Here is a 55,682-nt window from a genome sequence, read left to right as displayed (position 1 = left end):
CTGGCTCAGCTCGCCTGACAGCGCCACGGCCTTGAAGCCGCGATTGCCCATGCGGGCGAGCAGATGATTCACGTTGGCCCGCGTCTTGCAGAAGACGATGGCGGTCTGCGCCTCGTGAAAGCGCAGCAGGTTGAAGATCGCGTTCTCGCGATCGCGGGTGGTGACGCTGAGGGCGCGATAGGCGATGTCGCCGTGCTGGCGCGCCTCGCCCGTGGCGACGATCCGCAGCGCGTCGCGCTGGAACTCGGTCGCCAGCTTCGCGATGGCGGGCGGCACGGTGGCCGAGAACATCAGCGTGCGGCGGCCCTCGGGGGCGGATTGCAGGATGAACTCCAGATCCTCGCGGAAGCCGAGATCGAGCATCTCGTCCGCCTCGTCCAGCACGCAGGCCCGCAGCGCGGACAGGTCGAGACTGCCGCGCTCCAGATGATCCCGCAGCCGCCCCGGCGTGCCGACGACGATCTGCGCGCCTCGCGCCAAGGCGCGGCGTTCGGTGCGGTAGTCCATGCCGCCGACGCAGGTGGCGATCTGCGCCCCCGCATCCGCATAGAGCCAGTCGAGTTCGCGGGCGACCTGCAACGCCAGCTCGCGCGTCGGCGCGATGGCGAGCGCCTGCGGCAGCGCGGTTTCAGGCAGACGGTCCCCATCGAGAATGTCGCCCGCGATCGCCAGCCCGAAGGCGACGGTCTTGCCCGAGCCGGTCTGCGCCGACACGAGCATGTCGCGCCCCGAAGCCTCGGGGGCCAGCACGGCCTGCTGAACGGAGGTGAGGCTGCCATAGCCCTTGGCAGCCAGAGCCGCGGCCAGCGGCGCGGCAAGGTCAAAATCGGTCATTGATACTTTACCAGAAGGGGATGCCACGCATCCGATGAGCGGCGCCATGCCCCTTCGCGGCCGGGCCGCCACGGCCCGCCACCCAAGGATACTGCGGGCCAAGGGAGCGCACCTAACGCTTCGCCGGGCGAAAGTCAAAGCTTTCCGTGTATGAGGGCGCCATTACGCCCCGGCGAGGTCGCAGTCAGCGGCGCAGGCGACAGAACGGTTGGCATGTTGCGGCGAGGCCCAATGGTCGCTGAGTGACCTGACTGGGTCAGATGGCCCTGCAACTGGCGAGTTGCTGGCTCGCGTCCACGCCAGCGATCTGTCCATCCTTGCCAGAGGCGGCCGGAGGAGGGACCTTGCGTTCAGCGAGACCGTCATCGACGATTGCGCGCATCTGCTGCCGAACTTCAACGACCGGCTCGAAGCCGTCCGCGAGAGCTTGCTGGCCGCGCTGATTTCCCGACCCGATTCGCCAGGGCTGATCCACCGCGACTTCAGCGCCGATCAGGTTCTGATCGGCTCCGGGTGCCCCTGCCTCATCGACTCGGACCGCAGCGCCACAAGCGATCGCGACAGCGACATCGGCAGTTTTCTCGCCCGGCTGGACGAGGAGGTGCTGGATGGAACGACCGCCCCCGACGCGGCTGCGCGCGCGGGGGACACCCTGCAACACGCCCGACGCCTTCGGCAACGAGGGCGGCTGAAAGGATAGCGAGGGCGCCGCGACCTGAGCGTCGCCGGTCTGCCTCAGACGTGCTGTCCGCCGTTGATGTGGATTTCCGCCCCGTTGATATAGGACGACGCTTCCGAGCAGAGGAAGTGGATCGTCGAGGCGACCTCGCGCGGATCGCCCAGCCGGCCGAGCGGAACTTCGTTGGCGACCAGCTCGTCCGTTCCCGGCGACAGGATCGAGGTGCGGATCTCGCCCGGTGCGATGGCGTTGGCGCGCACGCCGAAGCGGCCGAATTCGTGGGCCATCTCGCGCGTCAGCGCCGCAAGCGCCGCCTTGGACGCGGCGTAGGCCACGCCCGCGAAGGGATGGACGCGCGAGCCAGCGATCGAGGTCACGTTGACGATCGACGCCTTGCCCCGCTCCATCTCGGGCATCAGCGCCCGCGCGATCAGGGCAGTGGAGACGAGGTTGACGTTGAGCACTTGCGTCCACGTCTGGGCATCCGCATCCAGAACCCCGAGGCGCTTGCCGTCCGGCCCCTTCGGCGAGATCCCGGCGTTGTTCACCAGCGCGTGCAGCTCGCCGTGCGGCAGCCGCTCGCGCACCTGCGCGACGAGGCTGTCGATCTGCCCGAGATCGCCCAGATCCGACTGGATGTGGCTGTCGCGCCCGGAAATCCATGGGCACTGCGCCGAGAATGCCTGCCGCGAGACGGTGAGGATGCGCCAGCCATGCTCCTGAAAGGTCTTGACGGTCGCATGACCGATCCCCCGGCTCGCGCCGGTCAACAGCATGATGCGCTGGTCGTCGGCCATCTCGTCTTCCACCCCGTTGTTGCGGCAGGCAGCAGGTGCCGCGCCGCGGTCACCATGGCGGTCCGGCCGGTCGCAGGCAAGCGCCGTGAGCGCGTCCGGGCGTTGTCCGCGCGTGGCTGTGCGACGGTTACTGGCCCTCGGCCAGCGTCACCTCGACCGCAGTCTCGCGGCCGTCGCGGAGGATGCCGAGTTCGACCGTCTCGCCCGCCCGCCGGATATCGAGAGCCGCCGACAGGTCCTCCGAGCCGTCCATCGGCGCGCCGCCCAGCGACAGGATCACGTCGCCGAGGATCAGCCGGCCGTCGGGCGTGATCCGCGCCGGCTCAAGCCCGGCGGCGTCGGCGGGGCTGCCGGGCGTGACGCCCAGCACCATCACCCCGGTCACGCCCGCGCGCGACAGCAGCGCGTCGCCGCGGGGATCATGCGCGACGCCGAGGCTCGGCGGCGCATAGCGGCCCGTCGCGATCAGCTGCGGCACGACCCGGTTCACCGTATCCACGGGAACGGCGAAGCCGATCCCCGCGCTCGATCCCGACGGGCTGTAGATCGCGGTATTGACGCCGATCAGCCGCCCGGCACTGTCGAGAAGCGGCCCGCCCGAGTTGCCGGGGTTGATGGCGGCATCGGTCTGGATCAGCCCGCGGATCATCGCGCCGCGCCCGCCGGGAAGCTCGCGGTCGAGGGCCGAGACGATGCCGGTCGTCAGTGTCCAGTCGAGGCCGAAGGGGTTGCCGATCGCGAACACGCTCTGCCCGACCCGCAGATCCTCGCTGACGCCGACCGCCAGCGGCAACGGCCGCTCGGCCCCGGCGTCGATGCGCAGGACCGCCAGGTCATGCTCGGGCGCCGTGCCCACCAGCCGCGCGGGAAAGGCGCGGCTATCGGCAAGCCGGACCAGCGCCCCCGTCGCCCCCGCAATGACGTGGTTGTTGGTCACCACATGGCCCTGCGCATCCCAGATGAAGCCGGACCCGCTGCCTTGCGGGACGTCATAGGCGTTGCGGGTCCAGAAATCGACGACGCGGCTTTCGGTGGTGATCGAGACCACGCTGTCCTTGGCCCCCTCGAAGATGGCGATGGTCGTCTGTTCCTCGGCAGCCAGATCGCCGCGCGGAACGACGACCCGCGGCTCTTCCGCGGGTCCGAGAAGCGCCTGTTCCAGCAGGGGAAAGCCGCGCCAAACCAGGATCACCAGGATCGCGGCGAGGGTCACGAGCACGAGTCTCGGCACGAAGCCGTTCCTGGTCATGCGTCATGTCCTTTGTGCGGGTGCCGGTGGCGGGGTTGCCTTGCAGCTCTCTGGACGGATGAAAGCGGAAACTTTGCCGCCGATCAATCCGCGCGACAGGATGCCTTGTCACACGGTGGCGCGATCAGCGAGCGACCGGGTAGAGGCGGAGGATGCCCCCGCCAGGATCGACGCACTCACGCACGGCCCCGTCGCTTCGCCTGTTCACACCTTCATGAAACCGAAAGCCCGCAGGATCTCGCCGAAATCGCCGCTCTCGAATGCTGCCGCGCGCAGGCCATGCGCCTGCGCCCCCGGATAGAAGCGGGCCCGGTAGGCGTCGGTCGGGTTGTTGAACTCCAGCACCATCTCGAACTGGCCCGGCATCTGCGGGAGCTTGCCGTCCTTCCCGCTTTCCAGCGCCGCCGCGACGCCGTCACGGATCAGCCGCCGCGACTTCGCGGGCGAGATCGAGTCCGAGGCCGGGCCGCAGCCCTGCAACGTCTCCACCGCGCCGATCCCCGGCACCATGGCGCGGGCATCGGCGCAGATGCCGCTGTCGCCCGCGATGAAGAACGACCCCACGCCGTAACGCGCGGCGCAGAGGGCGTTCATCGTGAACTCCGACGCCACCTCGCCGTTCAGCAGCAGCCGCGAGATGCGGCCGTTCGAGGTGTGCGCCAGCGGGTTGTCCTCGGTCCCGGCCTTCGCGTGATAGCCGGTGTAAATCGCGGCATCGAAGGTCTCGTCGATGCCGAACATCATCGAATCCGGGTGGCCCGACCAGCCGCGCACGATCCGCGCCTCCTCCGGCAGAAGATCGGCGATCAGGTTGCGCCCGCTGTCATGGGCGTCCTTGATGACGATCTCCTCCGCTCCGGCGGCCATCGCGCCTTCGCAGGCGGCGAGCACCTCGGCGGTCATCAGCTGCCGGAACTCGGCCCAGTCGGAATGGGTGCGCCGGGTCTCGTCCCAGTTGGCGATCGCGGCGGTGCCTTCGATGTCGGCGGAGATGAAGATCTTCATGGATGCGGATTCTCCCTGAGCCAGTCCGTCAATGCGGGAAAGGGGCGCCCGTCGCGGCCCCGCGCCGGCTCCGCGAAACACAGGGCGTTCAGCACGGCCTCGTGCGTCGCCTCGGCCGCGGCCCGGAATGCGAGGTCGATATGGTCGTCGGCCAGCCGCCGCTGTGTTGAAAAGGGCTCCTCGGCCGGGAACCGGGCCGGATCGGCGGTGGTGAAGCACAGGACGACATCGCCGCTGCCATGGCCCCAGAACGCCCCCAGCCGGGCAAGCCCCGCCGCGCCCCGCCGCGCCACCCGCTGCAACTGCCGGTCCGCCAGCGGCAGGTCGGTCGCCAGCACCACGATGACCGAGCCACGCTCGGCCTCGGCCGGCCGCGCGGGCAGGGGGCGGCGGCCATCGGGCAGGACCAGATCGCCCGCGCTGCCGAAATTGGCGAGGACCAGCGCGCCCAGGACATGCTGCCCGCCGATATCCAGACGCCGCGAGGCCGTGCCGATCCCGGCCTTGAAGCCGAAGGCGGTCATCCCCGAGCCCGCGCCGACGCTCCCCTGCCGCACCGGCCCCTCCGCCGCGGCGGCCAGCGCGGCCCCGGCGTGATCCGGCGTGATCGCGAGAGCATGGAGGTCGTTGATCTGGCCGTCGTTGCATTCACACACGAGCGGGTTGACTGTCGGCCAGTCCCGCCCGATCCGCGGATTGGCGGCGACGGCGCGGCGGATCAGAGCCTCGGTGCAGGCCGCGACGCCGAAGGTGTTGGTCAGCAGGATCGGCGTCTCGATCATGCCGAGCTCGGCCACCTGCATGAGCCCGGCGGATTTTCCGAAGCCGTTGACGATTTCGACAGCCGCCCGCGGCCGCAGCCGGAACAGATCGCCCGCATGGGGCAGAACCGCCGTGACCCCGGTCATCAGGCCCGGCCCCCGCAGATCGAAATGCCCGACGCGGACACCGGGAACATCGGTGATGCCATTGCCGGCGCCCGGCTTCCCATCGGGGATCAATCCCCACTCTCTGGCCGACCTCACCTTTGCTCCTCGCTCCTGACCGCCGAGGCGGTTCTTTGTGCTCCCTGAAACGGACGGCCGGGCGACCGACTCTCCGGGGACGCCGGAGGAATTCCCTTTGTATCAGCGAACTACAAGCGAGCTGCAAGCCGCGCTGTTCGAGGGAGCAGCCATCCAGCCCCGGAAAGCATGCGTGAGTTCCAACCGACATGCGCAAGAAGTCGGGGGCAAGTGGATGCTCTGTCAGGGGGACGGATTGACGCATTGCGCCCGTGATGGCGCGGCTCAAGCGTTTGTCTGCAGTATCGAAACTGTTTTAAACTGGTGTAACCGAGGCGAGATGCAACGGGGTTGTGGCGATGCGCTGCCAGTCTTTCAGGCGGCCAAACATGATCTCGATGCTGTTGCGGCGTTTGTAGCGGCGCTTGTCGTATTTGACGGGTTTGCCGCGGGACTTCCGTTTCGGGCTGCAGGGGGTGATCCCCTTGTCTTTCAAGGTCTCTCTGAACCGACTGCCATCGACAGAGATCAGATCGCCGACTGCGACCTGTATCTCGATGCAGCCGTGAAGGCCCACCGGGTCCGTGTTGAACCTGCGGCCGCCCGCAGTCCAGCCCAAGTCTATCTCGGCGCCATTCCCATTTAGGAACCAGCTCTCGTCCCGGCCCGCGAGAGGGCGGGGCGGGTCGGCGAACCGTGCGGTCCCGCGTTCGCCGTGCACCGGGCCGAAGACGGTAATGATCGACGCGACTTATCTGAAGGCGCACCGCACGGCTTCGAGCCTGCGGGCGAAAAGGGGGACCCGACGATTAGCGCGGGCGCCTGATCGGGTGCTCTCCAGCGATCACCGCGGCACTTGGATCAGTGCGCGGCGAAGCATCGCATTGATCGGCTCTGATCTGGCGCAGCACTTCGGGGTTCAGGACGTCGGCCGGAGGGTCCATCGGACCCACCGAACCGTTGAGGTCGCCGGCCTGACGAGCAGGCCGGACCTGTGGCCGATCAGAAGCCCACGGTGTCCGCGCCCTTCAGCGCAAGCAGTTCCCGCGCCTCGTCCGGACTGGCGATCTCGAGACCCAGACCCTCGATGATCTGCCGGACGGCGGTAACCTGCTCGGCGTTGCTCGTCGCGAGGCGTCCGGGGCCCGCCCAGAGCGAGTCCTCGAGCCCGACGCGGACGTGACCGCCGAGCGCCGCGGCGATGGCCGCCACGGGAAGCTGGTTCTTGCCGGCGCCGAGGACGGACCAGCGATACTGGTCGCCGAACAGCCGGTCGGCGGTGCGCTTCATGTGCATGACGTCGTCGTAATGCGCCCCGATGCCGCCCATCAGGCCGAAGACCGTCTGGATGAACAGCGGCCCCTTCACCAGCCCGGCATCGTGGAAATGCTTGAGGTTGTAGAGATGCGCGGTGTCGTAGCACTCGAACTCGAACCGGGTGCCATTCGCGCTCAGCGTGGTGATGATGTGCTCGATGTCCGCGAAGGTGTTGCGGAACAGGATGCCCTTGTTGCCGAGGTATTCGCGCTCCCACTCGTGCTGCAGCTTGCCGTCGAAGCGGGCGAGCATGGGGAACAGGCCGAAGTTCATCGAGCCCATGTTGAGGGACGCCAGTTCCGGCTTCCATGTCGCGGCGGGCCGGACCCGGTCCTCGATCGTCATCGTGGGCGCACCGCCGGTGGTGATGTTGACCACGCAATCGGACCGCTGCTTGATCACCTGCAGGAAGGGCGCGAACGCCTCGGGCGTCTGATCGGGGCGGCCGTCCTGCGGGTCGCGGGCATGAAGATGGACCACGGCCGCGCCGGCTTCAGCGGCTCCGATCGCCGCATCGGCGATTTCGGATGCGGTGACGGGCAGGTGCTCCGACATCGAGGGGGTATGGATCGCGCCGGTGACGGCGCAGGTGATGATGACCTTGCGTTTCGCAGCCATGATTACTGCACTCCTTCTGAGGTTTTCAGGAATTTTGCCAGTCCGGCCAGCCGGGCATCGCGTCGCCGGCTGAGTTCGGCCACACGGTCGCTGCCCGGCATCGCCGCGGCGACTATCTCTCCGGCTTCGCGCGTGAAGGCCTCGCCCCGCGCGGCACTGTCGCTGAGCCGCGCCATGGTCGGTCCGTAGCGATCGAGGTAGTCCGCGACCCCGCCCGGTGCGTTCAGGTTGATGGTCGCGAGCGGTCCTAGCAGCGTCCAGCGCCGACCGAGCCCGTGACAGATGGTGTCGTCCAGCCCCTCGGGCGAAACGATTCCCTGCGCCACGAGCGAAAGCGATTCGGCCAGCAGCACCGCCTGAAGGCGGTTCAGCACGAAGCCGTCGATCTCGCGCGAAAGCCGCACGGGAACCTGGCCGACATCCCGCATCAGCGCTTCCGCACGGTCCATCACCTCGGGCGCCGTGTCGGGCGAGGGGCAGAGTTCCACCACCGGGATCACATGGGGCGGATTCACCGGATGGGCGACGAGGATGCGGTGCCGCCCTGCAAGCCCTTCGCCAAACTGCGACGCCACGAGGGCCGAGCTGGACGAAGCCAGGATCGTCTCCGGCGCGGCCAGCCGATCGAGATCGGCATAGATGCGGCGCTTGATCTCGATCCGCTCCGGGCCGTTTTCCTGCACCCACTCGGAGCCTTCGAGCGCCGACTGCATGTCCGCGACGACCTCGACGCGCGTCAGGATCGAGGGGTCTTCCCCTGCCTCGACGCATGTCGCCTGCAGCGTCTCCCTCGCGCTTCCAAGAGCCAGGTGATCGGCGTCCCAGATGCGGACCTCCAGGCCTGCCCTTGCGAAGACGATGGTCCAGGCTCTTCCGATCAGGCCGCAGCCGATGATGGAAACAGTCCTTGCCATGGGTTCAATCCCCTCCCGTTCCTGTGGCTCAAGTTCTTGCGGCGGCCTTGGCCGGCTCATAGCTGCGCAGCGTCCTGGCCAGATCCGACGCGGCATCGGAGATGTCGCGGATGATGGCAGCTTGCAGGGCTGCGGTATCGCGCGAACGCAGGGCGCGTTCGGCCGCACGGTGACTTTCCATCGAGCGATGGAAGTGATTCGGCGACGTCACCGCCAGCCGGATCAGCGGCCCGACGCGCAGCCACATCCGCTCGATGACGCCCATCAGGACCGGACGGCCCGCGGCGCGGTAGATCAGCGAATGAAAGCGCCAGTTGCTTTCCAGATAAAGGTCCGCGTCGCTGTCGTCTGCGGCGCGCTGCATGACTGCACATGCGTTCGAGATGAGCCGCATCTGCGCGGCCCCTATGCCGCCAAGCGCTTCTGCGGCCGCGTAGCTTTCGAGGTTTATGCGGACGTCGCGGATGTCGATCAGTTCGGCTTCGGACAGGACCGGCACGCGCAGAACACGGTTGCCGCCAAAAACCTCCAGCGCGCCGTCGCTCTCCAACTGGCGCAGGGCTTCGCGGACAGGTGTGACGCTGGTGCCCAGTGCGGCCGATGCACGGCGCAGGCTCAATTCCTCGCCGGGGCGGAAATAGCCGCTGATCAGCGCGTCTCTCAGCCGTGCATAGACCTGCGCCTGGGCGGTGGCGCCCTCGTCGAGGGCCAGGGGACCCAGCCTGGACCAACTGTCGGATTCACTACTCCGGATCATGTCTCCTCCCCAAGAGTGTGACCTCAGTTGATATGCAACTTGCTCTGCGTCGGTCGAAAAGTCTAGCGATTGATGAGAGTAATCTTCTGTTGACGAGGTCAATCTTCAAGCAATAGTGTGACCGAGATCACACATCCGCAGCTCTGGTGAGTTGTGGTCACGCAGATTGAAGGAGGGAGGTCCTGAGAATGCGGCACTTCAAGATACTTGGAATCACGACCGTTGTGGCTCTGCTGGGCTCGACCGCGCTGGCGCAGGAAGGCCGCACGTTCGACGTCAGCCTGCCGCTCGGGCCGCGGTCGCATCAGGCGGTCGGCGTCCACAAGTTCGGCGAGGAGCTGGAGCGCCTGTCGGAAGGACGGCTCACGATCCGCCCGCACTACGACAACGCCCTGGGCGCCGAACGCGAGGTCGTCGAAGGCATCGGCTTCGGCCTGATCGACATGGGCATCACCTCGACCGGGCCGATGGGCGGGTTCACCAACGAATTCCTGCTGTTCGATCTGCCTTACGTCTTCCGCGACCACGCCCACGCCCACGCGTTCCTGGACAGCGAGCATGGCGACGCGCTTGCCGAGCGGCTGGAGGAAGCGGCCGGGGTCAAGATCATCGGCTGGATGGAAAACGGCTTCCGCTACGAAACCAACAGCGTTCGGCCGATCAACGCGCTCGAGGATCTCAAGGGCATCAAGCACCGGACCCAGGAAAGCAGCGTGCAGGTCGATACCTGGACGGCGCTTGGCACGAATGCCGCTCCGATGGCCTGGACCGAGGTCTTCACCGCCCTGCAGCAGGGTGTGATGGAAAGCCAGGAAAACCCGATCCCGACGATCTACGACGTCAAGTTCAACGAGGTTCAGGACTATCTGGGCATGACCCAGCATGTCTATTCGCCGGCCCCGCTGATGATCGGCGCGCAGCTCTTCGACTCTCTCTCGCCTGAGGATCAGGCGATTGTCCTCGAAGCGGCCGAGATCGCGACCCCGGTTCAGCGCGAAGCTTCGCGCGAAATGGAGGAGCGTCTCGTGGGTGAGTTGGAAAGCCTGGGGATGGAAGTCACCCATCCCGATCTCGCCCCCTTCCGCGAGGCCGTCCAGCCGGTCATCGACAAGTGGAAGGACACTGTCGGGACCGAACTGGTAGATGCCGCGGTGAACTTCCAGGCGCCGCAGTAACGGCAAGGGGGCGAAAGCCCCCTTTCTTTCCATTCCCTCAGGAGGTCGCAGATGCGTGATGCGCTGCGCAAGGTTGTCCGCATGGTGGACGGCATCAACTGGCTTGTCGGCTGGATTCTCGCAGCGCTGATGCTGGTGATGACGGTCCTGATCAGCTGGCAGGTATTCGCCCGCTACGTGATGGGCAGTTCGCTGACCTTTTCCGAGGAAGTGTCGCGCTTCTCGATGGTCTGGATGACGATGCTGGGCGCGGCTTATGCCTATCGTTACGGCTCGCTGATCGCGGTGGACCTGCTGACGACGATGTCGGGACCGAAGGTCAGCCGGGTCGTCCATCTGCTGATCGCCGTGGCCTCCTGCACCTTTGCGTTCGTCCTGCTCAAATATGGCCTTGCGATCACCGAGCGGGTGGCCTCGCAGACGGCACCCAGCACCCGCGTCTCGATGGCCTGGCTCTACGGCGCGATGCCCGCGGGGGCTGCGCTGATCTTCCTGAACGCGCTGGCCATCATCGCGGACGATTTCTCCGGCAAGAAGGATGCCGCAGCATGATCGCGCTTCTGTTCGGACTTCTGCTTCTGCTTCTGCTGATCGGCGTGCCGGTCACCTTCGCGCTTGGCCTGGCGGCCGTCGTGACCATCTGGCAGGGCGACATCATGCCGCTGCTGATCGCTCCGCAGGAGATGATCCGGTCGGTCAACTCGTTCCCGCTGCTGGCCATTCCGTTCTTCATCCTTGCCGGAAACCTGATGCAGTCGGGCGGGATCTCGAAGCGTCTGGTCGATTTCTCGAAGACGCTCGTCGGCAGCACGACAGGCGGGCTGGCGATGGTCGCGATCGTGACCTCGGCCTTCTTCGCGGCGATCTCGGGCTCGGGCGCGGCGACGACGGCCGCCGTGGGCGCCATCCTGATCCCCGCCATGGCGGCCCAAGGTTACGGCAAGCCTTACGCGGCTGCGAACCAGGCCGCGGCGGGCGCGCTCGGCGTCATCATCCCGCCCAGCATCCCGATGATCCTCTACGCCATTGCGGCGAACCAGTCGGTGGGCGACATGTTCATGGCCGGGGTCCTGCCGGGTCTCGTGGTCGTTGCATCGCTTCTGATCTATGCGCGCCTCCACGCCAGCAATCTTGACATGCCGGTCGAGGGTGTCGTGGGCGTCCGGGATGTGCTCAGCGCAGGCCGGTCGGCCATTCTTGCCCTGCTGATGCCCACCCTGATCCTTGGCGGGATCTATGGCGGCATCGTCACGCCGACCGAAGCCGCTGTCGTCGCGGTGGTCTATTCGCTGCTGGTGGGCGGCGTCATCTATCGTGAACTGCCGCTGCGCGAGATCCCCGCAATCATGCGCGACAGCGCCATCACCTCGGCCGTCGTACTGTCGATCATCGCGGCAGCCGGGCTTTATGGCCGGATCATCCTTTCATTGCAGGTTCCGACGGTCATTTCCGAGTTCGTCGTCGGCGCGATCGACAGCCCGTGGATGTTCATCCTCCTCGTCAACATTCTGCTGCTGTTCGTCGGCATGTTCCTGGAAGCGGCCGCGGCGATCCTGATCTTCACCCCGATCCTGCTGCCCATCGCGCTGAACTTCGGCATCGATCCGGTGCATTTCGGGGTCATCATGGTGGTGAACCTCGCCATGGGGATGTTCACGCCGCCGGTCGGCCTGAACCTGTTCATCGCCTCGCAGATCGCCGGGATCGGCATTCCGCAGATCGCGCGGGCGGTGATTCCCTTCGTGATCATCCTGGTGGTCGATCTTGTCATCATCAGCTTCCTGCCCTGGCTCTCGCTGGTCTTCACGGGCCGATAAGGGAAAAGACTCATGGATCTTTCATTAGGTAATGCCCGTATCATCGTAACGGCAGGCGCGGGCGGCATCGGCCGCGCCATCGTGGACGCCTTCCTCGCCGAAGGCGCCCTGGTCGCCACCTGCGACATCGACGAGGCCGGTCTGGCAACGCTTCCCGAGACCGTTTTCCGCCGCCGCGTGGACGTGCAGGACGAAACTGCGCTGACCGGCTTCATGGACGATGCCATTGCGGCGTTGGGCGGGCTCGACTGCCTCGTCAACAACGCGGGCATCGCGGGACCGACGGGCCGCATCGAGGAACTGAGCCTCGACGCCGTCCGGCAATGCCTCGACATCTGCCTGACCAGCCAGTTCGTGACCACCGGACGGGCCGTCCCGCATCTGCGCAACAGCGCCAATCCGTCGATCGTCAACATCTCCTCGCTGGCCGGGCGCCTGGGCTTCAAACTGCGCAGCCCCTATGCCGCGGCGAAATGGGGGGTGATCGGCCTGACGAAATCCATGGCGATGGAGCTGGGCGAGGACGGCATCCGGGTGAATGCCGTCCTGCCGGGGCTGGTCGCGGGCGAGCGGCAGCGCCGGGTGCTGCAATCGCGCGCCGACGCCCGGGGCATCGGCTTCGACGAGGCCGAGCGCGAGGCGTTCTCGCATACCTCGGTCAAGGAATATGTCACGCCGCAGCAGATCGCCGACCAGATCCTCTATCTGGCGAGCCCGCGCGCCCGCACGATCTCGGGGCAGGCGATCTCGGTCTGCGGCGATACCGGAATGCTGGGCTAGGAGGGCAGGAATGGCGATCACATATCTCAAGCGCGGCAAGTCCGACGCGGAACGCGACCAGGACGACAGCCGCACCCGCGCGACTGTCGAGGCCACGCTGAAGGACATCGAGACGCGTGGCGACGCCGCCGTCCGGGAACTGAGCCAGAAGTACGACGGCTACGCCCCCGACAGCTTCCGGCTGACGCAGGAACAGATCGACGCCCTGATCGCGGAACTGAGCCCGCGCGAGCTGGAGGATATCCGCTTCGCCCAGGCGCAGATTCGCCGCTTTGCCGAGGCCCAGCTGGCCTCGATGCAGGATATCGAGGTCGAGACGCTTCCCGGCGTGATCCTGGGCCACAAGAACATTCCGGTGCAGTCGGTCGGTTGCTACGTGCCGGGCGGCAAGTTCCCGATGGTGGCCTCGGCGCATATGTCGGTGCTCACGGCCAACGTCGCGGGCGTGCCGCGGATCGTGGCCTGCACGCCTCCGTTCAAGGGGCGGCCCAACCCGGCAGTGATCGCGGCCATGCACCTGGCCGGCGCGCATGAGATCTATGTCCTTGGCGGCATACAGGCCATCGGCGCGATGGCCTTGGGGACCGAGAGCATCCAGCCCGTCCACATGCTGGTCGGCCCCGGCAATGCCTTCGTGGCCGAGGCCAAGCGCCAGCTTTACGGCCGCGTCGGCATCGACCTGTTCGCGGGCCCGACCGAGACCATGGTGATCGCCGACGACACCGTGGACGCCGAGCTCTGCGCCACCGATCTGCTGGGCCAGGCCGAGCATGGCTACAACAGCCCCGCGGTGCTGGTCACGAACTCGCTCGCGCTGGCCGAAGGGACGATGGCTGAGGTCGCGCGGCTGCTGCAGATCCTGCCCACGGCCGAGACCGCATCCGCAAGCTGGCGCGATTACGGTGAGGTGATCCTCTGCGACAGCCATGACGAGATGCTGCAGGTCGCGAACGACATCGCCAGCGAGCATGTCCAGGTCATGACCGACCGCGACGACTGGTATCTGGATCACATGACCTCCTACGGCGCGCTGTTCCTGGGGCCGCGCACCAACGTCGCGAATGGCGACAAGGTCATCGGCACCAACCACACGCTGCCCACGCGCAAGGCGGGCCGCTATACCGGCGGGCTCTGGGTGGGCAAGTTCCTCAAGACCCACACCTATCAGCGCATCACCACGGACGAGGCCGCGGCCGAGATCGGCGCCTATTGCTCGCGCCTGTGCCTGCTGGAAGGCTTCGTCGGCCATGCCGAACAGGCCAACATCCGCGTCCGCCGCCATGGCGGGGCGAACATTCCTTACGGAGGTGCCGCGGAATGATGCAGGCGAATTTCGACCTGACCGGCAAGCGCGCCCTGATCACCGGGGCAGGGCGCGGCATCGGGCGCGGGGTGGCCGAGTCGCTGGCCTCGGCCGGGGCGGCGGTCACGCTCTGCGCCCGCTCGTCCGCCGAGATCACCGAGGCGGCAGAGGCGATCGCCGCTGCCGGCGGCACCGCCGACACCCTGGCGCTGGACGTGACGGATGCGCGGGCCTTCGCGCGGGAAATCGACGCACGCGAGCCCTTCGACATCTTCGTCAACAACGCGGGCACCAACCGGCCCGCCCTTGTGCAGGATGTCACCGAGGAGGATTTCGACCTGATCATCGGCCTGAACCTGCGGGCCGCCGTCTTCGCCGCACAGGCCGTAGCACGCGGTATGGTCAGGGCGGGCCGGGGCGGATCGATCATCAACATGTCCTCGCAGATGGGCCATATCGGCGCCGCGAAGCGCAGCATCTACTGCGCGTCGAAATGGGCGATCGAGGGCTTTTCGAAGTCCATGGCGATCGAGCTGGGTCCGCATGGCATCCGTGTGAACACCATCTGCCCGACCTTCATCGAGACGCCGCTGACGAAGCCCTACTTCACCGACGATGCCTTCCATCAGGAGGTGCTTGGCAAGATCAAGCTGGGACGTCTGGGCCAGGTGCAGGACATCGTGGGAGCGGCGGTCTTCCTCGCATCCGATGCCTCGGCGCTCACCACGGGCTCCGCTCTCATGGTCGATGGCGGGTGGACAGCCGAGTAGCCGGGAAAGCCGAAGCGAACCAGCCGCCCCAAGCGGGACGCGTGCGGAGGCGAAACCGAGACTGCGCCTTCTTCAGCAGGGCCATCGCGGTGAAACCAACCACCAAGTGCGGATACGCGAGATGGCTCCGGCTAAGCCGCGCCGCCGAAATGTGCCTTGACGCAATCTGCTTCGTCCCGCATCGCCGATATTCCTCGCGCGCACATGTCGCGCCCGCACCCGAATGACCGCTCCCGAGAACGACGCGGAAGAGGCCACCGACCCAGTCAACTCACCACGCGATCATGGGGTCCAGAAGCATCCGGTGCGTCCCGCATACCTCCCTGCTACGACTCAGCGAACTGCTGGAAAGCATCGCGATGCCAACGGTGCCCGGCGGATGCGCGAGATCCGGCGCGCCACCATCGCTTTTGATGGCAGTCTGTCATCACGGCGCGTGGTAGACTGCGTCACCCGCTGCCTGCCTACCGGGGTATCACATTGAGATCATTCAGGCGGGCGAGGGTAGCCGATCCACTCAGCGCCCTTGTTCAGATCTCCCGCGCCAGCGCATCTTCGTGCGCACCGTCCGTATCAGCCCGCCTCGCGCGCCGCTTCGAGCCCATGCCGTGCGAAGGCGGTGGCCAGGCGCATCGAATCGCCCGCCGCATCTCCTGCGGCATTGCCCTGGAGCGCGCGGTCGGCGATCCCGACGAAGATCACCGCAAAGCGGAACAGGGCGAAGGCTTCGTGGAACGGGGCGAGTTCCACCCGGTGCCGGCTATGGGTCATGTATTCGGACAGGAACTCCGCCTTGGTGGGAATTCCCAGCGCCGGCCAGTCCAGATCGGCGAGGCCGCCGTATTCGTCCTGCCGCGCCCGCCAGCACATGCAGAAGAAGCCGAGGTCGGCCATGGGGTGGCCGAGGGTGGACAGCTCCCAGTCGAGGACCGCGATCACCTCCGGCCGGTCGGGCGCGAACATGATGTTGCCGATGCGAAAATCGCCATGCGCGATGGCGACAAGGCCGTCATCGGGGGGGATACGCGCGGCCAGCCGGTCGTGAAGCGCGTCAAGTTCGGGAATGCCGCGGCTCTGCGCCTGCTGCCACTGGCCACCCCAGCGGGCGACCTGCCGGGCGAAGTAGTTGCCGGGGCGCCCGAAGGTCTCCAGCCCGACCGCCTCGGGGTCGAGCGAGTGCATCGCCGCCATGGTCCGGGCGACCGACAGATACATCGCGCGGCGCTCGGCCGGTTCGGCGCCGGGCATGGCGGTTTCGTGCCAGACCCGGCCGTCGAGCCGCTCCATCAGGTAGAACGGCGTGCCCAGAACCGACGCGTCGTCGCACCATGCGACCATCTGCGGCACCGGAACCGGGGTTCCGGCCAGCGCCTTCTGGATCCGGTATTCGCGGTCGATGGCGTGGGCGCCTTTCAGCAGCGGGCCGGGCGGTTGCTTGCGCAGCACCAGCCGGCGCCCGCCCATGGTGACGAACCAGGTCGGGTTGGACTGGCCGCCCGCGATGGGCTGGATCTCCGGCTCGCCCGTCATGCCCAGCCTGTCGCGCAGCCAGGGGCCGAGCGCCGCGCCGGCCTCCGCGTTCATGCTGCGCCCTCGACGGGCCACTGCCAGAAGTCGCGCCCCTTTTCCGAAAGATGGCGGTTGATGAGCATCCTGTGGACCTCGTCCGCGCCGTCGACCAGCCGCGCCTGCCGGGCATAGCGATAGATCCATTCGAGCGGAGTGTCCTTGGAATAGCCGCGCGCGCCGTTGATCTGGATCGCGCGGTCGGCGGCATCATGCAGCACGTTCGCGACCTGGATCTTGGCCATCGAGATTTCCGCCTGCGCCCGCTCGCCCCGATCCAGCGCCCAGGCGGCCTTGGCGACCAGCAGCCGGCCCACCTCGATCCGCATGGCCAGATCGCCCAGCATCAGCTGGATGCTTTCGCGGTCGGCCAGCCGGATGCCGAAGCTCTCGCGGTGCGCGGCGTATTCGGTGGCGATCTCGATGCAGCGCTTCGCCAACCCGAGCCAGCGCATGCAGTGGGTCAGCCGGGCAGGGGCCAGACGGGTCTGGGTGACGCGCATGCCCTTGCCCTCGGCAAGCAGGATGTTCTCGGCCGGGATCTCCAGCCCGTCGAACACCAGTTCGCAATGGCCGCCATGCTCTTCGGGGCCCATGATCGGAATCCGCCGCTCGATCCGCCAGCCGGGCTGGTCCGCATCATAGAGGAAGGCCGTGTGCGCGTTCCTGTCCCCGTCGGACGTCCGGGCGATCAGCATGAAATGCTGCGCCGCCTCGGCCCCGGTGATGAACCACTTGCGGCCCTCGACGACGTAGCGGTCACCCTCGCGCCGGGCGAAGGTGCGGATCATGGACGGGTCCGAGCCGCCGCCCGGCGCCGGTTCCGTCATGGCGAAGGCCGAGCGGACGTCGCCGCGCGCGATGGGTGCCAGCCAGCGTTCCTTCTGCTCGGGCGTGCCCAGCTTGTTCAGCACCATCATGTTGCCGTCGTCGGGGGCTGCCGAGTTGAACACGACCGGCCCGAAGATCGAGCGGTTCATCGCCTCGTAGCAGACCGCCATCCCCATCATGCCGACTCCGCGCCCGCCCTGATCCTCGGGCAGTTGCAGGCACCACATGCCGGCGGCCTTCGCCTCGGCCCGAAGGGTCCTGAGCAGGCCTTCGTCGATGTTCTCATGCGCGTCGTAGCTGGCGGGGTCGGCTTCCAGCGGGATCAGGCGGTCATCGACGAACTCGACGATCTGACGGCGCAGACGGTCGAGTTCGGGGGTAATCGTGAAATCCATGCTGCACCTTCAAAGGGTTGAGACGAGATGGCCGCCGTCCACCGCAAGGGTGGCGCCGGTGATATAGCTGCCCGCGTCCGACGCGAGCAGCAGCAGCGGCGCGTCCAGCTCCGCCTCCTGCCCCAGCCGCCGTTGCGGAATGCGCGAGATCAGCGCCTGTCCCGGTTTCGAGGCGAAGAAATCGGCGTTGATCGGGGTTTCCACATAGCCGGGGCAGAGGGCGTTCACGCGGATGCCGAAGCGTGCCCATTCCAGCGCGAGCGCCTTGGTCATCTGCACGACCGCCGCCTTCGACGTGGTATAGGCGATGACCGCGCCCCCGACCCGCAGGCCGAGGATCGAGGCGATGTTGACGATGCTGCCCCCGCTTTCCGCCTTGCGCATCGCCCGCGCCGCCGCCTGCGCCACAAGGAAGCTGCCGCGCAGGTTGGTGTCGATCACCCGGTCCCATTCCTCGGCGGGCATGTCGATCGCCATCCCCGCTCCGCTGATGCCCGCGTTGTTGATGACGATGTCGAACCGCTGCCGGGCAAACAGGGCGGCGATGCCTTTCTCGTCGGTCACGTCGAGATCGACCGCCTCGGCCTCGTGCCCCGCCGCCGTCAGCCCGGCCACGACATCCGCGAGCTTGTCAGCCCGCCGGGCGCCGAGCGTGACCCTGGCCCCGGCGCGCGCGAGAACGCCCGCGAAATGAGCCCCAAGTCCGCCCGAGGCGCCGGTGATCAGCGCCGTCTTTCCCCTGACCTGCAGCTCCATCGTGCCCTCTTGACCTCGATCCTCGGGCAAGAGACTATCATTGTCCGACAATATGACAACTATAATCTGCCTGTTGTATGCGGTGCCGTTCGCTCGGCATCGCCGATACTTCGGCCCACAGGAAAACCGATGCTGCCCAAGGCGACGCGAACCCACGGCTATCAGCAGGTCGCCAGCATCCTGGAGGCCGAGATCGTCAGCGGACGGCTGAAGATCGGAGAGCTTCTTCCGATCGAGGCAGAACTGGCCGAGGCGCTGGGCGTGAACCGCTCGACCCTGCGCGAAGGGCTGCGCGCGCTGGAAAGCGACGGGCTGGTGCGGCGCGTGGCCGCCAAGCGCCTGCAGGTCGTCGCCCCCGATCCCGCGCGGGTGGCCCTGACCAACGCCCGCGCGCTGGGCCTGCGCGGCGCCAGCTTCCGCGACCTCTGGGAGGTCCAGATGCAGCTGGAGCATTTCGCCGCCCATCAGGCCGCCGAGCGGGCGAGCGACGAGCAGATCGCGGCCATCCGCGCGAGCGTCGAGGAACTGATCCCGTCGCTGGACGACGACCAAGCCGTCGTCCGCCATGACATCGCGTTCCATTCGCTTGTCAGCCACGCGGCGGGCAATGCGGCGCTGGAGCTTGCCACTGCGCCGATTGGTCTGTTGCTGTTTTCGGCCACGCAGCACCTCTATCAGGCCGTGCCTGCCGCCCGCCACCGCCTGCTGGCGGCGCATCGGGCAATCTCGGATGCCATCGCTAACCGGGATGCCGGCCTCGCCTCGGACTGGATGCGACGACACATCGCCGATTTCCGTCGCGGTTATGAGATCGCCGGGTTCGACATTCATGCAAATATCGAACTGAGCTACTCCTCGCCGTTTGGACCAAGCTCCGGCTGAGTCAGGCACCATGATCGCGTGATGAGCTGGTCGGGTCAGCCGTCTTTCGCAAGATCGGAATTGGTCCTTCGAGCGACCATGCGGCGGAGCCCGCGGGATTGACGACGCGGCGCGGCTGCCAGAACACGAAGGTTCTTTGACCGGGCTTCAGGCGGAAGGAAGATCATGGCGAAACTGTTTGAACCGATCAACTTGGGCGGCGTCGAGCTGCACAACCGCGTCATGATTTCGCCGATGTGCCAATATTCGGCCGAAGGCGGGGTCGCCAATGAGTGGCACCGTGCGCAATATGGCCGTTTCGCGATGGGCGGCGCGGGTCTCGTGATGATCGAAGCGACCTCGGTGAATGCCGAGGGGATGGGCACACTCGGCGATTTGGGGCTCTGGACGGATGAGCAGGAAGCGGCGCTGACGGAGATCGCGCGCGCGATCTCGGCGCTCGGGGCTGTGCCCGGTATCCAGCTTGGCCATTCCGGCCGCAAGGCAGCGGCACAGCGCCCGTGGCACGGCAATGCTCCCTTGGGACCTCAGGATGCCGAGGAACGGAACGAACTCCCCTGGCCGGTCGTCGCGCCCTCGGCCCTTGCCATGGCGGAGGGCTGGCAGGTGCCGCAGGCGCTGGACGCAGCGGGGATCGAGGCCCTGAAAGCCGACTACGCCGCGGCAACCCGGCGGGCGCTGCGGGCAGGCTACAAGGTCGTCGAACTGCATTGCGCGCATGGCTATCTGATGCACGAGTTCCTCTCGCCGCTGTCGAACCTGCGCGAGGACGAATATGGCGGCAGTCGCGAAAGCCGCATGCGCCTGACCGAGGGCGGCGATCAGCGTGAAAGCCATTTGGGACTGGATGGCCTGAGAGCGCTCGAGGAGCTGCTTGCCAGCCACTTCGAACTGAAGGCCCACATTGGCATCAGCCTTGCTGACGATGCCATGACTATTGAGCGGCTTACGGCCGAACAGGCGTGGATCCTCGACTCGCTCGCAGACAACAAGGAAATGGCGATCTCGGGTGGTGCGGGCAGTGGCAAAACCGTTCTGGCCGTCGAAAAGGCCATAAGATCAGCTGCCGAAGGCCGCCGCACGCTTCTGACCTGCTACAACGCGCCGCTGAGCACCAGCACCGGCGCAGCCTCTTCCCGGACCGCGGCATAGTCGGCGCGTGGCACGCGGAATTGGCTGAGCTTGATCTCGCCGCAGCGGAAGAGCTGGTAGACGTCGCGGGCATGCAGATCGAGCAGGCCGCTGTGATGGACCCGCTCCCACGGGATCCGCATGGGTTGCCCATTGGCGGTCTCTTCAACGTCGCCGAACTCCATCGGCACGCCGAAGACCCGCACCGACAGCCGCAGCTTGTCGTTCTCGGCCAGATAGATCAGGTCGGCCTCCGAGATGTTCCAGCGCTCGAGAATCTCGGGGAGCAGACGCAAACGCGCCTCCAATCCAAGCAATTTCGGAGGTAGGATTTTATTAATCTGAAACAACAGCTTACAAGAAAATCACCAAACCGACGCAGTCATGAGGTCCGGAGAATATCGGCCCCGAGAGACCGCTTTCGGGCCTCCTGGCGCCAAGGCCGGTGCTCAGCCGCCAACGCATACCCCTCGAAAACAACGGAAAACTCCGGCCGCAGCTGGATGGGGAGAACGCTTTCGCGAGGGCAAGTGGCGGAGGGGATGGGCCTGATATCCAACCTTCTCTGAGTCTTGAGGTATTGAACTTCCTAAGTGTGGACGCTTTTCGACTTCCGCAACCGCGAGTGCGGTGATCGGACCGACGCCCGGCATCGTCTGCAGCTGGCGCGGCAAGCCCGGAGGAACACGGCTCGACGAGTGTGTTCGCCGAATGCAATCCATTGGCAGTCGGGGCGCCACGGCATGCGATGGACGCTCCAACCGCGGCCACCGCACGATCCGACGCGCGTGCAAAGGCCGCTTCGGTTCGGAAACCCTTGCCAGAGAGCGTCCCGGACGGCAGCATCGCCTTGAACGAGGTTCACTTGGGAAGGAACCAGTTCAGACAGAAAGAGATAGCAAACGGAATTGTGAGATCGGTACTGAACAGTGCAGCCGTTAGTCGAGATTGTTGAAGTTCCCCCAATAGCCCCAAATCTTCTTAGAAGGAGCTGGGACGGCTTGGAACGGGCTGTATTCGAAAATTGGGGTCTGACAGTGTTCTTCTATGGTTTGCTGTCCGCAATATTTATCTTTGAAGTCAAGACGGATTATTTTATCGTGGCTGCGATGCCGTTCGTCCTATGTGTTACATTCGTGGCCTTCTCGGCGGCCACTAGCATACTCGATGAATGGCGGTCGTTCAATCGGATAATAACTAGTTGTGGATCGTCTTTGAAATCCATCTCAAAGCGTAACAGTCAATTTAGAGTTAGATCTGGAATAAACCTGGCGGAAGTCCTTTTCTGGTCCATCGCTCTACCCGGCGTCATAGCATTCAACTTCATTTCGCTATTATATCTTAATTTCGGCGTTGCATTCGGTGCCGGCGGTGTCGTTATCGCGGTTCTTGTGCGTCAACTACTTCTAAAGGTGCAGCCGAGCTCGATATTCGATCCAACCGCAAACAACTTTCTCTTCCTAAGAAATTTTTCGACGGACAATACAACGCCGGGTGGGGATCCGCTTCTGCGAACCGATGAGCGTAGGATAAATGCCTCCCTAGCCCAATTTGGCAAGGTTACATCGATCGCAAATCAGAAGTCATTTCTTCCCTCTCTTGGGGCTAGCAAAATTCGCCTTGCCGAAGAGAATTGGAAGCAAGGAGTTCAAGCGCTCATTCGGGATTCAAAAGGAGTGATCCTTCTCGTTTCGGGGCACAGCGATTCAGTTTCATGGGAGCTGGGAGAGATCAGCGCACAAAGCGCCGCCGGCAAAACACTGGTATTGCTGGCATTGAGTTTTGCGCTTCTGGATCGTGAATTGAAAAGTGAGCTAGAAGACTTTCTGCAGGCCAATCTTGATACCGCAGAGTTGCAAAAAGTTTCTGATAGAGTATTTGGGTTCCTTCTCGATAACGATAACGTTTGCGCTCTAGTAGGTAATTACTCTAGGGACTCAAACTTAAAACTTGCCATTCAATACTTTCTTTGGATTCAGTTTCAAAAATGAAAGATCGTTCGATTTATCTGGCCGAAAGGCGAGCCTGGCGCTGGCTGGCCTGCCACCTTGAGTTCGTATGTCGTCCACCGGACGGAGATTGAGCGAAAGGCGGCGCTACAGTCCGCTGAAAATTGAACCAGCGCCGCCGCATGAAATCAATCCTATCAGACGGCTATTTGTCCTGCGAAATAGCTTTGGTCACATGCCTTGGATTGCGGTGCTCACACGTCATTCAGACATGGGAGGGACCGAGCCTCGGAGCGCCTGCTCAATCTCAACGATCCAGTCCGCTTTGGTCCCGCGCCGCTCCCGCGCCTCCCGGAGCAAACTGAGATTTTGAGCGGTAGTTTCAGGTTCGAACGGCTCGCGGATGGTGGCCAATGCGTCGGCAAGGGCGTTCTCTGCTGCCAAGCGGTCAGCCTCCACGACTGCGAGCTCGAGCAGGGTGGCGTGGTCCCAATAGTCCGGGTGCCCGGCGGCGATGCGGCGCTCGACGGCGTAGCGGACAACCGGCAGCAGGCGGGCTTGCTCTTCCGTGAGCGGCGGCTCGGCGAGCTCCATCAGGGTCACCGCATTGACCCCTGGATAGGCGTCACGCCAGTCGGCCTCGAACCCGCGGCGATAGGCGTCGATCGCCTTACGGAGCAGGCCGCGGGCGAGCGGGCCTTCGCCGGCAACTTTCCAACGGTCCTTCAGCACGCGCCCGAGAATGCCATAGGTCTCGCTGCTTGGACCACGCTCGGCGATCAGCCGCTGAAGGATCTCGGCAGCCTCCTCGCCGCGGCAGGCGCGATTTAGCGCCATCGCTCGCTGCTCGAGTACCATCGCGGTCTTGGCGAGCGGCGGCGGCATCGCTGCGGCGACGCGGACCACCTCCTCCCACGCCTTCGTGGCGCGGTAGGAGAGCATGAGGTCGATCAGCACCCCAGCCTCGGCATCGGCGAAGCGGCCGACGTCGCGCTCGACGGCGCGAACCGCCGCGGTTCCGTCCTTGCGAGCGCCGACGAGCCGGCGCTTGACCTCGGCAGCGTACTCGACCTGACGACGGAAGACGTCGGTCTTCTCGTGGGCGATTTCCGGATAGTCGTCGACGAGCTGCCAAAGCGGGCTGTCCTTGTCAGGACCTCGAGCCTCCACCAGGCGGCGGGTCAACGCCTGACAGTTAGTCTCCGGGTCCGCAGGCCCACCGTCTTGGCCGAGCCGGTACGGCAGTCCGCGCAGAAGGCCGACGTCGAAGGGCAGTCGCTCGATGCCCTCGGCAAAGATCAGGACGGTCGAGCGCTCCTTGGCGGCATGGCGGACGCCGAGCTCGTAAAACACGTTGGCGTTGGCCGTCGTCAGGTCGGCGACGGCGTACTCGCAGAGCAGGAGGCGCTCGAACATCGGCTTATGGATCACGCCGCCCGCCTGTTCCTCGTCCGCTCGGATCGGCTCCAGCTCCGCCGCCTCTATCGCAGGGCGGATCAGCTCGGCATAGACGCGATCGAAGTTGATCGTGGTCCCGTGACCCGCCGGCTTCTCGCCGAACGGCATCAGCACGAAGCAGAGGGGTTGTTGCGCCATCGTCGTCTCCAGAGGCAGCGTTTCAGTGTCCTACCGCCATGAAGGCCTGCGCACTTTTTCATTAGCCCCGAGAACACTTTGGCAGACCACGAACAACTTTGGGAGTCACTTGCTTTGACGGTGAAGAAAACCTCGCCGCCCGATCGACTTGTCAGGTGCCGGGGTCGTCCTTGAGGACGTGGATCCTGCGCCGATCGAGTGGACGGGGTCAGCCGCAATGCGCTCCAACTCAACCGATGAACGACCGGACATTCTGCTGCGAACCACTAACAAAAATTCTCGATGCATCGGCCCCGAGCAGACACAATCCTGCTATAGTGGCGCGATTGCTTCTGGAATCACAGAGGATCCAGGATGTCCATTTTCGACAGGGATGAGATCACGGACCCGGCCGCGGCGCACAACTTCATTGATGGCATCGATCTCCCGCGACTGACACCAGCCGCGCGGGAAGCTCTAGCCGCCGAAACGGGTGGCGCACCGCCGGTTTACCGGGATGGCGAAGTCCAGGCAGTCGCGGTCGGCTCGCAGATCGCCGAGTTCACCGCTGACGTTCCAGCGGCGCTGCGCCCGCAGATCGCCAATGCTTTCCTGCTTGCGCAGCTCGCCGCCAACCGCGCGGTGGAGACCGCCTCCGGCGGCGGCAGTGCTTGGTACCGAGCCTATGTCGAGGTCCTCGCCAACACCGGATGGATCCTTGAGCGCGACGAGTCGTCCGAGCGGGAAATGTCTGGCACATCGAACGAGGTGCACAAGGAGATTATCCCGCTGCTGACGCTGCTGCTCGGCCCTGGTGTTGCTGCGGCCGCGATGGTCACCGCTGTACTCGAGGGCCTGTCAAACATGGACCAAGACAGACCCTGGGTCACCCTCTTCGACCGAGGGAGCGGGCGGGCCTCGGGCAACCAGTTCCAGATCAGCCACGCTGCTGCCCCGGACGGTGCGGCTCCGCAGGTTCGCCTCGTCTGCTTCGAACTTGAGGCCACGAAGTCTCTGACGCAGGTCCTGTTTTTCAAGTCCTCCGGCACGCGAGCCGTGCTGCGCGGGTTCGGCGCCGGCCTTAGCCTCAATTCGGCGGTGTTCGACCGCAACAAGGACCTAATCGAGGACAAGGTTGCCGACTACGTCGCTGGGTACATCCGCGGGATCGAGCTGTGAGCGCGACCGGTGGCGATGGCGACGGCGCGGACGCCTTCGTGGAACGTGCCGAGGCAGCCGTGGGGCTGCTTCGCTCGCGGCCGACAGACGAAGTCTTCGCCTTGGCGAAGGGTCTGCTGAAGGAATTACGGGACAGGCGCCAGTTCGAATGCCTTGTCAAGCTCGCGGAGGCCGCTGCCCGAGTGCGACCGGACGATGCAGAAATTGTAAGGCATTACGCTCAAGCACTTATCGAAACCGGCTCCTGCTTGCCAGCGATTGCCCTCCTCGAACGCGCTCTTCGGGCGCCCAGCGTCGGGGCGGTGGATGCGGACGAGCTGCAAGGATTGCGTGGCCGCGCGCACAAGCAGATCTACATGGATTGCGCCGATCATTCTCTGGCGGAGGCTGCTCGGGCCATTGAGCAGGCTGTCGTGAGCTACCGGGTGCCGTTCGAGCACAACCCGGCGAACCACTGGCACGGGATCAACCTCGCTGCGTGCCTGTACGCCGCACAGCGTCGCAAGCTTAATCCAGCACCTGACCTTGGTTTGCAGAATGTTGCGCGCGAGGTGCTGGCGGTGCTTAACAATACTGTCGCCGACGACCGCGACGCCTGGTGGTGGGCGACTAAGGCCGAGGCGCACGTCGCACTCGGCGAGTGGGACGATGCCGAAACCGCGATCGGCGTCTACGTCCGCGACGAAAGCGTCCCGCCGTTCAACTTCGCCAGTACCATGCGCCAGTTCCGGGAGGTTTGGGAGATCCAGAGGGACGGCCCGCGCGGCGAGACCCTGATGCAGCTCCTCGACGCTGCTCTAGCGGCGCGCGAATGCGGCGTCCTGTCGGTCACCCCGGACCACGTTCGCGCCATGCGCTTCGCCGATGCGCCGAGCGGCGAACAGGCGGAAAAGGTGCTCGGCGACACAAATGCAAAAACGTTGAACTGGTACCGCCAAGGGCTTGACCGGGCGGTTTCGGTTGCCGCCATCCGCCGTCTGCATGGCCGTCGCTTCGGGACGGGATTTGCCGTCCGCGCCGGCGACTTCGGCCTCAAGCCGACCGGCGATGCGCTGGTCCTCACAAACCATCATGTCGTCAATCGGACAGGATCTGACGACGCCGAGCGACCCGAGAACATCGAGGTTCTTTTTGAGGCGGCCGAGGGTGCCGCCCGCGGACCTCACTTGGTGTCGGAAGTCCTGGCGGAGTCGCCCTATGCCGGACTCGACTACTCGCTCCTGAAGCTGGCCGGCGACGGCTCGCAGGTGCCGACGGTGCCGATCGTCGATCTGTTGCCTAGCGTCGAACCGCCAACGCGCGTCTACATTATCGGTCATCCCAGCGGGGACGAGATGCACATCGCTTTCCAAGACAACCGCCTGCTCGACCACGAAGGACCGCCGGACGGGCTTCCACCGACTCCCGGCCACTGCCGAGTGCACTATCACGCGCCGACGTCACCCGGAAGTTCCGGCAGCCCCGTTTTCGACGAGGCTTGGCGCGTTATTGCCCTCCACCATGCCGGCGGCAAATACGACCCGCAGAGTTCGCTGCTGGGCATGCGCCGGCTCAACGGCAAGTCTGGCCGCTACTCGGCCAACGAGGGGCTTTGGATCGTCTCGGTCGTCGAGGATGTAAAACGGCAAACCCTGCCATCTTGATGATCAAAGTCAGAATGAGGAGGAATTATGGACAAGCAGCAAGTCATCGAACAGCTACGCGCCGAAATCGAAGCAACACGGGCCCGGATCGACGCCGCCCCCGAAGCGGCGGAATCGCTTGACCGGCGCGGGGACGATACGGCTGAATTCACCGCCGCCGAAGAGGTCCGCTACCTCGAAGAACTACGCGATGACCTTGAGATCACTGAGGCGACGCTGGACGTGCGCGAGATCGAGGCCGCGGCCGACGTTGAGGCAAGGGAGTCTGCCGGCGACGGTCTCGCGGTCGTTGTCGGTCACACCCGTTCAAGCCCCGGCGCCCAGGGCAAAGCACCACCGCTGCCGCGCAATCCTGACACAGCTCGATACGAGTATACATGGAATAGCAAACTCGCGGAGATGATCAAGGAAAGGGCCGACGCGAGTGGAATTCGCTGCAGCGTCTTCTTCCGTGACAGCGGCGGCATCACCGGCGCCTACGCCAGGGTCCGGCAATGGCGCCCTGAGGCGACGGTGGAACTCCACTTCAACGCCTTCAATGAACGAGCGCGAGGGACCGAGACCTTGTTCGCGCTCCCTCGCTCGCGTGCATGGGCGCAGGCGCTACAGGACGAGTTCGTTGCGCTTTACGAACGGAGAGGCTCCCTTGATCGTGGGCTAAAGGATCGTAGCGGTGGCGGGCGCGGACATCTCAGCCTGACGCAGATAGCGCCGTCGGCCCTGATCGAACCTTTCTTCGGGGATGAGGCGTCAGACGCTGAACTTGGCGAGCGAACGAAGGAGCGTCTAGCGGAATCCATCATCGTGGCCTTCGGAAAGATTCGGGCAATGCCCCTCGGTTGACAGCATACAAGCAGCGGCGGCTTTCGGGAGCGTTGAGGGCAAACCGCAATGTTGGAGCAATGGAACCTCAACAAGATTCAAGCGCGCCATAGGCGCATACATACCGCTCGGCGCCTTTCCGGACCTCTTGCGCTTGCGTCGCCAGCTGTGGCCCTCTTGCCACTAGCTTTGTATACTACACTCGGAGCTACGCTGTCGGCGTCAGGTTTTCACCCCGTCTTAGCGCTATTTTCTGCACTGTTCGTCCTGAAAGCATGGCTCAGGCATGCATGTTTCCAGCTTTGCAGTAAGCTGCTGGCCGCTTTGTATGCGTTTTCGTCGATCCTCCTCCTCGCCTGCCTAGTGTTTTTAACGCCGTATCTGTACATTGCAGTATTCTCCTTCGGCAACAGCTCAGTGGTGCTTCATTCTGTTCCTTATGCGTTTTGGGAGTTTCTAATCCCGCTGATCACCGTCGCGCTCCTAGCCCAACTTCTAGCCCCAATGTTGTTGTTCGCGAGAGCTCTTGCTTCCGTTGTTCGGTTGACTGAAGGCGAAAGAGCTTTACTTGCCTCTAAAGAGAAACTAATATCCGCACTGAAGCTATCTACAGTAATTGGGCTGCCGCCCTTTGCAAAAACGATTAGGGCGGGAAAGAGGCGAGCATACCTTCTCTTCTCTGCTTCAGCGCTGACGCTGGCGGCGGCCTTCTCTATCGTACAGGTGGCGGTTCCCAATTATGCCGTCACCGTCACCGCAGTGACCGAGGCTGCATATAACGACGGCAACAACAACCAATCCAGCACCGTAGGTAACGTGGAGCTTGCTGGGATGGTTATCTCGGAATTCATTTTGTTTTCCAGCCCCCTCATGATGATTTTGCTGCTGCGATTTAGTGCGCGACTTCGAGGAGCGGCTCGCCAGGAGGCGCGGCAGACTCTTTCCGAGGCGCGGAAAGCAGATGCGCGCCCTCCCGTTTTATTTCTGAGATCTTTCGATGACGATCAGGTTGCACTTGAATTGCGAGGTAGTGGCTTAGCGACGAGAATGCTTCGTATCGGAGAGCCCTTGCGATCTCTTGATCACCTCATAGTCGAAGAATTCAGCCGCTTTGGGCCAGTCGTCGCTCTTGGCCGTCCCTCGGATAAGCATCAACCCTTTGGCGCGGCTAGACAGTACCTCCACTGTGGAGACTGGAGAAGCCAAGTAAGGCGGCTAGCTCAGGAGGCGACGGCAATTGTGGCGGTTTCTGGAACCACTCCCGGGATGCAATGGGAACTCGACCTCCTCGCCGATCCAATGCTGCGAGAGAAATCGCTTATTCTCGTGGGTCCGAAGCACGCTGCTTGTCCAGAGTTGGCGCTTAAGTTACTCCGGCACCCAGGCCCATTGGATCGAGTGCCAAACTGCCTTGGCATCTTCAGCTCTGGCGGTAAAGCAATCGCCATCACAGGCAGTAACGCCAATGAGTACGCGTATAGGGTGGCGATAACGAAATTCTTCATGGGGCTACCTAGCGAGGCCTTGGGGTCCCGGCCAAGGACAAAGACCAGCAGTGTGTCGCCGGTCGTTCCGGAACCGGGAGCAACACAGCCAGCCCTTCGCGAAAACCCAAGAAGCCGCTCTGAGGCTTCAGCATCGGTTGTTGGGCAAAATGACGTTACTCTATAGTTTCGAACCGCTCGTCAATTCGATCGATTCACTCACAGATCGTGGGGGGGATGGAGTGGAGGGCGGATTTTTTGTGCCGAAAGTAGAGCGACCATGCCCCCGTGCGTTGCGGCGGACGCTCCACGCAGCCCTGCGTTCACCGCCGCCCCCGCTTCCAGTCATCGAGCCGGGCGTAGATCGTGACCGCGATGCCGCCGAGAGCCACGGCGATGAGCACCCAGCGCAACGTGTCGAGATACGGCACGAGCGGCAGAATGGCGGACTGGGTCTCCGCCAGGACGCTCTGCGCGACCTCCACGCCCGCAGCACTCAACGTCGCCACGCCAGCGGCGCCACCGCCCTTCATGGTGCGGCTGGCGGCCAAAACCTCGCGCCCTGGTCGCGTTTCTTCCGCGAAGGCACTCGCCCGGACCGGGAAACGCTCGCCCCACTGCCGCGCCGGACCGAGATCGACATGGATGAACCCCGATCGCGGATAGAAGCCGAACCCAAGGAACCCGACCTCCCGCGCGGCCGCCTCAAAGGCCACCGGGTCGTGGTTCGACATGGCTATGTCGAAGGCGGCGCCGTCGAGGTGCTTGGAGCGGGTCGCGCCGCCCACGGCGCGGTTGTGCTCGGGGCTGCGATAGGCGGAGCGGACGATCAGCGGCTTGCCCAGCCGGTCGCGCAGCGCTTGCAGCTTGTCGAGCGCGGGTTCGTTGACCAGCAGCTGACCGGTGCCCCGGCAGGCGATCTCGGCCGGGCTGAAATTGGGCCAGCGCCAGGATCGCTCGGGCACGTCTCGCCAGTGGCGGTAGAAGTTCGCCGTCATGGAATCCTCCGAATAACAAAAAAACCCGCCTCAAGGGCAGGTGCGGTCGGTCGAGCAGGTCGGATGATGCGGCTCTACGGACCGCCGCCAAAGATCTTGAGCTTGATGGCGATGCCCGCGAGCAGCGCCAGCATGACGCCGGTGGTGATCATGCGGACGGCGGTCTGCATCGCGGTGCGGCGGACCAGCCGGATGCAGTCCACGAGGGAGCGCAGATCGCGGATGTCGAGCGCTGCCTCGTCGCCGTCGAGACCGACATCGGCCAGCGCACGCTTCGCGCCTTCCTCGGCCGCCCGGGCAAGAATTGCCTCGAACTCGGCGTCGGGCATGCGCACGAAGCCCTCGGATCGGGGTGGTGTCATCGGATCCTCCATGCAGCTCATCCGAGCGGGATGCAGCTGGCTGGGATGGGATAGCTGAACTGCGATGCCAGAGAGCGCAGCGAACCGCCCTCGTTTGGCTCGCGGCCCTGAATTACGGGATACCAGACGCTGCCGACCCCGGCGGCATAGGTGGGCGACTGCGTATCGGGATTGTTCGACCAAACCCCGTTTTTCCCGACCCAGAGACCCCGCGTGGCCGGATCGAAGGCGAACATCAGAACATCGGCGGGACGATAGGAGGCCATGCCAGTCCTGACGGAACCAGGCGAGCTGCCGTCTGTCGACCAGATGGAGCCGTCTCCACGATAGCCGATACTGCCGAGGTTCAGCGGGTTTGACGAACCCCAGGACGATCTGTGCTCTTCAGTCACGATCCCCATGTAGCCGTTGTAATTCGTCGTCGGCGTGAGCCCGGCGGAACACTCGACCTCCCAATATCTCTTGCCGCTCGAGAACGAATTAACGGTAGGCACGAAGCCCTGTAAATTCTGCCCGCCGATGGCGTTGACGACCGCCAATCCGCCGCGCCAGGTTTGATAGCCCGCCTGCGTCCTCGTCGCATCCAGCAGCCAAGCGCCTGCCGGCGGCGCCACCGTTGCAGGGGGAACCGGCAGAAACTCCACCGACCAGAAGTTTGCATTCCAGTTCGCAGGAGGCACCATGTGCAAGTCTATCATCCGCTCGGACGTGTTCTGCGCCCGGAACGCGGCGAAGCGGTAGCTGGTGCTGGCCGGAGCCAGAACCTGGTAGGGTGCATTCACTGTCCCCAAGACGTCCGAGCCAATCGTCCCCGAGAGCAGGAATCCCATCCCCGAGATGTCGAGATCGTAAAGCGCCGGCGCGAGCCAGGCGCCGACAACGCCCCTCCAGACCGACTGTCCAACGCGGCCAATATAGTTCGCCCCGCGCAAGGCGATCAGGAAGCCATAGGCGCCGGTCCAGCTGATCGTTTCGCTGGACGACGTCGCAACCTTCACCTGCATCCGATAGCCCCGGTAACCAGAAAGGGGGGCACTGGCCGTAGCCCCCTCTGCGGCAGAAACGACATCGGAGTAGCCGGCAAGCAAATCAGGCGGAGTCGTGCTTTCCCGATTTGCGATCATCGCCACGAGCAGGTCCCCGGGCTGATGCGTGGTCAAAGACAGCGTCCGGCTCCCGTTCGCAGTCTGGTTGGCAATGGCAACGCCATCCACGAAGCTCACAGGCTCGACCACCGGCTCGGGCGGCGCAGCGCCGGCGCCGGTGCTGAACAGGCTGGAGAACAGAAGCGGCATCACAAGAGGCTCCCGGCGATGGTCACGGAAATGCCGGCAATGGTGGTATCGGCCACCGAGGGCGCTACGAAGCGCACCACATCGCCTGGCTGCCAGCACCACCGCGGCGGCGCCTGCCGTTGCGAAGGATACGGCCCCCGCCGTGCTGATGGTGATCGTCCCCACGGACACCCCATTGCGCGTCACGTCGATCTCAAAGGACGCAGCTGGATTGACATCGACATGCCCGGCCGACCCGGCTAAGTCCGCCGGCAGCGACACGGCGCGCGGGATCGTGACCTTGCCCAGCGTTTCAGAGGCGCCAGGCGTTGAAAAGGTCAGCATGCCGAAGTCATAGACCTGCGCCGGCGCGGCAGACGCGCTGCCCGCCACGCTCACCCCGCTGCCCGAGCTGTAGAACACGCTCTGGATGCCCGCGCCCAGCACGACCGTCGCGCCGCTCGCGTTCTTGACGGTCACCTGCCGCCCCGTCGCGTTCTGGATCAGCACCATCCGCGGGACGGCCGGCAGCAGCAGCGTAAAATCGCCCGCCGGTGTGCCGGTCAGGGACAGGCGCACATGGCGCCGTGCCTGATCCGAGGTAACCGAGATCGAGCCGCCGGCCGAGCAGTCGATGCCAAGCGACGCCGTGATCGCCAGATCGAGCGCGTCCGTTGCGTCGTTGATGGTCACCTCTTTCTGGTTCTGCGAGGCGGCGACATGAGGCGCGGCGAGGTTGGGGCTGGGCATCAGGCAATCTCCAAGGTGACGGCGCGCGGCAAGCCCCGGCCGATGACGGCGCTCATCTGGTAGATGACGACCGAAAGGGTTGCGGGAATGGCGCCGAAGTCGGCCGCGATGTCGCCGCTCGAATAGGTGACCGTCGGGCTCGAAGCCGAGAGCGTGCGCAGCACCGCCCCCCCGGGCCCAGCGAGAATGTCGACCTCGTAGGCCTCGCTCGCCTCGGCGAGTGGGACCGTCCCGGTGCCATCGCGCAGCTCGCCGCCGATCCGCGTCCGTCTGATCCAGGACAGGACGATGCTGCCGCCCGACACCACGCCTCGCGGCTGCGCCACCGCATAGGGCATCAGGTCCCGGCCGGTATTGGTCCGCGTGAGGGTGTCGGCATCATCAAAGAGTTGGCCAGAGCCGACCGCGCGCCAATAGCGCGACACGCTCAGATCGCCCAACGCCACGGTCAGGCCTTCCATCGCGGCCGGGTCGAGCAGCACGAAGGTCTCCCCGGCCTGATGCCCGGTCGCAAACCCATCGGTCCCGCGACGGCCACGCAGCAGCCCGCGCAGCACGAAACCACCACCCGCAACCGGCGCCACCTCGCGGAACTGGATCACCTCGGGCTCGCCGTTCGCCTTGATCACCAGCGCCGCATTGGCCCCGTTCAGCATGGCCTCCTGCGTCACGCTCTCGAGCCGATCCGCCCCCGTCGTCATGAACACGTGCAGCGCGTTCACCTCGTCGGTCGCAAAGACCGAAGCCGGATCCCCGAGCGCCGTGGCGGTAGCGCCATAAGCGATCTCGCGCGTTAGCCGCTTGGTCATGTCCCAGACGGCCATGTCCTGGCTCCTGTAGACCGAAGCCCCGGGCCAGTTTGCGTCCCCATAGCCGCCAGCCATGAGATAGACGCGACTGCCGGCGCCGCCGGTATCATCGACATCCCGCAAGAGCGGCACGTCAGGAACGATCAGCCGCGTGAACGGATCGCCGGCCAGCACCTGCGACGGCCGACCGCTGCCCCCATCGGCAATCAGATCGACCGTGTAGCTGGCCGCCTCCTGCGACACCGACTTGATGGACAGACTGTAATCGGCCCCGACGTCCAGGCGCTCGATCCGTGTCCGAAGCAACGCCCCGCCGGGCAGCGTGACGTCCACCACGTCCGTCGGCTCGAGCAGCAGGTAGTCGCTGGGCAGGAGCGCCTCGTGCCGGCTGCGCTCGATCCAGGCGGAATAGAGCACCTTTGCCGCGATGTTCTTTGCCGTGCTGGCCGTGATCGCCATGGGCAACTCGAACGCAAGCTGGTTGCGCGACGACATCGTCTGGAAGGGCATCGACACCCGTTTTTGCTGCTGGGCGCCCTGACGGTAATCCAGCTCCGAATCCATGTGGATCACGTTGACCCGCTCGGGCAGCTCCACGTCCTGCGTGCGCTGCTCCCGCCACGTCTCCCCGCTCTCCGCATCAAGGGTCATCAGCAGATCGGCATCGAGTGTGGCCACCGGCGCCCGGCCGCGCTTGCGGAACTTCAGCAGATCGTCGCTCTCGACGCCGTCAAAGAAGAACGCCTGCGCCAAGGGCTCGATGGAAGCCCACACGCTCGAGGGTCGCGCTATCACATAGCCTGGGACGACATCGGACAGCTCGGCCGTCTCGATATCCCCGGCCACAAGACCGGCCCGACCGCACAGTTCCGACACGATGCTACCGACTGTCGCGCCCTCACCCCCGCTGCGGTTGAGATAGAGCCGCGCAACCCCACTGGCGGTGGACCCCTCAACGATGGAGTCCGAGACGGAGTCGTAATAATAGAAGCCCCGCACGCTGATATCGTTCGGCCATCTTTCGTCGTAGATCAGCGCCCCCGTGGTGGTGTCGAGCTGGATCACCCGATTGCTAATGAGCAAGGCCCAGCGGCCGCCCTGCAGCCGGTCTGCTGATGGCACCCGAGTATAGATGGGCATGGAGGGAACAAGGGTCTTCCAGAGGATGCCGAAGCCGTCGCGCCACTTCACGGCGTAGACATTGCCGGGGCTGCCCCCGTTGGACATCCGCACCTGAAAAATCAGGCTGTCGTCTGTCGGATCATAGGACAGCCGGCCCGCCGGGTTGTAAAAGCCGGTTGCCCCCGCCTCGATCTCCGAGGGCGAAAGGCTCGCGCGCTTTTCAAAGGTCACGCCCATGGTCAGCTGCAGCGCCGGATCATAAGAGGCGCCCGGCTGGACCCGCATACGATAGAGGCCCATCTGGGCATGGTTGGTGCCGCTGCGCGCGCTGCCGAGAACCCAGCCCTCGCCAAAGCCGGCCCCAGACGCCCCGCCGGCAACCCCGGCCACTTGGGTCTCGTCAATCTTCTGGCCAGCGCCCCAGACATACCGCATCCCGTCCGCAGCCAGCAGCCCGACGTCACTAAAGAGCGAGCCGGTCAGCAGGAAGTCCGAGCGCCCCGGCGCGCCAAAGGCGGTGATCATGCCCATCAGCTGGACATTCGCAAAGCTCGTGGTCGTGTTGACCAGAGAGTAGTAATTCAGCTCGCCGAACCGCGCCACCTCGCGCAGGCTGTCGGGCTCCACCCGGATGACGGGCACGGTGTTGGATGCGCCCCCGATGCTCATGTAGAGATAGCCGTCGGGACCGCAGAACAGGGCGTGCGGCCCAGTATACGGCCCCTCTGCGGCAATGTCGGACAAGAACTGCTGGCGATCCTCCTTCATCGTGCGAAGGTTAACCCGGCGGATACCCCAGCTGGGACTAGAGGAGACGACGTAGGCAACGCCGCGCGTCCAATCGATGGCGCACTCGTCAACCTGATAGGTCGACCCAAAGATCCCACCCTCGTCTTGCGAAATCTGGTCCAACCCCTGCCAAGGCTGCAGAGACAATCCGGCAAAGGTGATCTCAGCCGTGATGTTGGGAATTCGGTTTCCGAAATCGCCCAGCGCCAGGTCCTCGAACACGAGATAGCACAGCCCACGATGCGCCGGCACGTTGCCCGCGCCCTCGACCGACTCGATCAGCGGATCGGGCAGCTGCGTCTCGGAGCCCGGATGAAAGCGCATCTTGAAGCTCGACTTCGCAATGCTCGCGCCAGTGCCGCGCTTGTCATAGATCAGCTTCCCATCGGCCCAGAGCCGCAGGACATCCTGCGCCTCGCCCTCCGCGAAGGCGATGGCGAAGGAGGCGAAGTAGGAATAGCTGGTGACCTTCTGGCCGCCGCCCTTGCCGACGCGCTCCGAACTCTTTTCCTCGCGGATGCCGGCCGACCAGATGATGTTGCCCGCCATGCGGATGGTCCCGAACCCGATAGGGATCGGCGCCCCATAGGCCGACGACGTGACCGTCAGATCCGAGAGCCGCGGGCCCTCCTGATCCGGCGTCTTGCTCAGCAGCAAGGAGCCGACGGTCGATCCGACCAGCCAGCCGGCCTGCCAGCCGAAGCCCAGCGCCGCAGAGCCCCAGGCCCCCAGACCCGCAACCGCAAGAACCGCCATGGATCAGAACCCCCCGGCGCCCGGGAACCGGAACGCGAACCGCAGCTTGCCCTGCCACTCGCCTGAGAAGGGCTCCTCGATCACCTTCTGCCGCGGCGCGTGCGCGTGGATCACATGCGGCACGCCATGCCGCTCGGACATGATGCCGGTGTGGCAGGGATAGACCGTCTCCACGAACACCAGCACATCGCCCGGCATGGCTGCGCCGAGCGGGATCTCCGAGAAGTTGGCATGGAAGTGCTCGAGAAAGCCCATGCCCTGCGCCCGGCGCGTGTAGCCGGTCACGTCATACTCGGGCAGGCCCATCTCCCGCGCCACGCAGACCAGCAGCCCGACGCAATCGATCCCGGCGCGCGAGCGGCCCTGATGGCGGAACGGGACATCGAGCCAGCCGCGCGCTGCCAGCACCGCGCGGGCATGCAGAAGGGGATCATACGGCATCGGGATAGCTCATGGTGGAGTCGACGCCGGGCACCAGAGGCTCGCCGCGAAAATTCAGGATATTGGAGAAGCGGCCCTTGCAGGTCGCGAACCGCTTGTCGCAGCCCGGCACCGCCGTGAAGGCATCCCCAACCGAGATGGGATAGGCCACCGGGATAAACAGCTCGAACGCGCCGGTGGCCAGCGTCCAGGTCTTCACCTCAACGGATCGGCCCGCGTTCGGCCCGGTGAGCCAGGTCACCACCCCGCCCGAAAACCATCCGTCGGCATCGCCGCGTCCTCGACCGCGCCCGTGAAGGTGGCCCGAGCCGTGACGCTCTCGACCATCCCCGGCCGCGTCCAGGCCTGCTCGGCGACAAAGGTGGCGGTCCCATCGACCGTCGCGGCCCCGAGACCTTCCGCATAGGCGGGCTGCGAGGCGGCCGTGACGCCGGCGACGGAGCAGCGGAAGGACATGATCCCGTAGGGCCAGGCGCCAGACCGAACCGGCACACGTACCATATCGCCGACCGCATAGCCCGTCGATCGCTGGATAACCGGCGGCAACACCGGCACCCTGCATCTCGCGTCGCCCAGATCGGCCCGGCACTCGGCCGAATACAACTCGCCAATCTCCTGCTGCAGCCTCTGCGTCATGCCCCGCAGCTCGCCCCGGAACATGCCGTTGCCGGCAAGCGTCACCTCGCCAAGGTGGCCACGCCGCAACCGCAGCGCGCCCATGCTCGGCGCCTTCCAATTCACCAGAAAGATGCGGACCTCGGCGAAGTCGAACAGCCCAGCGCGCATGTCCTGCTCGGTGATCTCCTCGTCATCGAGGAAGCCATCGATGTCTAGGTTGTCGACCGCGAGCTGCGCGTCCGAGCTGATGGCCGTGCGGGAATAGCCGACGCTGGCCCGGTAGGTTTTGCCGTCGAACAGCACGTCCCGATCGTGATCCGTGAACAGGAACTCCCTTCCATCCCGGCGCAGGATCGACCAGCAGGTGGCGAGGGTTGTGACCGGACCGGCGAGGTGCGCGGCCAGAGCAGGTGAAACCTGTTTCACAGCTTGATCTCCACGATAGGGATCTGGCCCCAAGTGCCGTGCTCGTAGTGCTCGAGGCTCAGCGCCATCTGGTCCGTATCGAAGCGCACTGGTACGTCGAACTCGCACTCGGCCGCGACGACCGCCCCGGCTGCCGGCGCGGAACTGAAGGTCACGAGGCCCGTCGACGTGCTGACCGACACCCCGGTCTGCCGGAGCACGCCGCCGATGAAAACCCGCACCGTGCCGGCAACCGGCTTCGTGATGGTCCGCACGACCTCGGCGCCGCCTGACGTATAGCGCTTGACCAGCTGGAAGGTTCTGGCCGTCCCGTCGCCCACGCCCAGGGGAACCTGTGCCGGTGTGCCGAAGTCGGTCCAATCCTTGAACCGGAAGCCATAGGCCCGACCCTGCCGGGCGCGGAAGAAGGCAATCAGCTCTTCAAAATCGGTCCGACGCTTGATGCCGCTGCCGACGTCCCAGCGCCCGCGCGCCTGCTCCCAATTGACGTTGCGGCGCTCAAAACCCGCGCTCGTCGTGATGATGGTGGTCGCATAGCCCGGCCCGCCGGTCGCGCCACGCGCAATCGCGTCAGGAAACCTGACCTCGTGAAAACCGCTCATGTCTTCTCGCTTAGCTGTTCCGTTGGGCCCGGCTTATGGCCAAGCGCGCATCCGCCATGATCTGCCCCTGCGAGCGCCGGAATGAATTGGCGTCCGGTGTCGTGATGTTGAACACCATCTGGACTGGTCGAGCCTGCCCAACCCCCGCCGCGACCTCACGCCGCGACAGGACTCGCTCGCCACGTTGCAGGATCGCGGGCACCTCATCAGCTCGGAGCCCCGCCCAACCGCCGTCATGCATGCGCGGCGCGCGGGCGAAGGCCGTTGCGGGAACCGCCCGCATCGGGGCCAGCCCGCCCACCGTGCCACCCTGATGGAATATTCCGGCCAGGAGGTTCCCCCCTGAACCACCGCCAAAGGCGCCCCCGAGAGAGGAGGCCAGAGGACCAAGGATGGCCGAGCGCAGCGCGATCCGCGTGACATCGGCAAGGATCGAGTTTGTCAGCTCCTTGAAGTCGAGCTTGCCGCTGGTGACGAAGGCGACAAGGGCGTCTTCGGCGCCCTTGAAAGCATTGACCATCGCGGAGCCGATCTGCTGACCGGTCTCCATGGCGCTGCGGGCATAGTCTGCGAGCGCCTCGGTAACGGCGCGCCAGCCCGTCGCAGCTTCTTCCGCCGCGGCCTTGGCGGCAGCGCCGGCCTTGCGGGCAGCGCGACCGGCTCCGTCGGCCTTTCCCTCTGTGTCCGAGAGCGCTGTACCAAGCCTGTCAGCGGCCTCGGTGGCTGCGGTGAGGGCGTCGTCACCTGAAACGCTTGCGCCAGTCACCGCTGCTTTCAGCGCGTTCCAGGCCGCCAGAGGCCGGGTCGCGGCATCGCTCAACATGCCCGCGGCTTCACGGTAGCCATCGGCTCGGGCGCGTGCGTCCTTGGCAGCTGCACCAAGACCGAGGTCAGGGGCGTCGAGATAGCTGCGCGCCAGCGCTGCGGAGAATGCGTCAGTAGCTGCGGCGCCCGCTGCCTCGGCCGCGCCCTCAAACGGGTTGCCGATCCGCGCCAGTTCCACCGGATCGAGCGTGCCGATCCGCACCCCGCCGTCGCCGACCGCCCAGTCCGGCAGCAAATCCAGCGCAGCGTTCAATCCGTTGATGAAATTGTTGATGCGGGTGACGAGGCCGTTCAGCATCGCCTCGACGCCCGAGATCAGCCCGTTCGCAGCCTGGAAGGCAAAATCGCCGATGGCACCTGGCAGACTGCCCCAGATCGCCACTGCTGCATCATAGGCTCCCTGGAAGATCGCGGCCGTCCGGTCGCCGAAGCTGACAACGCCCGCGATCGTGCCTTCGAGAGCCGAGAGCCCGGCTGCCTTCAGCCCCTCCCAGCCAGCGGCCATAGTGGCAAATGCCACGTCGAAGGACAGGCCGATGCGCGACCAGACCTCGCGTACCAGATCGCCCAGCAGGCGGAACGCCTCGCGCACGCCGCCCACCCGTGTCACCAGCTGCGAGAACTGGTAGACCAGTTCGCCCGCGCCGACGATCAGCGCGCCGATGCCGGTGCGGATCAGCGCGCCGCGCAGGAACACCAGCGCCGTGGCGAGGCCGCGCACCGACAGGGCAGCAGCAGCCAATCCTGCGACCCAACGCCCGGCCATGACGGCAGCGAAGGTGGCGGCGTAGGACGCCAGACGCCCGAGATTGCCGAACAGCGCGTCGATGGCCATCCGCAGGATCCCGCCGTCGGAGGCGAGGGCCACGAAGGCATTGGCCAGAGCCTCGATGGTTGGAGCCACGGCAACTGCGATCCGGTTGCGCAGCCCCTCGAAGGCCAGCGAAACGGTGCCCAGCGCCAAATGAGTGCGTCGCAGCGCCTCCAGCGCCTCGCCGTCGAGCACCACGCCGAGGGTTGCAGCCTGGTCGCCGAGCCGCGCCATCTCGGCGCCGCCATTGCGAAGAAGCGGGATCAACCGAGTTGCATCCGAGGCCATGGCCTCGAGATAGAAGGTCATCTCCTGCTGGCTGAGACCGGCGCGCTCCAGCGTGTCGACGAAAAGCTGCAGCGCCTCCGGGCCGGAGAGCCGGGCGAACTGGTCGGCCGTCACGCCGACCCGCGGGGCGACGTTCTCGAAGAAGTCTGCCATCGGCCCGCCGCCGGTCTGCAGGAAGTCGCCCACGCGGTCGTTCACGTCCTTCAGGATGTCGGCGAGCTTCTCCTGCTCGATCCCGACCGTCCGGGCGCCAGCCGACCAGCGCTGCAATGCCTCGGGCGTGGCGTTGGCGACCTGCGCGAACTGCCGGATTTGTGCGGCGCTCTCGGCCGTGGAGCGGACAATCAGGCCAAGCGAGGCGGTGGCTGCTGCGGCAGCGGTTGATAGTGCCACGCCTGCGCGGCGCGCAAAGGCAGCGAGCCGGGTGTTCGCCAACTCCATCTCACGGCTGAGCCGACCGAAGCCCTTGGCGCCGGCTTCGCCCACACCCTCCAGTTCGGCGCGCACCTGCCGTCCACCCACAGCCGCGAGGCGGACGCTGACGCGTTTCTCGGCCATCGGTCAGACTCCTTGCTTTCGCCACATAGGCGTCTTACGTTTCCCGCATCGATCCAGTGAGGGTATGACTATGGCCGAGACCGCGACCCTGTCCTCGAAGTTCCAGATCTCGATCCCGAAGGCGATCCGCGCGGCGCAGCACTGGGAGGCCGGGCTTACCTTCGCGTTCATCCCCAAGGGCACGGGTGTCCTGCTGGTCCCGGTCCCGAAGCGGGAGGCGCTGAAGGGCATCGCGCGCGGCGCGTCCACAGCCGACTATCGCGACCGGACGGACCGGTTCTGATGATCCTCGTCGACACCTCGGCCTGGATCGAGTGGCTGATCGGCTCGCTGACAGGCGAAACGCTGGCTCAACATCTACCCGAACAGGCCGACTGGCTCGTCCCGACCATGGTTCAACTGGAGCTTGCGAAATGGCTGACCCGCGAGGTCGGTGAGGACAAGGCCGATCAGGTCATCGCCTTCACGCAGGTCTGCAGCGTCGTCCCGCTCGACACCGAGATTGCGCTGGCCGCTGCAGAGGCCTGCCGGGAGCACAAGCTTGCAACCGCAGACGCCATCATCTTCGCAACTGCCCGCGCGCAGGGTGCGACGCTCCTGACCTGCGACGCGCATTTCGAGGGTCTGCCTGGCGTCACCCTGATCGAGAAGATCAAGGCTTGACACCCGGGCCGCCATTCGCCGCCAGTTCCTCATTCAGTTTCCGGACCATCACGGCTTCGATGACTGGCAGCAGTTCGGCCATGGCAAGCGGCGGGATGCCGAGCGCGTCACCGAGCGCCAGCGCCGCCGACATGTCCCATCCGATGACGGCTCCGGGCAGGACACGCAGTTGGCCGCCGAGACGACCGACGAGGTCCCAGACCTGCCAACCCTCCGGTGTTTCCGGACGGTTCAGCCACGCCGGACAGTCTTCGCACGCTGTTTGACAGGCTTGGCAGTACCGCTCGCCCCCGCCGAAGGACCATTCGGCGAGAGCGCGGAGGCGTTTTTTTCCTGCTCCAGCAGCAGGCCCTTCGAGACATAGGTCAGCTGGAAGGCCTCGAAGATCGGCCAGACGTCGAGCAGCGCGTCGATGGCCTCGGGGCTGGGATCGATCGGCTTGCCGTCTGCATCGCCGATGCCATCCCAGGCGAGCACCCCTCGGCGCGCGAGCGCCTTGGCGAAGGCGACGGCGCGCTCCTCGTCGGGCGTCTCATCGGGCACCGCCTCGACGGCCGGATCGCTGCGGGTCGCCACCATCAGCGCGGTGGTCAGCGGGCGGAGCTGCACCCGGACGCCGGGAGCGAGGTCATGCCAGCGTGGCGCGTTCGTCAGGTCGAGCGTGAGCATCAATACGTCTCCACATCGTTCACGAGGGTGGCGGTGCACATCCGGCCGACGACGCTGTCACGGGCGGCCTGCCAGTCGAAGGTCGCCTGGACGCCCTGCGGCCCGGAAATTTCAATCCGCGGGCGCGGCAGGTAGAAGGCGTGCACGGTGAAGGTGAAGCTCTCGCCCGAGGGCAGGACGTAGGCGAACTCCATCTCGCAGGCCTCGCCGTTGATGGCCTGCGTCACCAGCGTCTGGTCGGCGAAGCGGACCTCGATCCGGCCGGTCAGCGCCGCGATGGAAGGGTCCGCGCCGTCGATGCGCCCGTCCGAGCGGATCGTCTCGATCCGGTCGAGGTTGTTGGCGTAGGTGATCTCGGCCGAGACTACGTTGCCGAGAGCCAAACCGTTCCGCGTGATCGACGCGTTGAAATGGCCGAAGCGCTTCAGCTCCAGCGCGGAGGGCGTTCCGGCGCTGGTGGTCGTGCCGACTGTCTCGCCCTGCGCCACCAGGCGCGCCGTGGCGGTCAGCAGGCCCGAGCGCTGCATCTGCCAGGTAATCTGGTCGAGCACGCAGCCGGAATACATTGCATAGCGTGGCACCTCCGGCATGCCGGTCTCGATCGAGAGGCTCGGCAGCGTCCAAGCGCCGGACCGGAACTCGTGCGTCCATGGGCCGGTGCCCGTGTTGGTCGGCGCACCGAACGCGGCCTTCAGCCAGAAGCCGAACGCCTCGGCATCCAGCGGCACGACCACATCGCCATCCGCCGTCACCGCGTCCTTGATCGGTGCCAGCGGATCGCGGCCGTAGCCGAGAAGCTCGGAGTTTAACAGAGGCTGCTCCGCGCCGAGCGTGGTGCTGGCGAAGGGCATCTTCGTGAAGTCGCCCACGGGCGGCGTGCCGTATACGGTCTCGAACGCAAGCGCCATCTGCGCCCGCGCCCCCTGGGCTCGTGCCATGGTGTTCTCCTTTCTTTGCCTCGCTGGGCGGATCACATAAAGCAGCGTTGCTGCCGAGTTACGCTGGGCTTAGGCTGCACCCAACGGGCTGAGAGCAGAGCTGCTATGGATTTCAAGGACCTATTGCGCCTTCAAGGATACGACCCAGACATCAGAGAGCGCATTGTCCTGCTGCGCCACCGCCCCTTCGAGACCCGACTTGCCCGCGCGATGCCGTGGATTATCGAAGAACGCCCGGACCTTTTCGAAGTCTACCAGTCCGTTCCCGGCCGACCCAAAACCGCCCTGCGTCGGGCCGAATTTGTAGCGAGCTTCCTAGGACTCTCGCCCGGCAAAGCGCACTTCGTCGGGCTTTATCGCATCGGCGAGGCGCGCGCGCTCGACCATGACGCCTTCTGGCGCATACCGGAAAACCTTACCCTCAGGGAAATGGGGTACGAGGGTTTCACAGCAGAGCAAGCGGTCCGGGTTGGAGCCGAGCTTCAGTTCGATCTGGAGCGCCTTCCTTTCTACAGCAACTGGCGCGGTCGGCTGGTCATCGATTTTCCGCCGCCGGAGCGCTCATGGTTCCGGTGGGTGGACCGCGGGATCTTTCCTGTCAGCGCGATCCGCGAAGAAAGCGCTTTCGCAGCCCCGCCGCCTGACTGGCGCGAGATTGATCTCACCTTCGCGGAACTCTTGGCGCTACCGGCGTCTTGGCGGGCGCGGCTGGCTGAATGGCGCGGGATCTACCTCATTTTCGATGAAAGCGATCGTCGGGTCTATGTCGGCTCCGCCTACGGTCGCGAAAACATTTTCGGTCGGTGGCAGGTCTACGCCCGCGATGGTCACGGTGGAAACCGCGAATTGCGCGGCCGCGACCCTCACAATTATCGGTTCAGCATTCTCGAACGCCTTGCGCCAGACCTGCCAGCTGAAGATGTCATCGCTCGCGAGAACAGCTGGAAGCTGCGGCTCCATTCGCGACAGCCGTTAGGTCTCAACGCCAACTGAGTCACCCACCGAGAGGATCGTCCGTCGAATAGTGCAGCACCAATGGGATGACGGCGGCCTTCAGGCTGGCCGCGCCCTCGACCGGCAGATCGACCGGGCGCGGCGCTTCGGCCTCGACCCAGTCGCAGAGGCCCCTCAGCGTGCGGTCGGCGGCGAGTGCCAAGCCGATGCTGGCAGTGAGCGTATCGAACGCGACATCACGGTCGACGCCCTGCACGACCGCCTCGATTTCGGCGCGGTGCTGGTAGTGATACCGCAGCGGCGACAGCGTCAGCTCCGGCTCCCCTGGTTCGCCGTCGCGCAAGATCAGCAGGCCTTCGGCCGGCACACGCTCTGGCAGCACATCGCCGCGCAGGGCGGTGGCGGGTAGTGCCGAGAGCCGTGTGTGCAGCGCGGCGAGGATGGTTTCGCGGGAGGTGGGCATGGGCGAGACGGCCTTTCGTTGTTCTGCGTTGTTCCGAATTGGATTGACGCGCCTCGTGCCAGCCCCTAGAACGGTTTGGAACAACGGAGAACAACATCATGTCAGAGCGCAGATTTACGGCATCCAAGTCAAGATCAAACCGTCCCGGTTGGAGCGCCACGTTCCGACACCCGGTTCGCACCGACAGTCGTGGTGAGTGGGGCCTCAAGGTCCGGAAGGGCCTTGGCACCTCAGATGATGCTGCCGCCGATCTCTTGGTGGGACAACTGAACGAACTTCTTCACGATGAGTCGTGGTGGAGTGGCGATCGCCGCAACGACGCAGAACTTCGTTTCGACCCAGTCGTGGTATCGGCATTTTTCGACGGCATAGAGGTGGTGGCGCACGATGCTGAGGAAAGACGCTCCGACGTGATCCCTTTGCCGAATCGGGATGACGGCTACGGCACCATTCTCTTCTTGGGTACGACCGGGGCGGGAAAGACAACTCTCTTGCGGCACATCATTGGCTCGGACCCCGAGAAAGACCGCTTTCCATCGACTTCGACAGCTAAGACCACAACTGCCGACATCGAGATTGTTGCCTCTCCTGGCGATTTCTCGGCTGCCGTCACCTTCATGCCGGAGCACGAAGTTCGAGCACACATAGATGAGTGCCTGGAGGAAGCGTGCCTAGAGGCGATTCAGGGAAAGCCAGACGCAAAGATCGCTGCTGCCCTGCTGGAGCATCGCGAGCAACGCTTTCGTCTATCCTACATTCTCGGTGCCTGGAGGACTTCTGTCGAAAGCGATGATGATGATTTCTCCTTTGAAGACGACGTGATTGCGGAAGCTGCGGTTGATGACGAGGAGGCCGTATCGTCGGAAGAAGTCGCGCAACATCGGGAGCGACTTGCTAGCTTCGTCTCCACCATCAAGGAGTTGAGCAAGGAAACAGGGGCAACGTTCGAAGCGTCTCTCGGGAAGCTCAAGGACCAGAAGACCGCAGACGACCGCGCGACTTGGCTCGAGCTTTTCGGGGTCGAGGCCTTCCGAAACCCCAAGTTCTCAAGCCTTGCCCTCGACATCATGGATGAGGTGGCAGATCGCTTCACCAAAATTGACGCCGGAAACACCGAGCGCTCGGCAACCGACTGGCCGATTATCTGGACATTCAGCTGTCCCGACCGTGACGAATTCCTCGCCGCTGTTCGCTGGTTTTCGAGCAACCATCACAAGCAGTTTGGTCGATTGCTGACACCACTTGTCGACGGGATCAGGGTTCAGGGCCCCCTTTACCCTGATCTGGGCGGCGATACCGCCGAGTTGAAGCTTGTCCTCCTAGATGGTCAGGGTCTTGGGCACACGGCCAGTAGCGTTTCGTCGGTCTCGACGCGCGTCACGAACAAGTTTGCGAAGGTGGACATGATCTTGCTGGTCGACAACGCGCAGCAGCCAATGCAGGCGGCGCCCTTGGCACTGCTGCGCGCCGTCGGAAGTTCGGGCTTCGCCGACAAGCTGGCCATCGCGTTCACGCATTTCGATCAGGTCAAGGGTGCCAATCTGGGCTCATTCGATCAGAAGCGGGACCACGTTCTCGGCTCAGTCGGGAACGCAGTGGCCAGCCTGAGAGACATCGTCGGTGCTGGCGTAGCCGGAGCTATTGAACGTCAGGTGGACGCGAATTCCGTCTTCTTGGGCGGGCTGGACAAACCCACCTTGAGGCTTCCCGGCGGCTTCAAGCGCCAACTGGTGCAGTTGATCGAAATGATGCAGGCAGCGTCCTCTCCCGCGGAAGAAACAGATTGCAGCCCGGTCTACGACCTCAAGGGGCTCGAAATCGCGATGCACGACGCAATCGATGCGTTCAGAGATCCTTGGCGCGCAAGGCTGGGTCTCGCCTATCACGACGGCATCTCGAAGGAGCACTGGACACGCATCAAGGCACTCAGTCGCAGGCTCGCTTCTCGTTGGGCAGATGAATACGATAATCTCACCCCTGTCGCAGACCTCCTCGCGCGGCTGCAGGAGGAGGCTTCGAAGTGGTTAGACCGCCCGTCTGGATGGACGCGATTACCCTCTGACGAAGAAGAGCGTGAACTGGCGCTGGACCGGATCAGGCGGGCTGTCTTCGGAAGGCTCTACGACCTCACTAAAAGTCGCCTCACTGACGACCAAGTTGCAGGTTGGCGGGATGCATTCGATCACAGCGGACCGGGCTCCGCGACGCTGCGTGCCCGTACCATTGAGACCATCCACGAGAACGCAGCGCCGAGGATCAGTGCTGCAATGAGTGCCGATGCTCGTCTTTTCTTGAACCGCCTTCACGAACTTCTACAGGAAGCCATCATTGATGCCGGGGGGGAGATAGCTGCAACCCCAGCTGCACGTATTCACTGAAGTGGCGGTGAAACTTGCAGAGACGGGCGGTTAGATCCGCCCGTCCACCCAGTTCGCGACGATCAGCCCCGGCACGCTGTCCGCTGCCCGGTCAGCATCCCGCGCGAGGTCGAGCCGCTTCGGCAGCTTGACCTGCGGGACCAGCAGGAAGATCGGCGCGGTGACCTTGCCGCGCCCGGTCTTCGAGCGCGAGACCACCGCCTGACCCTTCGAGTTCAGCCGTCCTTCCGCCACAAGCAGGCTCGGGCCGGTGCGGCGATAGACGAAGCGCAGGCGCAACCCGCGGCGGCGCTCCCACTCGCCGGGTGTGATCCGGCCGCCGCGCAGGGACTTGCCTGCGGCGGGCAGCGGGATCGCCAGCCAGAACCCGTCTTTCGAGCGGATGAGCGGCCCCGTGTCATGCGCGCCGACGATGACCGGTGCCTTCGACCAGGCCAGCGCCGCGGCGTCGAGGCTCTCGCCCGACCTCGGGAAGTTCTGGCTGCGGATCGAGTTGGCGAGCCGCGTGCCGAGTCCCGCAGCGGTGATCTGCAGCCGCCAGGCCGACTTCAGCCCGGTCCCGGCCTCGCGCATGGCGGCCGTCACGGCGCGCTCGCCCGCCGCGACCTCGGCCGCCATCATCGCGACGATGTCAGGATCGATGTCGAGCTTCAGTTTCACGCATGCCTCAGATCGACGGTCCAGACCAGCCGCTCGCGGTCGCGGACGGGCTCGCCCTGAATGAGAAAGGCGTCGCCGTCGATCTCGATACGGTCGCCGGGGCGCGGGTTCGCAACCTCGGCCACGCGCAGATCGATCCGGGTGGTCTCGGACCAGAGCCGTGTATCGCCGAAGTCGGAGACGACATCCGCGCGCCGGGCGACGACGCGCACCAGCACGGGCGCGCCGCCGTCGGCGATGTAGACCGCGTCCCGGCCGATGTTCGGATCGGCGAAGAGCGCGCCGACGGCGGCGGCGAAGGCGCTCATCAGAACGTGGCGTTCAGGCGTACGCGGCCGATGGTGTCGCCCGCGCCGCTGGCCACCGCCTCGACGGCCACGCCGATGAGCGTGTTGTCGGTCGCGACCGTGGTGCAGCGCTTGTTGGTGTCGTCCCAATAGATCTTGGAGCCGACGGTCCAGGCCTGCGAGCCGACCTTGGTGATGTCGAACACGCCAGTGAGCGCGGTCTCGACGGGCTCGCCGAGGGCGGCGTCCCCGGCCGCGATGCCGAAGATGGAGCCGGCGAGCAGGCCATCGCCGGAGGCGACGGCATAGGGCGCGGTCAGGGTGATGGTGTTGCCGGGCTGGACGTAGTTTTTCATGGGGAGGATCCTTGTGGAAAGACGAAGGGCGGCCCGTCAGGACCGCCCGCATGTCAGGGTTCGGCATTGGGTGCGGGTTACGCGCCCGGGTTCTTGTAGAGGCCGCGCCAGTCGATCGCCTTGGCGCCGAAGTCGAGACGGCACTTGATCTCGACGCCGTCGACGTCGAAGCCGTTGCGCGTCTCGATGTAGGCGCCCTGCTGACCCTCGAGATAGGCGTACTCGATGGTGTCGATCTGGTTCGGGCTGGCCGCCAGATACCAGGCCGTCTCGCTGGCGGCGTCGAGCCGGGGCTCGCTGATCGGCGCCAGCGTCCGGATCGACTGCGGCACCACACTGGACGTCGCGGCGGGCACCAGGTTCTGCGCGACCAGCTGCTCGGCCTTCAGTTCCAGCGAGGCCGGCACGATCAGGAAGGCGGGCCGGACGTTCAGCACCGTCTTCTTGTCGAGCCCCGTCTGCTTCGCCATCGCGGCGCGGGCCGCGCCGACACTGCCGACGTCGAGCGCCGCGCCGGTGCCTGCCAGGTTCTTGTGGGTGGTGTGGAAGAGCGCGTTGCCGTCGGCCATCGCCGGGTTGGCGGTGATGATCCCCCAGACCACGTCCGACTCCAGCTGGGCGATGGAGTTGCCGTACATCGCCGGGATGCGAGTGAAGGCGTCGAGATCGTCGTTGATCAGCGTCTGGCGGGTGATCGCGACCACCCGGCCATAGGTCTTGACCTTGTAGCTCTCCTTGCTCTCGCCGAGCGTGCCGCGCTTGAACTCGCCGCTCTCGCCGACTTCCAGCAGCTGCGGCGCTTCTCCGAGCTGCACCCGGTGCATCGCCTTGAAGTCGGTGGCGAGCACCTGGCGGCAGAACAGCATGAAGGTGCGGGGATAGGCCTCGTAGGCTTGCCGGAGGGTCTTGTTGGTAACCGCCGACAGGATCTCGGGGAAGTCCGAGGTCGAGCGCAGCGCCCGCGTCGCGACCTCATCGCGCGACAGGCCCCGCGTGTTCACCCCGGCATTGCCGAGGCTTTCGCGGGCCAGTTCCAGCAGCGTCATGCCGCGGTACTGGCGCGCGGCGTCCTCCAGCTGGAACAGCGTCGGGCTGTAGCGGTGCAGCAGCGCATTCGCCACCGCGTCGCGGCGGGTGATGCGCTCGTCCCGGCCGCCGAGGGGGACGGAGACATGCGGGAAGGTCCGGGTCTCGTCCGACTTGGCCGCGACCTGGTCGAGGATCAGGCGGCGGGACTCGTCGACGCTGACGCCGCGCTTGACCAGATCCTCGGCGAAGCCGCGCTCGAGGTTCAGCCGCCCGGCCAGATCGTAGATGGTGGAGACGCGGTCGCGCTCGGCCTCGCGGGCGCGGGTGGCGACCGCTTCGGTGTCGGGCGCGGGAGTTGCCTGCGTCTTCGGCTGGCTGCGCGTCTCGCTGGCCGCGACCTTCGGGTCGGGCGCAGCCGCTTTCGGCTCGGTCATGGGGGTGTCCTCGGTTTCGACCGGCTCGGTCGGCTGGGTGGCGGGGGTTGCGGCGTCGCTCGCCGGGGTTTCGGTCTTGTCCGTCATCGGGATGGGTCCTTTTGGGCTGGAAGGGGCGTCCCGGCGGTGAAGGACGCAGTCATGAAGGGGGTGCTGGGCGCGGAAGCCCGCGGCGGGGTCGGCGCCGACCGCGACGGCGGAGACCTCGAAGGGCGTCCAGTCCACCGCGCGCCAAAGTTCGCGGGCGGCCTCGGGTTTCGAGACTTCGAAGCGGTGGACCTGATAGCCGATCGAGACCGCGCGGATGTGGCCTGCCTGAATGTCGCGCCAGATCGGCTCGACATCGGCACGTTCGCTGATCCGGACCAGCGCGATGCCCCGGCCGTTCTCGATCCGCGCCGAGCCCGGCACGACCGAACCGATCACCGCATCGAGCGTGTCGAGCTCGTGCACCTTCAGGAACGGCGCGCCCGCATTCAGCCGGTCGAGCCGGACATGGGCCGGGTCGAGGCTGAGCTCCTCGTCATATGGCTCGCCGAAGAAGGTGGCGCGGCGGACGCGGGCCCCGGCCGACCAGACCACCTCGACGGTGCGGCTGTCGGCATCGGCGGTGTTCGGCGCAAGCTCCGCCGACCGGCGCATGGCCGGCAGTTCGATCATCGTGTCCATGGGGTCAGTCCTGTTGGTCGGCCTGCGCCGGGTCATTGTCCGCGTTGGCGGCCGGGTCGTCGGTGTCCGGTTCGTCGGCGGTCGGATCGGTCGCCAGATCGCTGGCCCCGTCTTTGGTTTGTGCGCTGCCGGTCTTGGTGACCCGCCGCGGATCGCTGTCGAGGACCAGCCCCAGCGCGTCGAGCTTGGCGTTCGTCGCGGCGATCTCGGCCAGCACGGCGTCGGGGTTGCGGCCCTGTTTCGCGATCACCTCGGCCAGCGTCATGGTGCCGGAGCGGATCGACAGCAGGTTAGCCATCGCGTCCTTCTGCGGATCGACCGCCTCGAACTTCGGCGGCGACCATTCGACCGGCACGCTCGGCGACGGGATCTGGCCCGCCGCCCACGCGGCTTCGGTGAACCAGCGCCAGACCGGCGCGCAGAACATCGGGATGAAGAGCTGCCACTGCACGGCGTCGATCTGGCGCCGGAACTCGACAAGCCCCGCCCGGATCGAGGAATAGTTCACCTGGCTGAGGTCCCCGGTCAGCAGCTCGTAGGGCACCCGGAACCCGGCCGAGATCGTGTGCAGGCTGGCCCGCTTGTATTCGCCGTAGCCGCCGGTGGCCGACGGCTGGTTGAAGCGGATATCCTTGCCGCCGCGCGCATAGGCGATCAGGCCCGGCTCGAACTGCTCGACCCGGTTGCCGTCAGCATCGACCACGGAGGGCGCGATGCCCTGCTGCGCCTCGTCGTCGCCGAAGACGATGGCGGTGACGCAGGCCTCGGTCTTCTTGCGGACCAGTTCCGCCACCTCGTAGTCGTCGAGATCCCGCAAGGACCGGATCACAGGCGCCCCCCAAGGCACGCCGCGCGCCTGCGTTCGCTGCTTCTCGTAGACATGGGCGATCTCGGTCGCGGGGACCGGGCGGCTCTGCAACCCGTTCTGCAAGGCCCCATAGGCGTCGCCCGGGTGCTCCGCGTGCAGCCAGTAGGCCCGGCGCTTGCCGACCGGATCGAACTCGATCCCCTGCACGAGGCTGCCTGCTCCAAGGGCGCCGGACTTCGTCGCGTCGAGGAAGTCGGCCTCCAGCACCTGCAATTGCAGCGGCACGACCAGACCGTCGCTCGCGCGCCGCAGGCGGCGGCGCACCAGCACCTCGCCCGCCTCCACCATCTCGCGGCAGATCAGCGTCTGCAGCCCGTAGAAATCGAGCTGGCCATCGGCGTCGCACTCTGCCGTCCAGCGTTCGAAGAGAGCGTCGACCTTCCGATCCAGTTTGTCGTCGCCGCTGGCGGCGCGCGGCATGATGCCCGCGCCGATGATGTTGTTGACCAGCACCGCGACGGCCTTGGCCGCATGCGGGTTGTTGCGCACCAGATCGCGCATCCGGTCGCGTAGCAGCGCCCCGGCGACTCCGATCTCGGTGTCGGCGGAGGATCCCGGCGCCCGCCAGCCCTCGGTCCGCCGCCCGCGCGCCGCGCCGTCATAGCCCCGCGTCAGGGTCTCGAACGCCTGACGCGCCATGACGCGGCGTGCGGCCATGCGCGGCGCCACCGTGGCGATGGCGTGGTCGAACCAGGTCGCCGACATCAGCGATCCCCGCGGCTGAAGCCCGCGAGCCCCGCCACCGGCAGCGGCCGTGTGGTGCCTGCGATGGCGCGCTCGATGGTGCGGATGCGGACGAGCAGGTCCTCGGCCGAGCCGTAATCGACGGACTTGCCGTCATAGCTGACCCGCGTCGTGCCGCTGGAATAGGCCCGGCGCAGCGCCGAGAGCTCGGTTTCCGTCCAGTCCGTCATCAGAACCATCCTTCGCGCCGCCCGAGCCAGTCGGAGCGGCGCTTGCCCTGCGGGGCCTGTCCCGGCCGGTTGATCTGCCCGGCGGGATTGGTGTCGGTGGGGGCCGCCCCGAGCTGATCCTCGAGGTCGCGCCATTTCGCCTCAGACCAGCGGTCCGCGCCCGCGATCCAGGCAGCGGCGCGGGCGTAGACCCGGCAGTCCAGCGCCTCGTTGCGCTCGCGCAGCTTCTGCCATTCCAGCCGGGCGAAGCCGCGCTTCGTGCGCACCGTCACCAGCTGTTCGGCCACGAACTGCTTCAGCCATTCGTTCTCGACCCAGTGCGGCAGATGCACTGAGCCGGGCGGGAATGCCGCCCCGTCGGCCATCTCCTCGTCGGTCGGCCGCGCCAGCCGCAGGAAGCGGTAGGTCTCGGCCTTGAAGGTCGACACCGCCACGGTCCAGAGCCGCGCACCACGCCGCAGGCGTTTTCCGCCCTGGGTCGCGTCGACGAAAGTCGGCCCCGACACCGGGCTCGAGCGGTTGGACCCCTCGACGCCTTTGACCGGCGATACCTGCCCAAACCCCTGCGCCCGCGACCAGGAATAGACCGCCGGGGCCTCGTAGCCCGTGTCGATGGCAAGTCGCGCGATGCGAAGATGCGCGCCGCGTTCGTGCGGCCAGCTTCGATCCAGCAGCGCGGTCAGCTCCGACCAGGCGTCATGCCGATCCGGCCCACCCTCGATCACGACGTGATCGACGAGCCAGCTTTCGAGCCCACGACCCCAGGCCCAGACATCGACCTCGATCCTGTCCTTCTGCACGTCGGCCCCGGCGGTCAGGAACAGCCCTCCGGCTGGTACGGTGCCGGATGTCCAGCGCTCGCGGCGGTCGTAGAGCCGCTGCCAGTCTGGCGCTTCCCCGGTCTCAACCCATGTCTCGCCGAGGATAGTGTTGCGGAACGCCTTGATCGCATCAATCGACCCCTGTGCCGCGTCCCAAGCCCGCACGATCCGCTCCCAGCTCAGCCAACCGATCGGCGAATAGAGCGCCGAGAGGTGATAGCCCACCGTCGTCGGATCGGCGGCGGTGGCCGTCGCCCGCCATTCGCCCCCCTCCAGCATCGCCGTCTTGTGGTGTTCCGCGATGGGATGCTCGCAGCCCTCACAGTGATATTCCGCCGTCTCCGGGCGGCCCTTCTGCCAGCGCAGCCGGTCGAACTTCAGCCACTGCATCGCGCCGCAATGCGGGCACGGCACGAAGAACCGGCGCTGGTCGCTCGCCTCGAACTCGCGCTCGATGCGCGACAGCCCTCGGATCGTCGGCGTCGAGACCAGCAGCACCTTGCGCCGATGGGCGAAGGTCAGCGACCGCGCTTCGGCCAGCGTCACCGGGTCGCCTTCCTCGTCGGCCGAGGCCGGATAGGCGTCGACCTCGTCAAGGAAGATGTAGCGCGCCGGGGTGGACCGCAGCCCGACCGCCGAGTTCGCCCCCGTCATGATCAGGATGCCGCCCGCGAACTCCTTGGACAGCATCGTGTTGCCCGCGTCGCGAGACCGGGCCGGCTTCACCCGCTCCCGCAACTCCGGGCTCTCGTCGATCAGCGGATCGATCCGCTGGCGCGAGTTGCGCTTGGCCAGCTCCACGGTGGGCTGGACCGCCAGCATCGGACCCGGCGCCTGGTGGATGGCGAACCCGATCCAATTGTTGCCCGCCTCGGTCGCCCCGACCTGCGCGGCCTTCATGAACACGATCCGCTGCGTGGGATCGCCGGGCGACAGCCGATCCATGATCTCGCGCATATAGGGCGTGCGCACCGTGCGATACCGCCCGGGTTCGGCCGAGGCGCGGCCCGAGAGCATTCGGTGCCGGTCCGCCCATTCCGAGACGGTCAGGTCCGGGTCGGGCCGCAGCCCGCTGCCCCAGGCGCGCAGGATCTCGCCCGCGCCGTCGAAGTCAGGCAGCGCGGCATCTTCACCGGAAGTCGGGCCGGACCTCGGCGAGTTCGTCGAGGTGGGCGCGTACATGTTTCTCCAGGACCTTCTGCATCGCGGCTGGCTCCACGGTGATCTGCTGGCCCGTCGCGTCGCTGCACGAGGCCGAGAGCTCGGCCGCCATCAGCGCCGCCGTGCGCGCGGGCCAGGTCACCCACGCGTCCCGTTCCTCCCGCGCTAGCCGGAACACCAGCGCCAGCGCGCGGGCCCTCTCGATCAACTCCCCCTTCAGCTTCTGGAGCCGGATGCGCCGCTCCTGCGCCTTCAGCACCTCGTTCGCGGTCTTCGCCTGGAGGAAGGTCGTGCCGCCGCCAACGGGCGGGACAGCCAGCCCCTGTTCGCGCAGCGTGTCGCCGACGGCGGCCACGGCCGCTTCGGGGACCGGCTTCAGCTTCGGCGCGGGCGGCTTGCGGGTCTTGGACGGGTCCGTCGTCTCCGCCCGTCGCGCGTCGCTGGCCGCCGCGTTGATGCTGCCGTCCGGATAGAGGACCAGCCGTTCGGCCGTCTTCGCCTTCTGGATCGCGCCCCGCGACAGCCCGACATGCGCGGCGTACTGGCGCTCGCTCATGCCCTGCATCGACGGCTCCGATTATCACTCAAGTTCATGCGCTTATCGAGTTGATAAGCGCAGCGGACAGAGGGAACGTGTCTCCAGAAGGACGATGCAACTTACCACGGAGCCACCCCGATGACCCGCCGCGCGACTGACATTGAGACCGCTCCCGCCACCGGTTCGAGGGAGCGGTCGAACAAAGCCCTCGACGCCTTCCTCGCCGCCAAGTTCGAGATCGACGCGATGCTGGAGCGGCTCGCCGCCCTCAGCGCGGACCATTTCGAGACCCACCCCGACGAGATAAACTGATGACATGGATGGCCCCTGCTTCCGTCAGCGCTTGATGGCAAACTCGCAGTCATCGCAATTTTCATCGGGAGGTTAGGAGATGAAGAGCCAGAAGACGCAAACGGTGAGGACGATCGGCCTCGATATTTCCAAGAACGTGTTCCAGCTCCACGGCGTCGATGTCGAAGGCCAAGTGGTACTTAAGCGACAGTTGCGTCGGGCTGAGGTCGTCCGGTTCTTCGCTGAACTGCCTTCTTGCCTCGTCGGCATCGAGGCCTGTGCTGGTGCCCACGCCTGGGCTCGGGAACTGATCGAACTGGGCCACGATGTGCGGCTGATGCCGCCCTCCTATGTGAAGCCCTATGTCCGGCGCCAGAAGACAGATGCTGCCGATGCCGCCGCCATCTGCGAGGCGGTCACACGACCGTCGATGCGCTTTGTCCCTGTCAAGACCGAGGCACATCAGGCCGTCCTGTTGCAGCACCGGACGCGCGATCTGCTGGTCCGACAAATGACGCAGATTGTGAACGCCATCCGCGCGCATCTGGCGGAATTTGGGGTCGTAGGCCCTGTCGGGGTGCAGCACATTGATCGCCTTCTGGAAACGGCCGCGCATTCGGTGCCGGACCACGCGATGGAAGCGATCAACGTGCTCGCTGGGCAGTTCAACGAAACGCGGGCGCGCGTGGACGAGATCACGCGGCGGATCGAGCAGGCCCAAAAGACAGACCCGACCGCACGGCGGCTGGCGTCGATCCCGGGCGTCGGCGCGATCACCGCCAGCGCGATTACTGCAACGACACCGGACGTGACACAATTCCGCACCGCGCGCGACTAGGCTCCAGACTCATTGATTTCAGAGCCAGAAGAGGACGGTAGCGGCGAGAGCGACGGCGGACAGGAAGACGATGGGGCATCTGTCGTAGCG

The 55,682-nt window shown here is 65.7% G+C and carries 53 protein-coding genes and 3 pseudogenes (1 of these 56 running past the window's edge); 21 read left to right on the top strand and 35 right to left on the bottom strand.

The genetic code is table 11. The annotated features are described in order from the left end of the window. Positions 1–834, bottom strand: the 5' portion of a protein-coding gene (locus tag KTN05_RS06770) for a DEAD/DEAH box helicase (protein WP_254368033.1). It extends 1,197 nt beyond the left edge of the window; the window shows 834 of its 2,031 coding nt (coding positions 1–834); its start codon is at positions 832–834; the stop codon falls past the left edge of the window. Positions 835–1,042: 208 nt separating this feature from the next. Between KTN05_RS06770 and KTN05_RS06765 the strand changes: the two genes are divergently transcribed. Continuing rightward, positions 1,043–1,534 (top strand): phosphotransferase, encoded by a 492-nt coding sequence (locus KTN05_RS06765; protein ID WP_371823289.1) that lies wholly within the window; start codon positions 1,043–1,045, stop codon positions 1,532–1,534. 35 nt (positions 1,535–1,569) lie between these two features. On the opposite strand, the gene KTN05_RS06760 is transcribed toward KTN05_RS06765, so the two are convergent. The 5 genes and pseudogenes from KTN05_RS06760 to KTN05_RS06740 all read right to left on the bottom strand — a co-directional run. Then, entirely contained in the window at positions 1,570–2,310 is a 741-nt protein-coding gene (locus KTN05_RS06760) for an SDR family NAD(P)-dependent oxidoreductase (RefSeq protein WP_217328631.1), read from the bottom strand. Positions 2,311–2,437: 127 nt separating this feature from the next. Further along, positions 2,438–3,559, bottom strand: coding sequence for a S1C family serine protease (locus KTN05_RS06755; RefSeq protein WP_217328630.1), 1,122 nt, complete (start codon positions 3,557–3,559; stop codon positions 2,438–2,440). Positions 3,560–3,763: 204 nt separating this feature from the next. After that, positions 3,764–4,564: a M55 family metallopeptidase gene (locus tag KTN05_RS06750; protein ID WP_217328629.1), complete on the bottom strand. Its 801-nt coding sequence runs from the start codon at positions 4,562–4,564 to the stop codon at positions 3,764–3,766. After that, entirely contained in the window at positions 4,561–5,589 is a 1,029-nt protein-coding gene (locus KTN05_RS06745) for a P1 family peptidase (RefSeq protein ID WP_217328628.1), read from the bottom strand. The genes KTN05_RS06750 and KTN05_RS06745 overlap by 4 nt, the downstream gene beginning before the upstream one ends. A gap of 331 nt (positions 5,590–5,920) precedes the next feature. Next, positions 5,921–6,076, bottom strand: a pseudogene (locus tag KTN05_RS06740) (IS5/IS1182 family transposase); the annotation flags it as partial. A gap of 220 nt (positions 6,077–6,296) precedes the next feature. On the opposite strand from KTN05_RS06740, the pseudogene KTN05_RS06735 reads away from it, so the two are divergent. Then, positions 6,297–6,374, top strand: a pseudogene (locus KTN05_RS06735) (IS5/IS1182 family transposase); the annotation flags it as partial. A gap of 196 nt (positions 6,375–6,570) precedes the next feature. On the opposite strand, the gene KTN05_RS06730 reads toward KTN05_RS06735, so the two are convergent. From KTN05_RS06730 to KTN05_RS06720, 3 genes are read right to left on the bottom strand one after another with little or no spacing between them, the layout of a single operon-like run. Then, complete coding sequence (locus tag KTN05_RS06730) at positions 6,571–7,503, bottom strand: 3-keto-5-aminohexanoate cleavage protein (protein ID WP_217328627.1); 933 nt, start codon at positions 7,501–7,503, stop codon at positions 6,571–6,573. Between the two features lie 2 nt (positions 7,504–7,505). Further along, entirely contained in the window at positions 7,506–8,417 is a 912-nt protein-coding gene (locus KTN05_RS06725; RefSeq protein ID WP_217328626.1) for a 3-hydroxyacyl-CoA dehydrogenase, read from the bottom strand. Positions 8,418–8,445: 28 nt separating this feature from the next. After that, positions 8,446–9,174, bottom strand: coding sequence for a GntR family transcriptional regulator (locus tag KTN05_RS06720; protein WP_217328770.1), 729 nt, complete (start codon positions 9,172–9,174; stop codon positions 8,446–8,448). Positions 9,175–9,362: 188 nt separating this feature from the next. Between KTN05_RS06720 and KTN05_RS06715 the strand changes: the two genes are divergently transcribed. Genes KTN05_RS06715 through KTN05_RS06690 form a run of 6 tightly spaced genes read left to right on the top strand, consistent with a single transcriptional unit; the run spans position 9,363 to position 15,019 of the window. Further along, positions 9,363–10,349 (top strand): TRAP transporter substrate-binding protein, encoded by a 987-nt coding sequence (locus KTN05_RS06715; protein WP_217328625.1) that lies wholly within the window; start codon positions 9,363–9,365, stop codon positions 10,347–10,349. 51 nt (positions 10,350–10,400) lie between these two features. Continuing rightward, positions 10,401–10,901 (top strand): TRAP transporter small permease, encoded by a 501-nt coding sequence (locus KTN05_RS06710; protein ID WP_217328624.1) that lies wholly within the window; start codon positions 10,401–10,403, stop codon positions 10,899–10,901. Next, positions 10,898–12,166, top strand: coding sequence for a TRAP transporter large permease (locus KTN05_RS06705; protein WP_217328623.1), 1,269 nt, complete (start codon positions 10,898–10,900; stop codon positions 12,164–12,166). Before KTN05_RS06710 ends, KTN05_RS06705 begins: the two co-directional genes overlap by 4 nt. Before the next feature lie 12 nt (positions 12,167–12,178). After that, positions 12,179–12,946, top strand: a complete 768-nt coding sequence (locus KTN05_RS06700; protein ID WP_217328622.1) for an SDR family oxidoreductase — start codon at positions 12,179–12,181, stop codon at positions 12,944–12,946. Between the two features lie 10 nt (positions 12,947–12,956). Beyond that, positions 12,957–14,267: a histidinol dehydrogenase gene (gene hisD / locus KTN05_RS06695; RefSeq protein WP_217328621.1), complete on the top strand. Its 1,311-nt coding sequence runs from the start codon at positions 12,957–12,959 to the stop codon at positions 14,265–14,267. Then, positions 14,264–15,019, top strand: a complete 756-nt coding sequence (locus tag KTN05_RS06690; protein WP_371823288.1) for an SDR family NAD(P)-dependent oxidoreductase — start codon at positions 14,264–14,266, stop codon at positions 15,017–15,019. Before hisD ends, KTN05_RS06690 begins: the two co-directional genes overlap by 4 nt. A 573-nt stretch (positions 15,020–15,592) precedes the next feature. On the opposite strand, the gene KTN05_RS06685 is transcribed toward KTN05_RS06690, so the two are convergent. The 3 genes from KTN05_RS06685 to KTN05_RS06675 are packed head-to-tail and all read right to left on the bottom strand — an operon-like array spanning position 15,593 to position 18,567. After that, a complete protein-coding gene (locus KTN05_RS06685; RefSeq protein ID WP_217328620.1) occupies positions 15,593–16,603 on the bottom strand; it encodes a phosphotransferase family protein in 1,011 nt (336 codons plus the stop codon). Next, positions 16,600–17,811, bottom strand: coding sequence for an acyl-CoA dehydrogenase family protein (locus tag KTN05_RS06680; RefSeq protein WP_217328619.1), 1,212 nt, complete (start codon positions 17,809–17,811; stop codon positions 16,600–16,602). The genes KTN05_RS06685 and KTN05_RS06680 overlap by 4 nt, the downstream gene beginning before the upstream one ends. 9 nt (positions 17,812–17,820) lie before the next feature. Beyond that, positions 17,821–18,567, bottom strand: a complete 747-nt coding sequence (locus KTN05_RS06675) for an SDR family NAD(P)-dependent oxidoreductase (protein ID WP_217328618.1) — start codon at positions 18,565–18,567, stop codon at positions 17,821–17,823. Positions 18,568–18,696: 129 nt separating this feature from the next. Between KTN05_RS06675 and KTN05_RS06670 the strand changes: the two genes are divergently transcribed. Further along, positions 18,697–19,449 carry a FadR/GntR family transcriptional regulator gene (locus tag KTN05_RS06670; protein ID WP_217328617.1) on the top strand — a complete coding sequence of 251 codons (753 nt, stop codon included), beginning with the start codon at positions 18,697–18,699 and terminating at the stop codon, positions 19,447–19,449. A 165-nt stretch (positions 19,450–19,614) separates the two neighbouring features. Continuing rightward, positions 19,615–20,601 (top strand): PhoH family protein, encoded by a 987-nt coding sequence (locus KTN05_RS06665; RefSeq protein ID WP_217328616.1) that lies wholly within the window; start codon positions 19,615–19,617, stop codon positions 20,599–20,601. Here KTN05_RS06665 and KTN05_RS06660 read toward each other — a convergent pair. Next, positions 20,544–20,888, bottom strand: a complete 345-nt coding sequence (locus KTN05_RS06660; RefSeq protein ID WP_217328615.1) for a hypothetical protein — start codon at positions 20,886–20,888, stop codon at positions 20,544–20,546. The genes KTN05_RS06665 and KTN05_RS06660 overlap by 58 nt on opposite strands. A 693-nt stretch (positions 20,889–21,581) precedes the next feature. Between KTN05_RS06660 and KTN05_RS06655 the strand changes: the two genes are divergently transcribed. Further along, positions 21,582–22,571 carry a hypothetical protein gene (locus tag KTN05_RS06655; protein ID WP_217328614.1) on the top strand — a complete coding sequence of 330 codons (990 nt, stop codon included), beginning with the start codon at positions 21,582–21,584 and terminating at the stop codon, positions 22,569–22,571. Between the two features lie 219 nt (positions 22,572–22,790). On the opposite strand, the gene KTN05_RS06650 is transcribed toward KTN05_RS06655, so the two are convergent. Beyond that, positions 22,791–24,125, bottom strand: coding sequence for a TRAFs-binding domain-containing protein (locus KTN05_RS06650; RefSeq protein WP_217328613.1), 1,335 nt, complete (start codon positions 24,123–24,125; stop codon positions 22,791–22,793). Positions 24,126–24,479: 354 nt separating this feature from the next. Here KTN05_RS06650 and KTN05_RS06645 point away from each other — a divergent pair, with 354 nt between their 5' ends. The 4 genes from KTN05_RS06645 to KTN05_RS06630 all read left to right on the top strand — a co-directional run bounded on the left by KTN05_RS06645 (position 24,480) and on the right by KTN05_RS06630 (position 29,419). Then, a complete protein-coding gene (locus tag KTN05_RS06645; RefSeq protein ID WP_217328612.1) occupies positions 24,480–25,283 on the top strand; it encodes a hypothetical protein in 804 nt (267 codons plus the stop codon). Then, positions 25,280–26,926, top strand: a complete 1,647-nt coding sequence (locus KTN05_RS18650; protein ID WP_217328611.1) for a serine protease — start codon at positions 25,280–25,282, stop codon at positions 26,924–26,926. Before KTN05_RS06645 ends, KTN05_RS18650 begins: the two co-directional genes overlap by 4 nt. Before the next feature lie 27 nt (positions 26,927–26,953). Then, complete coding sequence (locus tag KTN05_RS06635) at positions 26,954–27,769, top strand: N-acetylmuramoyl-L-alanine amidase (RefSeq protein WP_217328610.1); 816 nt, start codon at positions 26,954–26,956, stop codon at positions 27,767–27,769. A 168-nt stretch (positions 27,770–27,937) separates the two neighbouring features. After that, positions 27,938–29,419, top strand: coding sequence for a hypothetical protein (locus KTN05_RS06630; RefSeq protein WP_217328609.1), 1,482 nt, complete (start codon positions 27,938–27,940; stop codon positions 29,417–29,419). A 136-nt stretch (positions 29,420–29,555) separates the two neighbouring features. On the opposite strand, the gene KTN05_RS06625 is transcribed toward KTN05_RS06630, so the two are convergent. The 9 genes from KTN05_RS06625 to KTN05_RS06585 all read right to left on the bottom strand — a co-directional run bounded on the left by KTN05_RS06625 (position 29,556) and on the right by KTN05_RS06585 (position 40,661). Next, positions 29,556–30,230 (bottom strand): D-Ala-D-Ala carboxypeptidase family metallohydrolase, encoded by a 675-nt coding sequence (locus KTN05_RS06625; RefSeq protein ID WP_217328608.1) that lies wholly within the window; start codon positions 30,228–30,230, stop codon positions 29,556–29,558. 74 nt (positions 30,231–30,304) lie between these two features. Then, a complete protein-coding gene (locus KTN05_RS06620; protein ID WP_217328607.1) occupies positions 30,305–30,559 on the bottom strand; it encodes a DUF6127 family protein in 255 nt (84 codons plus the stop codon). 50 nt (positions 30,560–30,609) lie between these two features. After that, entirely contained in the window at positions 30,610–32,616 is a 2,007-nt protein-coding gene (locus KTN05_RS06615; protein ID WP_217328606.1) for a hypothetical protein, read from the bottom strand. Continuing rightward, on the bottom strand, positions 32,616–36,092 hold the full coding sequence (locus tag KTN05_RS06610; protein WP_217328605.1) for a phage tail protein: 3,477 nt from the start codon (positions 36,090–36,092) through the stop codon (positions 32,616–32,618). The genes KTN05_RS06615 and KTN05_RS06610 overlap by 1 nt, the downstream gene beginning before the upstream one ends. Positions 36,093–36,095: 3 nt before the next feature. Then, on the bottom strand, positions 36,096–36,533 hold the full coding sequence (locus KTN05_RS06605) for an NlpC/P60 family protein (RefSeq protein WP_217328604.1): 438 nt from the start codon (positions 36,531–36,533) through the stop codon (positions 36,096–36,098). Further along, positions 36,523–36,774, bottom strand: coding sequence for a phage BR0599 family protein (locus KTN05_RS06600; protein ID WP_217328603.1), 252 nt, complete (start codon positions 36,772–36,774; stop codon positions 36,523–36,525). The genes KTN05_RS06605 and KTN05_RS06600 overlap by 11 nt, the downstream gene beginning before the upstream one ends. Beyond that, entirely contained in the window at positions 36,771–37,610 is an 840-nt protein-coding gene (locus KTN05_RS06595; protein WP_217328602.1) for a DUF2163 domain-containing protein, read from the bottom strand. The genes KTN05_RS06600 and KTN05_RS06595 overlap by 4 nt, the downstream gene beginning before the upstream one ends. After that, positions 37,574–38,179: a DUF2460 domain-containing protein gene (locus tag KTN05_RS06590; RefSeq protein ID WP_217328601.1), complete on the bottom strand. Its 606-nt coding sequence runs from the start codon at positions 38,177–38,179 to the stop codon at positions 37,574–37,576. Before KTN05_RS06590 ends, KTN05_RS06595 begins: the two co-directional genes overlap by 37 nt. Before the next feature lie 10 nt (positions 38,180–38,189). Continuing rightward, a complete protein-coding gene (locus KTN05_RS06585) occupies positions 38,190–40,661 on the bottom strand; it encodes a phage tail tape measure C-terminal domain-containing protein (protein ID WP_217328600.1) in 2,472 nt (823 codons plus the stop codon). 70 nt (positions 40,662–40,731) lie between these two features. On the opposite strand from KTN05_RS06585, the gene KTN05_RS06580 reads away from it, so the two are divergent. Beyond that, positions 40,732–40,944: an AbrB/MazE/SpoVT family DNA-binding domain-containing protein gene (locus KTN05_RS06580; protein WP_254368032.1), complete on the top strand. Its 213-nt coding sequence runs from the start codon at positions 40,732–40,734 to the stop codon at positions 40,942–40,944. Then, positions 40,944–41,324, top strand: coding sequence for a type II toxin-antitoxin system VapC family toxin (locus KTN05_RS06575; protein WP_217328598.1), 381 nt, complete (start codon positions 40,944–40,946; stop codon positions 41,322–41,324). The genes KTN05_RS06580 and KTN05_RS06575 overlap by 1 nt, the downstream gene beginning before the upstream one ends. Here KTN05_RS06575 and KTN05_RS18065 read toward each other — a convergent pair. From KTN05_RS18065 to KTN05_RS06560, 3 genes are all read right to left on the bottom strand, one after another. After that, a complete protein-coding gene (locus tag KTN05_RS18065) occupies positions 41,314–41,457 on the bottom strand; it encodes a hypothetical protein (protein ID WP_254368031.1) in 144 nt (47 codons plus the stop codon). The genes KTN05_RS06575 and KTN05_RS18065 overlap by 11 nt on opposite strands. A gap of 98 nt (positions 41,458–41,555) precedes the next feature. Continuing rightward, the gene (locus KTN05_RS06565) at positions 41,556–41,993 is read right to left on the bottom strand and encodes a hypothetical protein (RefSeq protein ID WP_217328597.1); all 438 of its coding nucleotides are present in this window, start codon (positions 41,991–41,993) and stop codon (positions 41,556–41,558) included. After that, complete coding sequence (locus tag KTN05_RS06560; protein WP_217328596.1) at positions 41,993–42,931, bottom strand: phage tail tube protein; 939 nt, start codon at positions 42,929–42,931, stop codon at positions 41,993–41,995. The genes KTN05_RS06565 and KTN05_RS06560 overlap by 1 nt, the downstream gene beginning before the upstream one ends. A 105-nt stretch (positions 42,932–43,036) precedes the next feature. Between KTN05_RS06560 and KTN05_RS06555 the strand changes: the two genes are divergently transcribed. Beyond that, positions 43,037–43,924 (top strand): GIY-YIG nuclease family protein, encoded by an 888-nt coding sequence (locus KTN05_RS06555; protein WP_217328595.1) that lies wholly within the window; start codon positions 43,037–43,039, stop codon positions 43,922–43,924. A gap of 1 nt (position 43,925) precedes the next feature. On the opposite strand, the gene KTN05_RS06550 is transcribed toward KTN05_RS06555, so the two are convergent. Continuing rightward, positions 43,926–44,348 (bottom strand): acyl-CoA transferase, encoded by a 423-nt coding sequence (locus KTN05_RS06550; protein WP_217328594.1) that lies wholly within the window; start codon positions 44,346–44,348, stop codon positions 43,926–43,928. Between the two features lie 257 nt (positions 44,349–44,605). Here KTN05_RS06550 and KTN05_RS06545 point away from each other — a divergent pair, with 257 nt between their 5' ends. Further along, positions 44,606–46,726: a hypothetical protein gene (locus KTN05_RS06545; protein WP_217328593.1), complete on the top strand. Its 2,121-nt coding sequence runs from the start codon at positions 44,606–44,608 to the stop codon at positions 46,724–46,726. 30 nt (positions 46,727–46,756) lie between these two features. On the opposite strand, the gene KTN05_RS06540 is transcribed toward KTN05_RS06545, so the two are convergent. From KTN05_RS06540 to KTN05_RS06505, 8 genes are all read right to left on the bottom strand, one after another. After that, positions 46,757–47,386 carry a DUF6441 family protein gene (locus KTN05_RS06540; protein WP_217328592.1) on the bottom strand — a complete coding sequence of 210 codons (630 nt, stop codon included), beginning with the start codon at positions 47,384–47,386 and terminating at the stop codon, positions 46,757–46,759. Then, on the bottom strand, positions 47,383–47,694 hold the full coding sequence (locus KTN05_RS06535; protein ID WP_217328591.1) for a hypothetical protein: 312 nt from the start codon (positions 47,692–47,694) through the stop codon (positions 47,383–47,385). Before KTN05_RS06535 ends, KTN05_RS06540 begins: the two co-directional genes overlap by 4 nt. Continuing rightward, positions 47,694–48,029: a DUF2190 family protein gene (locus KTN05_RS06530; protein WP_217328590.1), complete on the bottom strand. Its 336-nt coding sequence runs from the start codon at positions 48,027–48,029 to the stop codon at positions 47,694–47,696. Before KTN05_RS06530 ends, KTN05_RS06535 begins: the two co-directional genes overlap by 1 nt. Positions 48,030–48,106: 77 nt before the next feature. After that, positions 48,107–50,161 carry a prohead protease/major capsid protein fusion protein gene (locus KTN05_RS06525; protein ID WP_217328589.1) on the bottom strand — a complete coding sequence of 685 codons (2,055 nt, stop codon included), beginning with the start codon at positions 50,159–50,161 and terminating at the stop codon, positions 48,107–48,109. A 4-nt stretch (positions 50,162–50,165) separates the two neighbouring features. Beyond that, entirely contained in the window at positions 50,166–51,734 is a 1,569-nt protein-coding gene (locus tag KTN05_RS06520) for a phage portal protein (protein ID WP_217328588.1), read from the bottom strand. Beyond that, positions 51,734–51,943, bottom strand: a complete 210-nt coding sequence (locus tag KTN05_RS06515) for a phage head-tail joining protein (RefSeq protein WP_371823287.1) — start codon at positions 51,941–51,943, stop codon at positions 51,734–51,736. The genes KTN05_RS06520 and KTN05_RS06515 overlap by 1 nt, the downstream gene beginning before the upstream one ends. Continuing rightward, positions 51,943–53,946 carry a phage terminase large subunit family protein gene (locus tag KTN05_RS06510; protein ID WP_217328586.1) on the bottom strand — a complete coding sequence of 668 codons (2,004 nt, stop codon included), beginning with the start codon at positions 53,944–53,946 and terminating at the stop codon, positions 51,943–51,945. Before KTN05_RS06510 ends, KTN05_RS06515 begins: the two co-directional genes overlap by 1 nt. Continuing rightward, positions 53,894–54,490 carry a hypothetical protein gene (locus KTN05_RS06505; protein WP_217328585.1) on the bottom strand — a complete coding sequence of 199 codons (597 nt, stop codon included), beginning with the start codon at positions 54,488–54,490 and terminating at the stop codon, positions 53,894–53,896. Before KTN05_RS06505 ends, KTN05_RS06510 begins: the two co-directional genes overlap by 53 nt. A 111-nt stretch (positions 54,491–54,601) precedes the next feature. Here KTN05_RS06505 and KTN05_RS06500 point away from each other — a divergent pair, with 111 nt between their 5' ends. Both KTN05_RS06500 and KTN05_RS06495 read left to right on the top strand, forming a co-directional pair. After that, positions 54,602–54,775, top strand: a complete 174-nt coding sequence (locus tag KTN05_RS06500) for a hypothetical protein (protein ID WP_217328790.1) — start codon at positions 54,602–54,604, stop codon at positions 54,773–54,775. A 79-nt stretch (positions 54,776–54,854) separates the two neighbouring features. Further along, positions 54,855–55,589 (top strand): annotated as a pseudogene (locus KTN05_RS06495) (IS110 family transposase); the annotation flags it as partial. Between the last annotated feature and the right edge of the window lie 93 nt (positions 55,590–55,682).

Source organism: Paracoccus sp. Z118, assembly GCF_019061185.1.
GTDB lineage: Bacteria > Pseudomonadota > Alphaproteobacteria > Rhodobacterales > Rhodobacteraceae > Paracoccus.
The sequence above is the reverse complement of the archived record's forward strand: the minus strand, read 5'-3'. Positions and strand labels throughout refer to the sequence as shown.

Bases quoted from the DNA above. Each gene is read 5' to 3' on its own strand.
- KTN05_RS06760 (WP_217328631.1), bottom strand. From the start codon at position 2,310: ATGGCCGACGACCAGCGCATCATGCTGTTGACCGGCGCGAGCCGGGGG.
- KTN05_RS06755 (WP_217328630.1), bottom strand. From the start codon at position 3,559: ATGACCAGGAACGGCTTCGTGCCGAGACTCGTGCTCGTGACCCTCGCC.
- KTN05_RS06750 (WP_217328629.1), bottom strand. From the start codon at position 4,564: ATGAAGATCTTCATCTCCGCCGACATCGAAGGCACCGCCGCGATCGCC.
- KTN05_RS06730 (WP_217328627.1), bottom strand. From the start codon at position 7,503: ATGGCTGCGAAACGCAAGGTCATCATCACCTGCGCCGTCACCGGCGCG.
- KTN05_RS06725 (WP_217328626.1), bottom strand. From the start codon at position 8,417: ATGGCAAGGACTGTTTCCATCATCGGCTGCGGCCTGATCGGAAGAGCC.
- KTN05_RS06720 (WP_217328770.1), bottom strand. From the start codon at position 9,174: ATGATCCGGAGTAGTGAATCCGACAGTTGGTCCAGGCTGGGTCCCCTG.
- KTN05_RS06715 (WP_217328625.1), top strand. From the start codon at position 9,363: ATGCGGCACTTCAAGATACTTGGAATCACGACCGTTGTGGCTCTGCTG.
- KTN05_RS06710 (WP_217328624.1), top strand. From the start codon at position 10,401: ATGCGTGATGCGCTGCGCAAGGTTGTCCGCATGGTGGACGGCATCAAC.
- KTN05_RS06705 (WP_217328623.1), top strand. From the start codon at position 10,898: ATGATCGCGCTTCTGTTCGGACTTCTGCTTCTGCTTCTGCTGATCGGC.
- KTN05_RS06700 (WP_217328622.1), top strand. From the start codon at position 12,179: ATGGATCTTTCATTAGGTAATGCCCGTATCATCGTAACGGCAGGCGCG.
- hisD (WP_217328621.1), top strand. From the start codon at position 12,957: ATGGCGATCACATATCTCAAGCGCGGCAAGTCCGACGCGGAACGCGAC.
- KTN05_RS06690 (WP_371823288.1), top strand. From the start codon at position 14,264: ATGATGCAGGCGAATTTCGACCTGACCGGCAAGCGCGCCCTGATCACC.
- KTN05_RS06685 (WP_217328620.1), bottom strand. From the start codon at position 16,603: ATGAACGCGGAGGCCGGCGCGGCGCTCGGCCCCTGGCTGCGCGACAGG.
- KTN05_RS06680 (WP_217328619.1), bottom strand. From the start codon at position 17,811: ATGGATTTCACGATTACCCCCGAACTCGACCGTCTGCGCCGTCAGATC.
- KTN05_RS06675 (WP_217328618.1), bottom strand. From the start codon at position 18,567: ATGGAGCTGCAGGTCAGGGGAAAGACGGCGCTGATCACCGGCGCCTCG.
- KTN05_RS06670 (WP_217328617.1), top strand. From the start codon at position 18,697: ATGCTGCCCAAGGCGACGCGAACCCACGGCTATCAGCAGGTCGCCAGC.
- KTN05_RS06665 (WP_217328616.1), top strand. From the start codon at position 19,615: ATGGCGAAACTGTTTGAACCGATCAACTTGGGCGGCGTCGAGCTGCAC.
- KTN05_RS06650 (WP_217328613.1), bottom strand. From the start codon at position 24,125: ATGGCGCAACAACCCCTCTGCTTCGTGCTGATGCCGTTCGGCGAGAAG.
- KTN05_RS06645 (WP_217328612.1), top strand. From the start codon at position 24,480: ATGTCCATTTTCGACAGGGATGAGATCACGGACCCGGCCGCGGCGCAC.
- KTN05_RS06635 (WP_217328610.1), top strand. From the start codon at position 26,954: ATGGACAAGCAGCAAGTCATCGAACAGCTACGCGCCGAAATCGAAGCA.
- KTN05_RS06625 (WP_217328608.1), bottom strand. From the start codon at position 30,230: ATGACGGCGAACTTCTACCGCCACTGGCGAGACGTGCCCGAGCGATCC.
- KTN05_RS06620 (WP_217328607.1), bottom strand. From the start codon at position 30,559: ATGCCCGACGCCGAGTTCGAGGCAATTCTTGCCCGGGCGGCCGAGGAA.
- KTN05_RS06615 (WP_217328606.1), bottom strand. From the start codon at position 32,616: ATGCCCAGCCCCAACCTCGCCGCGCCTCATGTCGCCGCCTCGCAGAAC.
- KTN05_RS06610 (WP_217328605.1), bottom strand. From the start codon at position 36,092: ATGGCGGTTCTTGCGGTTGCGGGTCTGGGGGCCTGGGGCTCTGCGGCG.
- KTN05_RS06605 (WP_217328604.1), bottom strand. From the start codon at position 36,533: ATGCCGTATGATCCCCTTCTGCATGCCCGCGCGGTGCTGGCAGCGCGC.
- KTN05_RS06590 (WP_217328601.1), bottom strand. From the start codon at position 38,179: ATGAGCGGTTTTCACGAGGTCAGGTTTCCTGACGCGATTGCGCGTGGC.
- KTN05_RS06585 (WP_217328600.1), bottom strand. From the start codon at position 40,661: ATGGCCGAGAAACGCGTCAGCGTCCGCCTCGCGGCTGTGGGTGGACGG.
- KTN05_RS06580 (WP_254368032.1), top strand. From the start codon at position 40,732: ATGGCCGAGACCGCGACCCTGTCCTCGAAGTTCCAGATCTCGATCCCG.
- KTN05_RS06575 (WP_217328598.1), top strand. From the start codon at position 40,944: ATGATCCTCGTCGACACCTCGGCCTGGATCGAGTGGCTGATCGGCTCG.
- KTN05_RS18065 (WP_254368031.1), bottom strand. From the start codon at position 41,457: ATGTCGGCGGCGCTGGCGCTCGGTGACGCGCTCGGCATCCCGCCGCTT.
- KTN05_RS06565 (WP_217328597.1), bottom strand. From the start codon at position 41,993: ATGCTCACGCTCGACCTGACGAACGCGCCACGCTGGCATGACCTCGCT.
- KTN05_RS06560 (WP_217328596.1), bottom strand. From the start codon at position 42,931: ATGGCACGAGCCCAGGGGGCGCGGGCGCAGATGGCGCTTGCGTTCGAG.
- KTN05_RS06555 (WP_217328595.1), top strand. From the start codon at position 43,037: ATGGATTTCAAGGACCTATTGCGCCTTCAAGGATACGACCCAGACATC.
- KTN05_RS06550 (WP_217328594.1), bottom strand. From the start codon at position 44,348: ATGCCCACCTCCCGCGAAACCATCCTCGCCGCGCTGCACACACGGCTC.
- KTN05_RS06535 (WP_217328591.1), bottom strand. From the start codon at position 47,694: ATGAGCGCCTTCGCCGCCGCCGTCGGCGCGCTCTTCGCCGATCCGAAC.
- KTN05_RS06530 (WP_217328590.1), bottom strand. From the start codon at position 48,029: ATGAAAAACTACGTCCAGCCCGGCAACACCATCACCCTGACCGCGCCC.
- KTN05_RS06525 (WP_217328589.1), bottom strand. From the start codon at position 50,161: ATGGACACGATGATCGAACTGCCGGCCATGCGCCGGTCGGCGGAGCTT.
- KTN05_RS06520 (WP_217328588.1), bottom strand. From the start codon at position 51,734: ATGTCGGCGACCTGGTTCGACCACGCCATCGCCACGGTGGCGCCGCGC.
- KTN05_RS06515 (WP_371823287.1), bottom strand. From the start codon at position 51,943: ATGACGGACTGGACGGAAACCGAGCTCTCGGCGCTGCGCCGGGCCTAT.
- KTN05_RS06510 (WP_217328586.1), bottom strand. From the start codon at position 53,946: ATGTACGCGCCCACCTCGACGAACTCGCCGAGGTCCGGCCCGACTTCC.
- KTN05_RS06505 (WP_217328585.1), bottom strand. From the start codon at position 54,490: ATGCAGGGCATGAGCGAGCGCCAGTACGCCGCGCATGTCGGGCTGTCG.
- KTN05_RS06500 (WP_217328790.1), top strand. From the start codon at position 54,602: ATGACCCGCCGCGCGACTGACATTGAGACCGCTCCCGCCACCGGTTCG.